Genomic DNA, 54,962 nt, shown 5'->3' with positions numbered 1-54,962 from the left:
ATTGGCGGCCGTGCTGCTCGGGGCCGCCCTGCTGCTGCTCGTCGCCTCGAACTGGGAGTATATCCCGCGTCTCGTCCGCGTCGGCCTGATGCTGGCGCTCATCTGGGCCGTTCACATCGGCGCTGCACTTCTTCTTATGCGCGGCGCGCTCGCCACCGCCGGCGGTCTGCTCATCATTGGTACTCTGAGCTTCGGCGGCGCCATCTCGCTCATTGGCCAGATGTATCACCTCTCGGGCGATGAGCAGATGGTCATGTATCTCTGGTTCGCCGTGGCGACCGTTTCAGCGGTCCTTTTCCGCTCGGCTGCAGTGACCGTTGTCGCAGGCTTCCTCTCCTGGGCTTCGTTTGCAGTCTACCTTGAGAATTTCGATACGCGCTGGGTCGGATCTGGCCCCTATGCGCCGCTTGTCATGGCGGCTGTCGTCATCGGGCTCGTGCGATTTACCGGCGCCGACCGGGCGCGCCATCTCGCCTATCTGCTGGTCGTCGGCTGGCTCGCTTGGCTCTATGCGCTGACGGAAGAGATCTCCGTGGCGATCACTTTCGCCGTCCTCGGCATGGTGGCTTTCTTGTTGACCGCCTTGCCTGTCCGGCCGATTTCCACGCTCGTCAGGACCGCGGGTGCCGCCCCGGCATTCTATAGTTTCCTCGTCGCCGTCATGGGATTGTTCCTGCTTCACATCGAAATGGACGAAGGCGGGCGTATGGTCGTCATTGGCCTGCTGACTCTTGCTGCCGCCGTCGTGGCGATCGTGCTGCATGGCCGGGACAATGGCGCGGTACGCTATCTGGCCTATGGCGCCTTCGCCGCCGAGATGCTCTATCTGGCCTCGGTGACGGTCGGCACGATCTTGGGCACGTCGAGCCTCTTCCTGTTCTCGGGCCTGGTGGTCGCAGCCGTCGCCTGGGTTGTCATCCGCCTCGAAAGACGTTTCGCGGCCGGACCGGGATCAGTCGAGGCAGGGGAGGAACGCGCATGAGCTTTGCCTTTGCAAAACCGCCGGCCGGCCGCTTCTATATTGTTGCCGCGATCCTGGTCGCCGGCTTGCAGACGCTGATCCTCGGTTACATCATCCAGAGCCGTGCTTCCATCTTGGCAAGCGGCACCGAAGTGTTGCTGAAGACGGCCCCGGTTGATCCGCGCGATTTCCTGCGTGGCGACTACGTGGTGCTGAACTACGATATATCGTCGGTCCCGGTCTCGACAGTCACCGGTGGCATTCCGGCAGAAGCCGGCGAGCAGACACTGTGGGTACGCCTCAAGCGCCAACAGGATGGTTTCTGGGGCATTGTCGAATCGTCATTCAAGGAATTGCCGGCAACATCAGATACGGTCGTACTGCGCAGCATGCCTTTCTATAGCTATGGTCCTAATAATGGCGAAACCATCCGGGTCGAATACGGGATAGAGCGCTATTATGTACCGGAAGGCGAGGGCAAGCCGCTGGAGGAGGCTCGTAACGAGGGCGTCGTTTCGATTGCTGCCAGCGTTTCCTCCTCCGGTGCCGCGCAGATCCGCAGCCTCGTTGTGGACGGCAAGCCGGCCTATGAGGAGCCTCTCTATTGAGAACTGAGGCGGCTGACGGGAACGGTGCGCTTTTGCCCGCAAATCCCTGTCATTTGCCGTTCATTTTTCCTTTGCCTGTTCTAAATCGGGTGATATAGAGACGCCGCGCTCCGGAAGGCCTCATGTGCAGGCATATGCATGCGGTTTTGCGAACGCGGGTATGGTGAAATTGGTAGACACGCCAGATTTAGGTTCTGGTGCCGTAAGGCGTGGGAGTTCAAGTCTCTCTACCCGCACCAAGCTGCCTTGCAGGGCGGGAGGACTGGAACTTAGTTGTCCCGGATACCCGGAAAGCGAGTGCTGTTCCGCTTCGGACGGAACGAACAGGAATTGAGAAAAAGCCACGCGCGGCAGTTGGCCGGCGTCGTGCTCACCGAAACGAACGGCGTCTGGGCACGGCCGCCACTGAAATGAAGGTAGGAAGACATGCAGGTTATCGAAACGCTCGCTGAAGGGCTGAAGCGCGAAATCAAGGTCGTTATCCCGGCCAAGGACATGGAAAACAAGCTGAACGAACGTCTTGCCGACGTAAAGGACAAGGTTCGCATCAACGGTTTCCGTCCTGGCAAGGTTCCGACCGCCCACGTCAAGAAGCTTTACGGCAAGTCCATCATGGCCGATCTCGTCAACGAGATCGTTCGCGACCAGCCGACCCAGATCCTGTCCAGCCGTGGCGAGAAGTCGGCTACCCAGCCGGAAATCAACATGACGGAAGACAAGGACGAGGCAGACAAGATCCTTGCCGCCGAGCAGGATTTCGAATTCACCCTGTCTTATGAAGTTCTCCCGCCGATCGAGCTGAAGTCCAACGCGGGCATCAAGGTCACGCGCGAAGTCGTTGACATCTCCGACGACGAAGTCAATGAGCAGGTTCTCAAGGTCGCTGAAAGCGCCCGCGACTACGCCGAAAAGAAGGGCAAGGCAGCCAACGGCGACCGCGTCAAGATGGACTATCTCGGCAAGGTCGATGGCGTTGCCTTCGACGGCGGCACCGATCAGGACGCTGAACTGGTTCTCGGCTCCGGCCGTTTCATCCCCGGCTTCGAAGAGCAGCTCGTCGGCCTCAAGGCTGGCGATGAGAAGACCATCACCGTGACCTTCCCGGCCGACTATCCGGCAAAGAACCTTGCTGGTGCGGAAGCCACCTTCGACGTCACCGTCAAGGAAGTTGCTGCTCCGGCTGATGTCGAGATCAACGACGAACTCGCCAAGAAGCTCGGCCTCGAATCCGCCGATCGCCTCAAGGAAATCGTCCGCGGCCAGATCGAATCCCAGTACGGCTCGCTGACGCGCCAGAAGCTGAAGCGCCAGATCCTCGACCAGCTCGACGAACTGTACAAGTTCGAAACCCCGTCCAAACTCGTCGAAGCCGAATATAACGGCATCTGGAACCAGGTCAGCAATGACCTCGCCCAGTCCGGCAAGACCTTCGAGGATGAGGACACCACCGAAGAACAGGCGCGCGAAGAATACCAGAAGCTCGCCGAGCGCCGCGTCCGCCTCGGCCTCGTTCTCTCCGAAATCGGCGAAAAGGCCGGCGTCGAAGTCAGCGAAGACGAAATGCAGCGCGCGATCTACGAACAGCTGCGCCAGTATCCGGGCCAGGAAAAGCAGATCCTCGAGTTCTTCCGCAGCCAGCCGGGTGCCGCCGCTTCGATCCGCGCTCCGATCTTCGAAGAAAAGGTCATCGATCACCTGCTGACCGAAATCGCCGTCACCGACAAGAAGGTAACGAAGGAAGAGCTGCTCGCCGACGAAGAAGGCGAAAGCTCTGAAAAGGCCGACACCAAGAAGGCTGCTCCGAAGAAGAAGGCTGCAGCCAAGGCTGAGGCTTCTGCAGACGCTGCTGAAGGCGAAGAAGCTGCGCCGAAGAAGAAGGCCGCCCCGAAGAAGAAGGCTTCCGAAGACAGCGCCGAGTAATCGGTTCTTCCAGGCTGAAATTCAAAAGCCCTGCCGCTTGCGGCAGGGCTTTTTCATTGAAGCATTGAAATCAGACTGAACTATGCACCGGTCGACGTGCCTCCCATGGCAGAGACCGAAGTCACGCCTGCGGATGCCCGCCCGATCAAGCGTACACGCTCCGGAGCAGTTCATGCTGCTCGCCGGAGCGACGAGAGAAGGGGACGATGGATCGCCCTGCTTTGCTTTACCGATTGGATGATATAGAGGCTGAGGCAGGACGCGACCGCCATTAACTTAAGAATGGGGTCGGGCGGCAGATTGACGTCACGTCGCTGCCACGAGATCACGTGGCCGTTCTCTCTCAATTGCTCAATCGTGGCGCTTGCAGCATCGGCCCGAAAATCGGAATTGATTTTCGGAAAGCTGGATAGGATGATTCAAAGAGTTAAAGCGCCGCTAGTGCGTCCAGATGGACGCGCTACGCTCTAAACGGCCTTTCGAGTGTGGGTCAGTTCGGCAACCTTCTTGATGTGGCTGACGGCGGCCGTGCCGCCGGCGGTCTTTGTGAAAAGGTCGAGAACGTCCTCATCATCGTCAGCAACCGGCGTCAGGGCCTTGTCCATGTAGGTTTTGGCATCGGCCTTGCGGGCAATCAGGAACGCCGAGACGCTGAGTTTGATGATCGTGCCGGCGAGCGAAAGATGCTTGCGGATCGTGTCGAAGGTAAAACGTGGCCAGAACAGCAGCGGATGCTCGCGCTTCAGGCCGGGGCGCCGCTCTGAAGGATGCTTCAGGCGCAGAAGGCCGCTCTGCAGCGGATGGACGTTCTCCAGCGGCACGGTGGTCGCAAACGAGACCAGGACCTTGACGAGACTGCTGAGCTTGATGCCGGTTGCCGCGCCGCGGCGTAGCAGGGTCTTCATGTGGTCAGGCGAGTAATAGAGCGACCAGGCCTCCTGGTAGATGCTCTCCCACTCCTGCTTGCTCATCTTGGGATGCGCCGTGCAGACATGCTCGACGTCGTAGATATTGAGATCGGCATCCATCTCGACGCCTTTCTTCCAGAGAACCTGATGGTCCTCGGAACCGGGCAGTGGTGTCAGAACGAAGAATTCGATGACGTCGAGCGGCAGCTCTTCCTGAATGATCTTGATATCGCGCCGGATCGATTCCGGCGTGTCTGCCGGGAAACCCAGAATGTAGCCGGCAAGCGTCATGATGCCCTGTGCCTTCCAGGCAAGCAGCATCTTGCGGTATTCGGTGATTTTGTTCTGGTTCTTCTTGGCTGCTGTCAGATTGTCCGGATTGACGTTTTCGAGGCCGATAAAGACACGCGTGACGCCGGCGCGCTTCGATTTTTCGATGAAGTTCGGGATCTTGTGGCAGAGCGTGTCCACCTGGATCATCAGGCCGAGCGGAATGCCGTCCTTTTCCCTGAGCTCGATCAGCCGGTCGAAGATCGCTTCCCAGTCCTTGTTGCGGGCGAAATTGTCGTCGGTGATAAAGAATTTATGGATGCCCTGCGCCCAGTTCATGCGCACCAGCTTCTCGACATCGTCGGCCGAGCGGAAACGGGATTTACGGCCCTGCACGTTAATGATCGTGCAGAAGGAGCATTGGTAGGGGCAGCCGCGGCCCGCATCGAAACTGGTGCTGAGGCCAAGCGTGCGCTGGATATTATTCTTCGGCAGGAAAGGGACCGGCGTGCCGCCGATGCCGGGAAGGTCGTTCATGAAATTGTAGAGTGGCTTCAGCTCACCGGCTGCTGCATCTCGCAGTACCATCTCAAGCCGTCCTTCGGCTTCGCCGGCAAACATGGAAACACCCATCTTGCGGCATTCGTCGAGCCCGATCGCGTCGCCGTCAAGCATCGACAGGCATCCCGAGATATGGAAGCCACCCATCGAAACCGGCAGTCCCGCATCGCGGAAGGGACGGGCAATATCGAGCGCACGCGGATACTGGTTGGACTGGACGCCGATAAGCGCGATCATCCCGAAATTGTCATTGCGTTTGAACTGGGAGAGCAGCGCTGCAAAATCGATGCGCGTATTCGTCTCATCGATGACGGTGATGTCGATGGCTGTGTCGGTCCCAAGCACTTGCCGCTCCGCACACTCGGCGGCAATCCCATAGATCGCCGCCAGCGAGTTGGAGGGGATCATTGCCCGCCACCATCGGATCACGTAGCCGTCATCGTCGTAGTGCGACGGCTTTATCAGGACCAGCTGAAACCGTCTGCGAGCAGCCTCTGAAATATCGGGCAAAATATCTATCTTTCGTTGTAGTCTGCATTGCTGGACTTACTGGTACCGCAGGCCGATCTAAGACATGGATTTCAGGCTGTTGAAAGGCGCACCCCATACTTGGGGAGACAGTAAGCAAAACGCAACAGAACGATGCAAAGCGCGAACATGCTGACCTTACCAATATCTTTTGACATAGGATATAGGTAGTTGGCGCAGGGCACAGGCAATCGCCAGTAGCGTGCAACGAGACACCCTGCTGAAAAATAAAACTTAAGTATCAGCGATTTACATTCTGTTGCCTGGAAAGGCGAGGGCGTTCCCCTCGCTTCCTTAAAGTTCGGACTTTATATCGCCCATGCGGTTCCACGCATCGAGGCCGGCGATTTTATAGGCTTCGGCAAGCGTCGGGTAGTTGAAGGTATTTTCGACGAAATATTCGACAGTGCCCTTCAGGTTGAGCACTGCCTGGCCGATATGCACGAGCTCGGTAGCACCTTCGCCGACGATGTGTACGCCGAGCAGGCGGCGCGTCTTTAACGAGAAGATGAGCTTCAGAAGACCCGTATCGAGACCCATGATGTGGCCGCGCGATGTCTCCCGGAAACGGGCAATACCGCACTCATAGGGAATGCCACGCTCCTTCATTTCCTCTTCGGTCAGGCCGCAGGTGGAAATTTCAGGCACGGCATAGATGCCGTAGGGGAAATATTTCTGCGGCTCCTTGGCAACGGCGCCGATTGCGACGCGCGCAGCAATGCGGCCCTGTTCCATCGAGGTTGAGGCAAGGCTCGGAAAGCCGACAACGTCGCCGGCGGCATAGATATTAGGCACGGACGTCTGGAACGTCTCGGGATTGACCTTCAGGCGCCCGCGGCTGTCCGCCTCGAGACCGATGGCCTCCAGGTTGAGTGTGTCGGTGGCGCCCATGCGCCCGGCGGCGAAAAGCACCATGTCGGTCACGAGATGCCGGCCGCTGTCGAGTGTCAGCTGCACTTTGCCTGTCTCAAGCCGCTCGACCTTCTCGGCCTTTGTGCCGAGCAGCAGCTTCATATTGCGGTCGCGCAGCTGATAGGTGAAATCCTCGATGATTTCCTTGTCAATAAAGTCGAGCATGGTCGACTTTGGATCAATGACGGTCACGGCCGTATCCAGTGCCGAAAAGATCGTGGCATATTCAATACCGATGACGCCGGCGCCGATGACGACCATGCTGCGCGGCAATTCCTCGATATCGAGCAGTTCGTCGCTGTCGAGCACGGTCTTGCTGTCGAAGGGCATGTAATCGGGCCGAAACGGTTTGGTACCGACGGCGAGCAGGATGCTGGCGCCGGTCACCGTCATCGTGTCGCCGTCGTCCTTGATGATCTGCAGGGTATTGGTATCGACGAAGCTTGCCTTGCCGCGGATGTGCTGGACGCGGTTGCGGGCGAACTGATGTTCGAGCACTTCCACTTCATGATCCAGCGTGATCAGCAGGCGACGGCGCAGGTCTTCAGCACTGATCTCCTGCTTGACGCGGTAGCTGCGGCCGTAAAAGCCGCGCTCACGCCAGCCGGAAAGATTGAGTGCGGTTTCGCGCAGCGTCTTGGAAGGGATCGTGCCTGTATGGACGGACACGCCGCCGACACGTTTTCCCTGCTCGATGACCAGCACTTTCTTGCCGAGTTTTGCAGCCTGGATTGCGCCGCGGCGCCCTGCCGGACCGCTGCCGACTACCACGAGATCGTACTGGAACATCTTTAGCCCCGAACTGGAATTGGAATCATATTGCGACGCGAAATGTCGCGCGTTCATCGGTAGCCGGTCAATGTTACAGTTTGTATCCCGGTGCAGTTTAGGAGTTCAAAAAGCCGAACATTGGCTCAAGCCGCTCGAATGTGCGGTCCATCGCATAGGCGCCGATGAAGAAAAGCGACAGATGGCCGTATGTCAGCGAGATCTGCGACTCCGCAGCCATCTCTCCTTCCTTGGCAACACCGGCGACATAGATGGCCGAAGCCAGCCCTGTACGGTCGGCGCCGGCCTTGCAGTGGATGAGCATCGGCTTAGGCGCGGCGGCCATGATCGCCATCAGCTGGCGCCCTTCCTCGACGGAGAGTTCCTTCGTCGCCGACATATGGAAATCGATATGCTGGACATTAAGTCCCTTTGCTGCGGCGATCTCGTTGTCGTACCAGGCTTCGCCGCTGCTGTCGCCGCGCAGGTTCAGTACGGACTTGATGCCGTATTCCTTGACCAGTTCGCCAAGCTTTGCGGGGGAGGGCTGAGCGGAGCGATACACCTGGCCATCGACGACCGCATGTACATTGGTCGAAAGCTGCAGGTAGCCGAGATAGAGACCGGTTACCACAAGCAGCAGAAGTGTCAGTCGTATCAGCGATCGAAGGCTTGGCGGCGCGTACAGGCGACCAGGAGAAATGCCCATAATTCCCATCCTGTTGTCAGTCATTCAGCTTGGAGAACGCCAAGATGGCTTTTTCATGCCTTAGCCGGGGTCTTATATCAAGCGCAGGCCTTTGAGGCTCGCCTGTCCGTCTTTGCCAATGATGATGTGATCGTGGATGGCAATACCAAGCGGCTTCGCAGCATCGATGATCATCTTCGTCATCTCGATATCGGCGCGCGATGGCGTCGGGTCGCCCGAGGGATGATTGTGGACGAGAATAAGCGCCGTTGCCGAAAGCTCGAGCGCCCGCCTTACCACCTCACGCGGATAGACGGGTGTGTGGTCCACCGTTCCGCGCCCCTGCACCTCGTCGGCGATCAGCGCATTGCGCTTGTCGAGGAAGAGAATACGGAACTGCTCGCGCGTCTCATGCGCCATCGCCGCATGACAATATTGGATGACCGACGACCAGGAGGAAAGCACTTGCTTGCCCTTGAGCTCGCTCTTCAGCGCGCGATGGCTAATGGACGATATCAGCTTCAGATCCAGCGCCACCGCCTCTCCGACGCCTTTGACCTCCTGCAGCAGTGCTGCCGGTGCGCCGAAGACGGCGGCAAGCGAACCGAAGCGGTCGATCAATGCCTTGGCGATCGGTTTCGTGTCGCGGCGTGGGATCAGCCGGAAAAGCAGGAGTTCGAGGATTTCATAGTCGGCGAGCGCTGTATCGCCATTCTCACGGAAGCGGTTGCGCAGCCTTTCGCGATGGCCGTGATAATGCTCTTCCCTGGCGGGCAAGGCGGATTTTTTTGCAGGAATCGCGGCCTTTGCCGGCTGTCCGAAAAACGCCCGTTCGTCCACGGCGATATCCTCGTCCATGTCGAAAGGCAATTCGTCATCGCTAGCCTGCGGAACGGGGCCTTTCGCCATGGATGATATCACCCGTTCAGCGGTGGCAGGCCCGGCCGATCGAGGCCGGCGGGCGAAAGCGTGAAGATCTCGCAGCCATTGGCGGTTACGCCGACCGTATGTTCGTACTGCGCTGACAGCGAGCGATCGCGCGTCACGGCAGTCCAGCCGTCCGCCAGCACTTTCACATGCGGGCGTCCGAGATTGATCATCGGCTCGATGGTGAAGATCATGCCCTCGCGCAGTTCCGGCCCTTCATTGGCGCGGCCGTAATGCAGGATGTTTGGCGAATCGTGGAAGAGACGGCCGACACCATGGCCGCAGAAATCGCGCACGACGGAGCAGCGCTCGGCTTCTGCATAGGTCTGGATCGCTTCGCCGATCGCGCCGGTGCGTGCGCCGGGATGAACGGCGGCGATACCGCGCATCAGCGACTCATAGGTCACTTCCAGCAGGCGTTCAGCAGCGCGCTTGACCTGGCCGACCGGATACATGCGGCTCGAATCGCCATGCCAGCCATCGACGACGAAGGTCACGTCTATATTGACGATATCACCCTCGCGCAGCGGCTTGTCATCAGGAATGCCGTGGCAGACCACATGATTGATCGAAGTACAGGTGGACTTCGTATAGCCGCGATAGTTCAGCGTCGCCGGATAGGCGCCGTTATCCATGCCGAATTCGAAAACGAAACGGTCGATTTCATTGGTTGCGAGGCCCGGCTTGACGATATCGGCAAGCGCATCGAGGCAGCGCGCGGTCAGCTGGCACGCGTTGCGCATTCCCTCAAATGCTTCAGGGCCATAAAGCCTGATGGCGCCGGTATTCTTCGGCGGCGCGGTTGCGGCTTCGATATAATTCACCATTGCAAGGCCTTAGCAGAAATTGTCGTCTCTTTTCATAATGCAGCTATGCCGGGTTCGTCCATCGCGATCAACCGCAAGGGCAAGATTTCTCGGGCGCGCTATGTGGGATGAAAAATGCCGCCGGGCCGCCCACCAGCGTCAGCAGAGCCGCGGACAATCAATATCCACAGTCTTCTCAATTAGATAGGATTGTAGATGGAAAATTCCACTGTTACTCACCGATTGGTGACAGACCGGGGTTGACCGAATGCTGAATGAAAGTGCCGTGGCCGTGCTCGAACAGACGGGTGCTGCTGAACCTGAAAGGCGCATCCGCGACAGAAGCGCGACTGAGCGCGCCATCCTGAAAGCCGCCAAGAACCTGCTGGCGGAAGAAGGCTTCCAGAATTTCGGCATCAATGCCGTCGCCCGCCGCGCCGGCTGCGACAAGCAACTCATCTACCGCTATTATGGCGGCCTCGATGGCCTTGTCGAGGCGATCGGCGCCGATCTCGGCAATTGGGTCAAGGATCGCATCCCCGAAGATACCGGCGGCATGTTCCTCCTGACCTATGGCGACCTGATGGAGCGGCTGTCGCTGCTTTTCCTGGAAGCGCTGCGCGACGATCCCTTGATGCGCCGCATCGTCGCCTGGGAGATATCGGAAAATACCGAGCAGGTGAGGCGCCTTTCCGAAGCGCGCTCGAAAGCGCTGGGGCTCTGGCTCGACCGCATGCGCGGATCGCTGACGCCGCCTAAGGGCGTCGATACCGCGGCCGTCAATGCTCTGATCTTTGCTTCCATCCAGCATCTCGTGCTTTCGGCGGCTGCCGGCGGCCAGTGCGCGGGGCTGGTGTTGAAGAACGGCAAGGACTGGGAGAAGGCAGCCGGTGCGTTGAAGCGGCTGGTGCGCGGCGTCTACGGCTGAACAATCCACAGCCTCCGCCCGACCGTTAACCTTAACAATTGGTTTACGTTGCGTGGTGCTGGTTAACCCGCCAGTGTGGTCCACATTAGAAATGTAACGAATGTGGACCCGAGTTCAGTCATGGGAACCAGAGCAGCCAGAACCGCGTTGCTTGTCGCGGCGATGATGTTTTTCGCCGTGCTGGCGCTGGATATTGCCGTGCCCACGCTCGTACTCTGCATTATGGCATCGTCGGTCTGGCTCGTTTCCCTTGATATGCCGGTCCTGCGCAAGCACGAAGGAGAGGCCGCATGAAGTGGTTTCTGATCTTCTGGGCCGGTCCGATCGTCTTCCTGGCGGGATGGTACTGGCTTTCTTACTACGATCTGAACTTCGGCATCTTCATGCTGACGCGGCAGGTCCATGACCTGACCTTCCAGATTTACGGCAAGGCGCTCGGCCTGCCGCCGCAGGAAATCCCTCCGCTCGTCGCCCGAGCGATCGCCGTCGACAGCCTCGTCGTCTTTGCCATCATGGGCTTCCGCAAGCGCCGCCAGATCGCCGGCTGGTGGAAGGCGCGTCACGCCTCCGTGTCGTCTGCCGATCTCCCCAGCAAGGAAAGCCTGTCGAGCGCTCCCTGAAGGATGAAGCTCGCTGCGGCCGAATCGATGCGTTCGGCGCGTTTTGCCCGCGAAACATCCATTTCCAGCAGGGCCCGTTCGGCCGCCACCGTCGATAGCCGCTCATCCCAATAGATGAAGGGAAGGGCGGTCTTCTGCTCCATATTGCGCACGAAAGCCCGCGTCGCCTGCACGCGCGGTCCTGTCGACCCGTCCATATTCATCGGCAGGCCGATAACGAACGCCGCAACTTTCTCCTTCGCGGCAAAACTCAGCAGCGTCTCAGCATCGATGCTGAATTTCTCACGCTTGAGGACCGGGCGCGGCGTCGCAAAGCGGCGTCCGAGATCGGACATGGCAAGGCCGATCGTCTTGGTGCCGAGATCGAGGCCTGCGATCGCCTGTCCAGGGTCGAGTATTCCGGCCAGTTCCTCGATCGTAAGCACCGTCATTGCTATGTTATCCTGTCAAAAGAAATTGAAGTTCCCGCCGCTTTTCTTTGCGGCCATATCGGCTATGTCCTTAGTGCAATTCCAGGAAAAGTGCGAAACGGTTTTCCGGCCAGAATTGTCCCAAGCCTTTCTGGCCTCCGAAATCGCCTTTTGCATCACGTAATAAAGGAGACTTTTCATGAAGATCACCTGGCTCGGCCATTCTGCTTTCCGTATCGAGACGAAAGCGGCCAAAATCCTGATCGACCCTTTCCTGACCTATAACTCGTCCTTTGCCGGCCAGGACATAAAGGATGTGACCAAGGGCATCACCCATATCCTGCTGACCCACGGCCACGGTGACCATGTCGGCGATACCGTAGCCATCGCCAGGGAGACCGGTGCCGTCGTTCTCGCCAATGCCGATCTTGCCTCCTGGCTTGGTACGAAGGGTGTTGAAAAGCTGGAAATGGGTAATACCGGCGGCACGGTCTCGCTTGGTGGCTTCACCGCCACCTTCACCAATGCGCTGCATTCTTCCGCCCAGACGACGGAAGACGGTGTTTCGCATTCGCTCGGCAGCGCGAACGGCCTCATGCTGCATTTCGACGACGAGCCGAGCCTCTTCCACATGGGCGACACGGATATCTTTTCGGATATGGCGCTGATCAACGAACTGCATCAGCCCGATATCGGTATCGTGCCGATCGGCGACCGCTTCACCATGGGCGGCGCGGTGGCGGCTCTTGCCTGCCAGCGCTACTTCAACTTCAAGACGGCCATTCCCTGCCACTACGGCACCTTCCCGATCATCGACCAGACGCCGGAAAAATTCATTGCCGGCATGGAAGCGTCGAAGACGCAAGTGAAGGCGCCGAAGCCCGGCGAAAGCCTGTCGTTCTGATGCATAAGCCCTCAAATCCCGGTGAGTTTGAGGGCAGGAATTCTGCATTGCCGAAAAGGCAAACCCGTTGCACAGGACGGACATGGTCTTTATAGCGATAGGAAAATTGCTATCCGGAGAATGCCATGTCCGTCGATCTCGCCACCGTTAAGCGCGTTGCGCGCCTTGCCCGTATTGCCGTCTCGGAAGAAGAGGCAAATCGTATGGTTGGTGAATTGAACGGCATCCTCGGCTTCGTCGAGCAGCTCTCCGAAGTTGACGTCGAGGGCGTCGAAGCCATGACCTCAGTGACTCCGATGGACATGAAGAAGCGCACCGATATCGTCAATGACGGCAACAAGGCCGCCGACGTCGTTGCCAATGCGCCGATCACCGACCACAATTTCTTCCTGGTGCCGAAAGTCGTCGAATAAGGCTTTGTCCGCCTCTTTCCGACCCTGTTGCCATTTTCAGACCTGAAGCGAAAACACGATGAGCGAACTCACCAACCTGACCATTGCCGAAGCCCGCCAGAAGCTGCGCGCCAAGGAAATCACCGCGACCGAACTGACCGAGGCCTATATCTCGGCGATCGATGCGGCCAATGGCCATCTTAACGCTTATATCAAGGTCACGCCGGATCTCGCCCACCTCATGGCAAAGAACTCCGACGAACGCATTGCCGCCGGCAAGGCCGGCGATCTCGAAGGCATCCCGCTCGGCATCAAGGATCTGTTCGCCACCGTCGGCGTGCACACCCAGGCCTGCAGCCATATTCTCGACGGTTTCGAGCCGCGTTATGAATCGACCGTGACCCAGAACCTCTGGGATGACGGTGCCGTCATGCTCGGCAAGCTGAACATGGACGAGTTCGCGATGGGCTCTTCCAACGAAACCTCGCACTATGGCGCTGTCATCAACCCTTGGCGCGCCGCCGGCTCTAACCAGCAGCTCGTTCCGGGCGGCTCTTCCGGTGGTTCGGCTGCAGCCGTTGCCGCCCATCTCTGCGCAGGTGCTACTGCAACAGACACAGGCGGCTCGATCCGCCAGCCGGCTGCCTTCACCGGTACAGTCGGCATCAAGCCGACATATGGCCGCTGCTCGCGCTGGGGCACGGTTGCCTTCGCTTCCTCGCTCGATCAGGCCGGCCCGATCGCCCGCGACGTGCGCGATGCCGCAATCCTCCTGAAGTCGATGGCAAGCGTCGATGCCAAGGACACGACTTCCGTCGATCTGCCGGTTCCGGATTACGAAGCCGCCATCGGCCAGTCGCTGAAGGGCATGAAGATCGGCATTCCGAACGAATATCGCGTCGATGGCATGCCCGATGAGATCGAGGCCATCTGGCAGCAGGGCATCGCCTGGCTGAAGGATGCCGGTGCCGAGATCGTCAACATCTCGCTGCCCCACACGAAATACGCCCTTCCGGCCTACTACATCGTGGCGCCCGCCGAAGCCTCGTCGAACCTCGCCCGTTACGATGGCGTGCGCTACGGCCTGCGCGTCGACGGCAAGGATATCGTCGACATGTACGAGAAGACGCGCGCCGCCGGCTTCGGCCAGGAAGTTAAGCGCCGCATCATGATCGGCACCTATGTTCTGTCGGCCGGTTACTACGACGCCTATTACCTGCGCGCCCAGAAGGTCCGCACGCTGATCAAGCGCGACTTCGAACTCGCCTTCGATGCCGGCGTCGACGCCATCCTGACGCCGGCCACCCCTTCGTCCGCCTTTGGCGTTGCAGACGAGAACCTCGCCGCCGATCCGGTGAAGATGTACCTGAACGACATCTTCACGGTCACGGTGAACATGGCAGGCCTGCCAGGCATCGCCGTTCCCGCGGGCCTCGACCACAAGGGTCTGCCGCTCGGCCTGCAGCTCATCGGCAAGGCCTTCGACGAGGAAACCCTCTTCAAGACCGCCCATGTTATCGAACAGGCCGCCGGCAAGTTTACGCCTGCCAAGTGGTGGTAACCGCTCCAACGATACGAAAGATTGCAGACGCCGACCACAAAATGGTCGGCGTTGTTGGTTTTGCCGCATGGGCAGCAAGCAACGCCTTTGAAGACAGCTATCGAGATCCCGCTGTCATCGACCGGGTGAAGCAGGAATTCGCGATTTTTCCGGATGAGACGATGGGTGAGATCTTCGTCGCTGAACTTGACGGAGGAATCGTCGGCTGGAGCGCACGGGAGAATGTGCCAAACTATATTTCCGACCTTTGGGTGCATCCCGATCATCAGGGCAAAGGCATCGGCAAAGCGCTGCTGTTTCATCTCTGCGAGCTGATGAAAGGCGAAGGCCTGGAAACGGCGCGGCTCGACACGCATGCGAAGAACAGCGGTGCAATCCGCCTTTACGAGCGCTGCGGTTTCAAGATCATCTGGCATGGTATCGAGTTTGCGAAGAGCATGGGCGTCCCACTCGAAAAGGTGCATTTGCAGAAGCAATTAGCCGAGGACTAGCGCGGCAAGCCTGTTGCATTTGTGCAACGAACGGAGGTTCGCAACTTAGCGTTTCAATTTTCCCATTGCCATAACACCGCGAAATACCTTAAACGCAGCCTCCCGGTCGTCAGCCGGTGTGGACATCAACGGATGGAGTTCAAAACCTCCTCTCGTGCAGCCGGCTTTGCCGCCCTGTATACGGATGCCGCATCGGAGGTCGGAAGCGGATATAGCTCAGAGGAAGAGCGCCGGATTTGGCATCCGGAGGTCGTGGGTTCGAGTCCTACTATTTGCACCATTGGATGGCTCAGTGGGTAGAGCGTCAGACTTGTAATCTGAATGTCGAAGGTTCGAATCCTTCTCCAAGCGCTGGTTTGCGGTACCAGAAAAGCTGAAATTGACGGTTCGGGGACCGGAATGTCGAGGAGCGGAAAGAGGCTGAAAGGTCTCGGCCCATTCCAGAACCAGGGGCGCAAGCCAGAACGATAGTGACGATCAAGCCGCAGACCGGTCTGCCGAGGAGCACGCTCCAAGGCCCGCCTGCCTGCCGCAGCGTCCTCTCCTATTGTTCCGCAGACGCCGCCTGCCACCGGTTCCCGGATCAATGCCGGGTATGAATGCCTGAACTGAACGAGTGAAACACAAACGCAAGGAAAAATCGGTCGATGACTTAGCGAACCGAAGGAGCAACGAACATGATAGAACTTCTCTCGATGATTTTGGGACGCAGGCGCGTCCTTGTGAAGGAAAATGAACGTGTGATCGCCCTGAACAAGGGCCAGACTATAGGTGTGTACGGATCGGGCCTGCACTGGCTGCCGAACACACGCAATAGTCTTGAGATCGCCCGCCACGACCTGAACAACCCGGTATTCGTTTCGGCTTACGAGAAGGCTCTGTTCGACAAGTTCCCTGATGTCGCCGAGCAGAGCCTGGCCGTTTTCCGCACCGCTGCCGCGGAGGTGGCGGTGATCGAGCGGGATGGCGCAATCTTTGCAGTAATGCTGCCGAACCAGAAGCTGATCGTCTGGAAGGACGCTGGACCCTGGGCGGAAAAGCGGATCGACGTTTCGGAGAAGCTGACCGTCGACCCGGCGCTGATGCGCCGCATCGTGCAGGCCCGAAAGGCCGAGGCGGTGAGCGTGCATCTGGTCAATGAGGGACAGGTCGGCCTGCTTTTCATTGACGGCGTGCAGTCCGGAATGCTGTCCGCAGGCATCCACTCTTTCTGGAATGTCGGCAAGGCTTTCCAGGTGAAGGTGATCGACCTGAAGTGGCAGACGCTCGATGTTGCTGGCCAGGAACTCCTGACCCGTGACCGCGTGACGATCCGTATCAACATCTCTGCCGAATACCGTGTCGTAGACCCGGTCAAGGCGGTGACTGTGGTGAAGGACTTCTCGGATGGGCTCTACCGCGCGCTTCAGTTTGTCTTCCGCCGCACGCTTGGCAGCCTGACCCTCGACCAGATTCTCGAGCGTAAGGTGACGATCAATGCCGAAGCCGCCGAAAAGGTCCGTGAGGACATGGCGGCTGTTGGCATCGAGGTTTCCGGTATCGAACTCAAGGACGTGATCCTGCCGGGTGAGATGCGTGAGATCCTCAACCAGGTCGTTGCTGCTGAGAAGCAGGCCGAAGCGAATGTCATTCGTCGCCGTGAGGAAACGAACGCCACGCGTTCGCTCCTCAACACGGCGAAGGTCATGGCCGAAAACCCGGTCATGCTGCGTCTGAAGGAGCTTGAGGCCCTTGAAACCATTGCTGGCAAGGTTGGTCACCTGACCATCCACAACGGCACCGGCGGATTGATGAATGACATCATCAATCTCCGCGATTGAAGAAAGGCAGGCGCCGTCTCGGATTTCGAGGCGGCGCCTGTTATAGAAGGAGGTCTTTGCGAGGAGGGCCTCATGCCGAAACAAGATCTTGCGCGGTTGATCGGGGCCTTTGATCGCCTCGCTGCCAACGGCTTTAAATTAGGCGCAGAGTGGGAGGCGGTTCACGAAATCTGCCAGAACCACGAGGGTGAACAGGTTTTCGACTGGGGCCATGCCCTTTGCCATCGCGTTGAAGGCGACGACTGGAACGCCGGCTACTGGTATCGCCGCGCCGGCAAGACGATCGGAGCAGGCACGATTGCCGAGGAGTGGACGGCGATGCGCACAGAGCTTTCTGAAAAGCTCTGAAACGTTCCTGGCCGCACGACGACGTCGCCGCACGGCCAGGCGCTTGTCAGACCTATCTATTATCGAGCTGCGACCTGACGAGCTGCAGTCCTCTTTCGGTGATCCGATAGGGCTGACCGGCGGAAGATTTGATTGCCTTCAGCCGTTTCAGCTTGCGGAAAAGCTCCATGCCGAAGCCGGGATAGACCCAGCCGTCGCGGGTGAAACAACTCACCGTTTCGATCTTTTTATTGTCATCGCGGGTAATTTCGATACGGCCGCCCTGGGCCATAAGGTGCAGGATGCGCTGTTCTGCGCGCGAGATGTCCATTGCTGTTGATCCGGAAACGCGCCTTCATGAAGGCGCACGAAAACGATTTGGCGATCGGGCTTAGCCGATACGCCGCGGCTTCGTTTTTCGGGCCCATGCGCGCGAAGCTGTGCTTGCGGGCAGGGCCTTTACCGGGTCTCAGGCAGGTTAGACATAAAACACCTCTGACGGGCTTTTTATCAGCAACCACAATCCGGTCAAGCAGGCGCAGCGGAACAAAAAAGCCGCCCATAATATTGCTTTCGCTTCTTCATCTCATTGCAGGGGCTGGAAAACTCCCCGACTCAATGGTCTACTCTCTGTAGTAACGCGGAGGTGCCATTGATCCACATTCGCAATGCCCGCGAAGGCGACACGCAACTCTTGAGCGAAATCGGCTTGCGAGCCTGGCAAAGAGCGATGGCATTGATCGGCGAATCGGACGCCATGACGGATGGAGCCCGTACTGCCTTCCGAACGTTCGTGGACAGCAACTGGCTCACCATCACTGTCGTTGAACAGAACGGGCAGGTCGCCGGCTGGGCCGCGCGCGAAGGGCTGGACGAGACCATTTCCGACTTCTGGATCGATCCGAGTTTCAACCGTCAGGGGCTTGGTACTGCACTGCTGGAGCGTATCGAGGCCGATATCTTTGAGCAGGGTTTTGAGCAGGCTGCGATGCAGACCCATTCTGGAAATACAGAGGCGATCTCCTTTTTCCAGAAGCACGGCTACGCGATCCACTGGCTTTCGGTCGCCTATAATCCGAAGCTAGACCGCGACGTGCCATCAGTCGGTCTCAGCAAGCATCTTGGCCCGCAAGAGCCGGAAGGCTACGGCCCGGGTTTCTAGGCTGCCGAAAGCCTTGCACCGGCAGGCCATTTCCTTTACCTCACCTGTTGAAAAGAACAGCCTTCGAAGAGCATCTCATGACCATTGTCGACGTTCGCACGCCTGATCCGAAACGTTATATCCCCGGCGCCACCGGCGATTGGGAAGTCATCATCGGCTTGGAAGTCCATGCCCAGGTGCTTTCCAATTCCAAGCTTTTCTCCGGCGCCTCGACGGAATTCGGCAAGCCGCAGAATTCGAACGTCTCGCTCGTCGATGCGGCCATGCCCGGCATGCTGCCCGTCATCAACGAGGAATGTGTCAAGCAGGCGGTGCGCACCGGCCTCGGCCTGAAGGCCGCGATCAACAAGCGTTCGGTCTTCGACCGCAAGAACTATTTCTATCCGGACCTGCCGCAGGGCTATCAGATCTCGCAGTACAAGGACCCGATCGTCGGCGAGGGCAAGATTGTCATCTCCCTCGGCCCGGACCGCCAGGGCCAGTTCGAGGATATCGAGATCGGCATCGAGCGCCTGCACCTGGAACAGGACGCCGGTAAGTCGATGCACGACCAGCATCCGACTATGTCCTATGTGGACCTCAACCGTTCCGGCGTTGCGTTGATGGAAATCGTCTCCAAGCCGGATATGCGCACGTCGGATGAGGCCAAGGCCTACATGACGAAGCTGCGCTCGATCGTGCGCTACCTTGGCACCTGCGACGGCAACATGGATGAAGGCTCCATGCGCGCCGACGTCAACGTCTCCGTGCGCCGCCCGGGCGAGCCCTTCGGCACGCGCTGCGAAATCAAGAATGTCAACTCCATCCGCTTCATCGGCCAAGCCATCGAATACGAAGCCCGCCGCCAGATCGGCATTCTGGAGGACGGCGGTTCGATCGATCAGGAAACCCGTCTGTTCGATCCGAACAAGGGCGAGACGCGGTCCATGCGCACCAAGGAAGATGCGCATGACTATCGCTATTTCCCCGATCCGGACCTACTGCCGCTCGAATTCGACGATGCTTTTGTCCGTGATCTGGCTCAGCATCTGCCGGAGCTGCCCGACGACAAAAAAGAGCGTTTCGTTCGTGAGCTCGGTCTCTCGATCTACGACGCTTCGGTGCTCGTCTCGGAAAAGGCGATCGCCGACTACTTCGAAGCCGTTGCCGAAGGCCGTGACGGCAAGGCTGCCGCCAACTGGGTCATCAACGACCTGCTCGGTGCGCTGAACCGCACCGGCAAGGATATCGAGGAAACGCCTGTTTCTCCGGCTCAGCTCGGCGCCATCATCGACCTCATCAAGGCGGAGACCATCTCCGGCAAGATCGCCAAGGATGTTTTTGAAATCATCCTCAACGAAGGCGGCGACCCCGCCGAGATCGTCGAAAGCCGCGGCCTGAAGCAGGTGACGGATACCGGCGCGATCGAGAAGGCCGTCGATGAGATCATCGCCGCCAACCCCGATCAGGTCGCCAAGGTCAAGGCGAAGCCGACGCTTGCCGGCTGGTTCGTCGGCCAGGTCATGAAGGCGACCGGCGGCAAGGCCAATCCGCAGGCCGTTCAGGCTCTTGTCAAGGCCAAGCTCGGCATCGAGGAAGAATAAGCCAACGGCTTTGGCCGAACGGTCAGAAGCGGTTTTCGGAAGGCCGATGCCGCAAGGAGAAGGTCTTGGTTTATTTCGTTCGTACGGCCAGTGAGCGCGACCTGAAGAAGGTCCGCGCCCTATTGGTCGAGAGCTTTCATACCGCCTATGACGCTAGCCACGGCGTGGCAAAGGTCGATGAGCTGATCGCCAATCTCTTTTCGCCGGCTGCGCTGAAGGCGCGGCTGACAAAGAAGAATGCCGAATTCCTCGTTGCCGATGACGGCCGAGACATCGGCGGCATGGGTTATGCGGCCATGTCATCGGAGATGACGAAAACCGTCATGCTGCACCTTCTTTACGTGAAGCCTGATCTGCAGCGCCAGGGCATCGGTCGCGATATCTTCGCCGAACTCGAAACTTGCTTTCCGGATGCCGAGATCATGCGGCTGGAGGTCGAGGTTCAGAACCACGAAGCTGCCCACTTCTACTCAAGGCTCGGTTTCGTCGAGGCCAGCCGCAACGAAAACAGCGGTTCCGGCCAGTCTGGCATTCCGACGCTGATCTTCGAAAAGGCCCTTGAGGCGCATTGAAATGGCCGCAGCCGACATCATCATCCGCAAGGCGCGCGAGGCTGATCTGCCGGCTTTGATCGCCATGTTTGCCGCCGATCCGCTTGGCGGCCATGGTGACACGAGCGATCCCGAGGCCTATGCAGACTATGCCCTTGCCTTTGCGACGATAGAGGCGTCTTCCAACCAGACGCTTTTTGTGGCCGAGCGGGAAGGTGATGTCGTCGGCACCTTTCAGACGATGATTACCACCTCGCTCAATGCACGCGGCTCATCCGCCATGATCATCGAGGCGGTGCAGACGCGCGCCGATCTGCGTGGGCAGGGGATTGGTGCGCGGATGATCGAATTTGCCATTGCCGAGGCGAAAGGTCGCGGCGTACGGCTCGTCCAACTGACATCGAATGCAATACGCACGGATGCCCATCGTTTCTACGAAAGACTGGGTTTCAAGCCGTCGCATCTCGGTTTCAAGATGGCTCTCAAATGACCGCAGTTTCGGCGGGAATCACTGGACAATTCGGCTTGGCGGCGGCATAAGCGAAAAAGCCTATCTGCTTTCGTCCGCGTCCTGCGGCCACGAGGAAAAGACATGATCAAGTTCCTGCTGCACACCTTCACCTGGTGGAACAATTACACTTTCGGCACGCTGTTCGCCCTTCGCGGCTTCAAGCGTGTTGGTGAAGACGAGTTGGGCAATGTCTATTACGAAGGCGGTCTTTCCTCTTACGGCCTGCCGAAGCGTTGGGTGATCTACAAAGGTTACGCCGAAGCTTCCGCCATTCCTCCGGGCTGGCACGGCTGGATGCATCACCGCACTGACGTTCCTCCGTCCAAGGAAACCTACGTTGCCAAGGAATGGCAGAAGCCGCATCGCCCCAATCCCACAGGTTCGCCGCAGGCCTATCGTCCGCCAGGCTCGCTGTCCGTTGCGGGCGAACGTCCGCGCGTGACGGGTGACTACGACGCCTGGACGCCCGGTAACTGAGATCAAGGCATCCGATGGCGGGTCCTGCCCCGCGCTTTGGCCACAATTGACCTTTACCCGCAGGTTGGCCGCAATCGCTGCGGCCATGAACCTGATATGTGCTGGAGACGGGTAGATATGAAGCTTTCCCTGCGAAACACGGTCCTGCCGGCTGCGGGAGCTGTATCGCTGTTGGCGCTGTCCGCCGGGCTTCTTTCCAATCAGGCACAGGCTGCCCGCATCGACAATCCGGTCGCCGTCTTCTCCGGCCTCGACAAAATCACCGGTCGCATCACGACGTTTGACGTCTATGTCAACGAGACCGTACAGTTCGGCGCCTTGCAGGTGACGCCGAAGGCCTGTTATTCGCGCGACCAGTCGGAAGCCCAGAAGATCGATGGTTTTGTTGAAGTCGATGAGATCACGCTGGACCGCAAGATCCGCCGCATCTTCACCGGCTGGATGTTTGCCGACAGCCCCGGCCTCAATGCCGTCGAGCATCCGATCTATGACGTCTGGCTGAAGGACTGCAAGCAGAACTCCGACGTCCCGCCGCCGGACAGCGCCGGCGCCAAGTAAGGACGCGCGCCTGATCGACCGGGCTTTTAGCTGCAAATAACTATCTACAGCAAGATGATAGTGGCGCCGGGTGCGTCGCATAAGATCGTTCGATGCGACAGGCCTGCTGATGCTGGCCGCTATGCGTTGGGCGTCTTGTTGCCGGTAAAGAGCTTCCTCACAAAGCTGACTGCCCCGCCAAATACCACAAAGACAAGGATCCAGGCCTTCTTCAGGAAGGCAGCGGCGATGGCCAGCAGCCCGATCTTCGCGGCAACCTTAGCGCCAGCGCCTGCAGCGATCATGCCCGCCATCCCGTAGGCAGCGATCTTGTCGCCATCCACGTGATCGCTGTAGGCCATTCCCTTGTCGAATTGTACGAGCTTGGTCACGGTCGGGACGGCAGTCTCGATTTCCTTCAGCTGTTCGAGACCGGCAACGAAGTCGAATTGAAAGACGCCCTCACGGCCCAGCGTGCGCACGGAATAGTTCAGTGTATGCTGCGTATTTCCATTCTCGTTGAACAGCAGATCGCGCGCCCAGTGCAGGGCGTGTGCGGATTGGTCGTAATGCGGGGCAGAGGCCCAGCCGACGAGTGTCACCGTGGGAAAGCCCTGCTTCTGTCGCTCGGTATTGCTCTCCGAAATGGAGTCCTTGATGTTCTGCAGCAGTTCATCGTAGTCGATCGTCGCTGCGTCGGCATCCGATACATAGCCATCCGCGCTGAATTCGATGACCGAACCCCATGACCCGACATCAGTCGGGGAATATTGTGCAGGAAATAACATGCCCAACGCATCAGCCGCCGCGCCCGGAGGGTTGCCCCAGATATCGACGAGCACGGTCTTCGTATCTTCAGGGCTGAGATAATAGAACCCATCCGGTACGTTCAGCGTCGCCTTCGCAGCCGGCAGCCTGATCGCCCCCTGTTGGAAGTCGAGCTTCTGCAAAACCGGCTTCTCTTCATCGGAGAAATCCGTTCTTTTCGGAAACATTTCCTGATAGGGGCGGGCATCGGCTGTCCCGGCAGCCATGGCGAGCAGGATCGCTGCCGCAAAATATTGCTTCAAGATTTCACCCTCCGTTGCGTTCCAACCTTAATCGGAGCAGCCGGAAAATCAACGCTAGGATGAAAAATTCAACCTTAAAACTTTAGGTGCGGCGATTCCATCGCCGCGGCGAGCATCAGCGCGTAGTCCGTTTTCGGCACGTCGAGTGCCCCGAATGTTTTCAGATGCTCTGTCGTGAATTGCGTGTCGAGCAGGGTGAAGTGCTGCCGCTTCAGATGCTCGACGAGATGGACGAGACAGGCTTTCGAAGCGTCGGTGCGCCGCGAGAACATGCTTTCCCCAAAGAAGGCGGAGCCGAGAGAAACACCATAGAGGCCGCCGACGAGTTCATCGCCATCCCAGGCCTCGACAGAATGGGCATGGCCCATACGGTGCAGGGCGGAGTAGAGCGTTCGGATCGTCTCGTTGATCCAGGTACTCGGACGATCGGCCGTCTCTTGTGCGCAAGCGGTCATGACGGCATCGAAGGCGCTGTTGAAGCGGATATCGAAGGGCTTTTGCCGGATCGTCTTTCGAAGACTTTTGGAAACGTGGAAACGATCGTCCAGCGGCAGGACGCCGCGGACATCAGGTTCGACCCAGAAGATTTCCGGATCGTCGGCAGATTCGGCCATGGGGAAGAGGCCGATCGAATAGGCGCGCAGGAGGATCTCCGGGGTAATACCTGGCGATTTCCTGCGCGCTCCTGCCATTCTGTCCTATGCTGCCGGCTTGCTGTTGGCGAGATACTTTTCCAGCCAATGAATATCATAGTCGCCGTTGGCGATATCCTGGTTGGAAACGAGATCCTGGAACAGTGGCAGTGTTGTCTTGATGCCGTCAACGACAAATTCATCGAGCGCACGGCGCAGGCGCATCATGCATTCGACGCGTGTACGGCCATGGACAATCAGCTTGCCGATGAGGCTGTCGTAATAAGGCGGGATCTTGTAACCCTGATAGGCGCCGGAATCGATGCGTACGCCAAGACCGCCCGGTGCATGGAAATGCGTGATCGTGCCAGGCGAGGGCACGAAGGTGCGCGCGTCCTCAGCATTGATGCGGCATTCGATGGCGTGGCCCTGGAAGTGCACCTCGTCCTGCGTGACCGACAGACCGCCACCGGAGGCGACGCGGATCTGCTCATGCACGAGGTCGATGCCGGTGATGGCTTCCGTGACCGGATGCTCCACCTGCAGGCGGGTGTTCATTTCGATGAAATAGAACTCGCCATTTTCGTAGAGGAACTCGATCGTGCCGGCACCGCGATATTTCAGCTTCTTCATGGCATCGGCGCAGATCTGGCCGATCTTCATGCGCTGTTCGACGTTGAGCGCCGGAGAATTGGCTTCTTCCCAGACCTTCTGGTGGCGACGCTGCAGCGAGCAGTCGCGTTCGCCGAGATGGACCGCATTGCCCTCGCCATCGCCAAATACCTGGATTTCGATGTGGCGTGGCTTGCCGAGGTATTTTTCCATGTAGACGGCGTCGTTGCCGAAGGCGGCGGCCGCTTCAGTGCGAGCCGTCGACCAGGCTTCGATCAGATCGGCTTCGGTCTTGGCGACCTTCATGCCGCGTCCGCCGCCGCCGGCCGTTGCCTTGATTAGCACCGGATAGCCGATATAGGCAGCCGTCTTCAGCGCATCCTCTTCGGTCTTCACTTCGCCGTCAGAGCCGGGAACGACGGGAATACCCAGTTCCTGCGCAGTCGTCTTGGCGGTGATCTTGTCGCCCATGATGCGGATATGCTCGGCCGTCGGGCCGATGAAGGTGATGCCGTGCGCTTCGAGGATGTCGGCGAATTTGGCGTTTTCCGACAGGAAGCCATAGCCCGGATGCACGGCGTCAGCGCCGGTGATCTCGCAGGCCGCGACGATCTGGTGGATGTTCAGATAGCTCTCGCGCGATGGCGGCGGGCCGATGCACACACTTTCGTCGGCAAGACGCACATGCATGGCGTCGGCATCAGCCGTCGAATGTACGGCCACACTTGCGATGCCGAGCTCCTTGCAGGCGCGCAGCACACGAAGGGCGATCTCGCCGCGATTGGCTATGAGGATCTTCGAAATCATTGGCAAAGCCTTATTCGATGACGACGAGCGGCTGGCCGTATTCGACGGGCGAGCCGTCTTCGACGAGGATTTCAGTGACCTTGCCGGACTTCGGCGAAGGAATCTGGTTCATCGTCTTCATCGCTTCGATGATGAGGAGCGTCTGGCCTTCTTTGACCGTCGCGCCGAGCTCGATGAAGGCGCGCGCGCCCGGAGCCGGAGCCATGTAGACCGTACCGACCATCGGTGCGCTGACGGTGTTGGCCGGGTTGCGGGTTGCCGCGGCCGGTGCGGCAGCGACTGCCACCGGGGCTGCTGCAACCGGTGCCGCCGCCGCATAGGCGGGGGCCGCGATCGGCGCCTGGATGTACTGGGGCGTGCCTGCGCGCGAAACGCGGATACGCAGATCCTCCTGCTCGACTTCGATCTCGGTCAGATCGGTATCCTTGAGGATGTTGGCGAGATCGCGGATCAGCGCCTGATCGATACCGGATTTCTTTTCAGCCATGAGTGTAGCCCTGTCTTCTTCTTATGCCGTGATGTTCTTCAGCGCATGGAGCGCCAGGATGTAGCTGTGAGGCCCGAAGCCGCAGATCACGCCTTTGCATGCCGGCGCGATCATCGACTTGTGGCGGAATTCTTCCCGTGCATGCACGTTGGATATGTGGAGTTCGATGACGGGAATGGAAATGGCACGGATCGCATCATGCAGCGCGACCGACGTATGCGTATAGGCGCCCGCATTGATGGCAACGCCGACGGCCTTTTCATCCGCCTCGTGGAACCAGTCCACCAGCGTGCCTTCGTGATTGCTTTGACGGAAGTCGATGTCGAACCCAAGTTCGCGGCCCGCAGCCTTGCAGTCCGCCTCGATGTCCTTGAGCGTCTTGCCGCCATAGATGCCAGGTTCTCGCTTGCCCAGCATATTCAGGTTGGGCCCGTTCAGGACAAAAATCGTTTTCGTCATCGAATGTTCCGTTTGGCGCACCGGCTGTGGACCTCTGTGGATCAAGCAACCGTTACGCGGTTCAATGTATTCATCGCGTCCGATGCCAGCCCCTCGGCGACAAAGGCACGGGAATGCGCGAGCGCCACCTATAGACTCCACGCGGACTTATTGAAAGCCCTTACAGAATCGGCAGGGGACGCCGCGCCATGTTTGTCCACATGGCTGAAGCGCTTCGATTTAGGCGATTTGATGAGTGTCGGGTTCAGCAGCTCGTCTTGCCGCAGGCCCGCATGTTCTTCACCTTGGCCTCAAGATCGTCGATGCCGACGGCGCCGGGCACCATTTCATTGCCGATCACGTAGGACGGCGTGCCGCTGATCCCGAGATTGGCGGCGAGCTGATAGGTCGCCTGCACGATGTCATCGTTCGGGCTCTTTTTCATCTCCGCGCGGATTTTGTCTTCGCTGACGCCAAGGGAAGAGGCGACCTGGATTGCAGTGTCCTCGGAGGCGCGGCCGTCGCTGCTAAGCAGCGCGACATGGAAATCGCTGTACTTTTCCGGCGCAAGCCGGCGGAAGGCATCCGCCACGCGGTGTGCGGCAACCGAATCCGGGCCGAGGATCGGGAATTCCTTCAGCACGAAGCGGACATTCTTGTCCTTCTTCAGGAGCGCTTGCATATCGGGCAGGGCGTGACGGCAATAGGTGCAGTTATAGTCGAAGAATTCGACGACGGTCACATCGCCTTTGGGATTGCCGAGCGTCACGTCATTTTTTGAATCGAAGATCCTGTCCGTATTGTTCTCAATAGCCATGGTGGCCTTCACCTGCTGGGCCATCTGCTGCTTTTTCTGCAGCGCTTCCTGCACGTCGAGCATGATCTCCGGATTTTCGATCAGATACTGCTTGATGAATTCACCCAGTTCCTTCTTCTGCTGGTCATCGAATGCAAATGCCTGAGCCGGAAGGGCGATAGAGGCTGCAAGCGCCAGCGTAGTAAGCGTTTTGGAGAAGAAGGCCATGGTATCCTCGTCGTCGGCTGATGGATTTTCGAAGCGAAAAATATCATCGCCGGGTTAATGGGCTTGGATGCGTCCGCATCAAATTACGGCGCGTCGGGCCGCCATCAAACAGGAATTTTCCTCCGATCCAAGCCCTCGCGGGATTGTGATGAGCCGATTATTGCGGCAATTGTCTGGCCTTTATCGGAAGCCAGGCAGGAAGTGATCGTGTTTTCCATATCGAAACGCAGCGAAGTCGAACCATTCCACGCCATGGATGTTCTGGCCGAAGCGACGAAGAGACGTGCAGGCGGTCACCCCGTTATTTCCATGGCTGTTGGCCAGCCCTCGCATCCCGCACCCCATGCAGCCCTTGAAGCCGCCCGCACAGCGCTTGCCGAAGGGCGCATTGGCTATACGGATGCGCTCGGCACGGCGCGGCTGAAACATGCGCTCGCCTGGCACTATCGCGATCGCCACGGCCTTGAGATCGATCCCGTCCGCATCGCCATCACAACCGGCTCGTCGGCGGCCTTCAATCTCGCCTTCCTGTCGCTTTTTGATGCCGGCGATGCGGTTGCCATCGCCCGGCCGGGCTATCCTGCCTATCGCAACATCCTCGGTGCCCTCGGCCTCGATGTGGTCGAAGTGCCTGTCACATCAGAAACGCATTTCACGTTGACGCCCGAAAGCCTGGAAGCGATCCAGAAGGAAAAGGGTGTGAAGCTGAAGGGTGTGCTGCTTGCAAGCCCTGCAAATCCAACCGGCACAGTGACCGGCCGCGAAGGCCTGAAGGCGCTCGCCGCCTATTGCGATGCCAATGACATCGCCTTCATCTCCGACGAGATCTATCACGGCCTGACTTTTGCAGGCGAAGAGACGAGCGCGCTGGAACTGACGGACGAGGCAATCGTCATCAACTCCTTCTCCAAATATTATTGCATGACCGGCTGGCGCATCGGCTGGATGGTGCTGCCTGAGCGGCTGGTGCGCCCGATCGAGCGCGTCGCCCAGAGCCTCTATATTTCGCCGCCGGAGCTTTCGCAGATCGCCGCCACCGCAGCGCTCGGCGCCAGCGAAGAGCTGGATCGCGTCAAGGCAAGCTATGCCACCAATCGTGACCTGCTGCTCGACCGGCTGCCGAAGATCGGTCTTGCGCCGGCGTCACCGATGGATGGCGCCTTCTACGCCTATGTCGATGTTTCGCGCTTCACCAATGACAGCATGGATTTCGCGCGGCGCATGCTGGCGGAAATCAATGTCGCTGCTACGCCTGGCCTTGATTTCGACCCCGTGGAAGGGCCGCGCACGCTGCGTATGTCCTATGCTGGTTCGCGGGCCGAAATCGCCGAAGCTGTGGAGCGCATCGGCGACTGGCTGAAATAGGCGAACTTAGTTCCGATATTCCAGCGCCTGCCGGTCGAGAACGCGCCTGACGCTCTCGAGATGCAGCCGCGCGCTTTCCGGATCACCTTCGCGCATCTGCCTTGCCGCCTGTTCAGCGATATCTGAGGGAACCGGGATCAGCGAACGCCCGGTGCTCATCGCCTTGAGCTGAACCTCTGCCGCACGTTCCAGATAGTAGAGATCGTCCCAGGCTTCGGCGATGTTTGGCGCACAGACCATGACTCCATGGTTCCTCATGAAGAGGATGTCCTTGTCGCCGAGCACGGCGGCGATCCTGTCGCCCTCACGTTCATCGAGCGCCAGTCCGTTATAGCTCTCGTCGACGGCGACGCGGCCGTAGAATTTCAGCGACGTTTGCCCGGCCCAGATGAAGGGATCGCCCTCGATCATGCTGAGAGCCGTAGCATTCGGCATATGCGTATGGAAAGCCGCACCGACGCGGGGCGACATCTTGTGCAGGCGGGCATGGATGAAGAAGGCGGTTGCCTCAGGCACGCCATCACCGGCAATGACGTTGCCTTCAAAATCGCAGATCAGCAGCGATGAAGCAGTCGCCTCCTGAAAGGCCCAGCCGAGCCTGTTGACAAGAAAGAGATCGGGATGGCCGGGCACGACTGCCGAGAAATGGTTGCAGATGCCTTCCTCAAGTCCGAGCCGTGCCGCCATTCGAAGGCATGCAGCGAGATCGACGCGCGCCTGCCAGATCTCGTCGGTATCGAGTGGCAGATTACGCAATATCGCCGGATGCCCCTTCGCCAAGTTTAGTTCATGAGCCATGTCTTGCCTCCAATCGCGTCAATTACATCCAGCCGTTTGCGACAAAAAGACCGGCTACCTTGTCGAGCGTCGGCACGGCCTCGTTGGGGCGATAGTCGCTGAGTGGTTTCCGTCCCGTGTCACGATCAACCCAGATCGCACGAAAACCGAGTTCGCGCGCGGCGGTAAGATCAAGATGCGGGCTGGCGCAGATATGCACGAGATCATTCATGCCGATGCCGAGCGTTTTCCAGGCATGCCGGAAGATTTGCGGCGAGGGCTTATAGGCTTCCGCCTGCTCCGCCGTGATCACGCGATCGACGAAGCCGCCGAGCTGCGCGACATTGCCGGCAATGATCGCGTCGTCCGTATTGGAAATAATGGCGAGCCGGAATCCAGCTGCTTTCAGCCTGCCGAGCGTTTCGACGACTTCGGGGAAGGGTGGCATCCGGCCGATCGAGGATGTCAGCAGACCGGCATCTGCAGTGTGGAATGGCAGGCCGAATTCCTTCATGGCCAACTCCAGTGCGAGAGCCGTAATTCGGCTGAAGGATCGATGCGGCTTTTGTTGTTCAAGTTCGTGCTCGTAGCGGTCATAGACAGCAATGAAGGCGGCTTGGTCGATATCGCTGCCTTTGGCTGACAATATCGCCTCCATGGCGGCAAGCAGGCCTTCGTCCCATTGGATCAGCGTGCCGTAGCAATCGAAGGTCAGCCAGGTTGGTCGGTTTCCGGGAAGTGGCATCTCTCATCTCCATGATTTGGCTCATATTGACAAAGAACAGCATCATTGAGAAATTAAATGAAGTAATTAGTGATAGTGGAAAATCGAATGAGCTTCGCCTTCGACCTCGATCTTCTCCGAACCTTCACGGCGGTCGTCGATGCCGACGGCTTCACGCGGGCGGCTGAGCGTGTTCACCTTACCCAGTCCACCGTCAGCCAGCAGATCAAGAAGCTCGAGGCCAATATCGGCCACACCCTGCTTCTGCGCGACAAGTCGACGGGTGGCGTCCAGACGACGGAGGAGGGTGAGATTCTCTTGAGTTATGCCCGACGCTTGCTGGCGACGGCAGAAGAGGCAATGGACGTCATGCGCAAGCCCGCTGCGCCCAGGACCGTCAGGCTCGGCGTCCCAGAGGACTTTGCCGGCCGCAAGCTCATCGATCTTCTCTCCGGTTTTTCCGCCGCCTCTCCGCATATAAGGCTCGATACGGTGAGCGGCTGGAGCGTCGAGCTTCGCCGTCTTCTGGAAGCAGGTGAAATCGATCTTGCGCTCATCAAGCGTGAACCGGGCGATGGTGCCGCTCTGGCCAGCTGGGCGGAGGAATTGGTTTGGGTTGAAAGCATGCATCGGCCGGTGCGGGACGAGACAGTGCCGCTTGCTGTCTTTCCTGTCGGCTGCATCTACCGTGAACGGGCGATCCGCTTCATGGAGCGCAGCGGACGGCGCTGGCGTATCGCCTACACGAGCCAGGGGTTGATGGGTGTGCAGGCTGCGGTGGCTTCCGGCCTCGGCATTAGCCTGCTGCCTTCGGATGCGGTCCTGCCGGAGCATCGTCAGCTTGGAGCCGCGGATGGTTTCGATCCGCAGCCGGCGTCCGAACTCGCACTGGTCAAAGGACGGCTCCGCTTGTCGATGGAGAGCCGTTCCTTGGCCGATTTCCTCGCTGCTGAGCTTTAGGTCCGGGAGGAGAAGAGCGAAGCGAGCGTCGAAGCTGGCTTATTGTTCATCCGTGGCACGACGACGAGCTGCCTGATGTCACCGCGCCTGTAGGCGGCCAGGAAACGCTTGTAGTCCTTGAAGGAAACGCAGCCGTTGGAATCGCCGTTTCTGCCGAGCATATAGGTGTGCGCCAGCAGACCGACACGGTTGAAGATCGCGTCCGATCCCTGCACCGGCGTCAGGCGAATGGCCGCCACGCCATGGAACAGGGCTTCGCGCATCGTCAGGTTATAGGTGTGCGGCGGCGTCGGTCCGCGCATCTTCTGATCAATGTAGCGCGGGTTGTCGCGCATCTTTCCGAGACCGGAATGGGCCTCCAGCCGCTCGCCGTTCGGCAGGTAGACTGTCGCGTTTTCGATGTCGTATATCGCGACACCGGCCCGCAGACGCGGCGTAAAGACCGGCTTGTCGTAGCGCGGAACCGCATCGTCTTCGTCATCCTCGATCGGCGAGTTCGGCTTGGCGTAAGCAAGCACAGGCTCGGCAGTCCGCTGCGACCCCTTGGAGGCAGGCACCGGTTTGCCGACGAGGCCATCGGGCCGCGCCATCGGCAGCGGTACGGAATTCTCATCGGGCGCGAGAACTAGGTCGAAGGGCTGCTGGCCACTGTCCGCCTCGGCAACCTCCACCTCTGCTGGTTTGTCGACAGCACTATTGACTCGCGTAGGCTCGACGGGAGCAGGCACGACGCGAGGCCCCGCTTCCGCAAGGGCGAGCATGGCCGGCATTTCGGCGGCCGCGACAGCTTCCTTCGACGGAATGATGATCCGGTCGGCGTCATCGTCGCCAGACGCGGCAGCAGCGGTTTCGACGACGGTTGCCGGCGCCTCGAGCGCATCTTCCTTGTTGAAGCGCGGATTGTCGGAGACGGCAACGGGCTGAAGTTGCGCGACGGCGACGGGAAGGCGGTTGGTCTTCTTTGCGAGCGCCAGGGCTGCATTCGAGGCAGCTGATGTCTTCTCGGCATGCGATTGGATCAATTGTGCCGTCAAAGGCACGACCGGCTTGGCATCGAATGCCGCAAGGCGTGAAGCCTTGTTCACGTGAATGAGGCGCTCATGCGCAACGGCAGCAGGTGTTGCCCTCGGCGCTGCCGAGACTCGAGCAATCTCCTTTTGTGGGGAGAACGGCATCGACACGGATTGCATTGTTGCAACAGTGCCGATAAGCCACGTGGAGGTCAAAAGTCCGGCGATTGCGATGCCGGTAAGTAAACCACGGGATCTGCCTGAACGAACAGCGGATCCGCCAAAAGGGGCGACGTTATTGAACGTCCCTACCGCAAACGCCATACTCTACTCGTCTTCCAAAACGCGCTACGCAGGCCGGCAGCACTGACTTACTGATCTTTGCCGGAGCCGCTAACTGCCCAAAAAGGCCGAATTTTGGCCTGTTCGCGACATGCGACCGTTCCTTAAGGATGACGAACTATGGTTTCCAATTGGTTTACAGGTGAAGCGCTCTGCTTCGATTGTCGCGAAAAGAGACGCAATATTTTAGAAAAAGCTATTTTTCAAAGGCTTGCCGCGACCGGGCATGTCACTGCCCAGTGAAGGGTAGCCCGGCGTAAATTTTTCCGCTTTCAGCTGCGCGCCATCACATAGCTGCCGGGGGCTTCCTCGATCGCATTAAGCGCCGCTCCGCCCACCTTGCGGGCGGCCACCCGCCCGCTGGTTTGCGACTCGATCCACGCATGCCAGTGCGGCCACCAGGAACCCCTCGTCTCCTTTGCCTTGGCAAGCCATGCCTCATAGTCGCCCTTGGCCGGACCGCCGGTCCAGAACTGATACTTGTGCTTGTCCGGCGGATTGACGACGCCGGCAATATGGCCGGAACCAGCGACGACGAACTGCACCTTGCCGCCGAAGAACTGGCTGCCGAGGAAGACGGAATTTGCCGGCGCGATGTGATCCTCGCGGGTCGCGAGATTATAGATCGGGATCTTGATGTCCTTCAGCGACAAGGTCTTGCCGTCGAGGATCATCTCATCCTTGGTCAGCGCATTCCTGAGATAGCAGTTGCGCAGGTAGAAGGCATGGTTGGCTGCAGCCATACGGGTCGAATCGGCATTCCAAAACAACAGGTCGAAGGGCAGGGGCTCCTGGCCTTTCAGGTAGTTGTTGACGAAATAGGGCCAGATGAGTTCGCTCGCCCTGAGCATGTTGAACGCCGTCGACATGCGCGAGCCGTCGAGATAGCCGAGTTCCTGCATATGCGTTTCCAGCGCCTGAAGCTGCTCCTCGTCGACAAAGACCTTCAGGTCGCCCGCATGGGTGAAATCGACCTGGGTGGTGAAGAGCGTCGCACTCTTGATGCGCTTGTTCTTCTCCTTGGCGTGCAGGGCAAGGGTTGCAGCAAGCAGCGTGCCGCCGACGCAATAGCCGACGGCGTTGACTTCCTTCTCGCCGGTCGCCTTCTCGACCGTTTCCAGCGCGAAATCGACGCCTTCCCTCGCGTAAGCCGTCCAGTCTTTCAGCGCATGGCGGCTATCCGGATTGACCCAGGAGATGACGAAGACGGTATGCCCCTGGTCCACGCACCATTTGATGAAGGATTTCTGCGGGTTGAGATCCAGAATGTAGAATTTGTTGATCCACGGCGGGCAAATCAGTAGCGGCCGCTTGAGCACGGTTTCCGTCGATGGCTCGTATTGGATGATCTGGCAGATCTCGTTCTGGGCGATCACCTTGCCCGGCGTCAGCGCCATGTCGCGGCCGACGGCGAATTTGGTCATGTCGGTCTGGCGCAGGCGCAGTTCGCCGCGACCGGCAATGATATCCTCGGTCAGCATCTTCATGCCGCGCACGAGGTTTTCGCCGCTCGTTGCGATCGTCTCCCGGTAGACTTGCGGATTAGTGACCACGAAATTGGTGGGCGAAAGCGCTGCTGTGATCTGCTTCACATAGAAGCCGGCCTTGTGCTTGGTGTGTTCGTCGAGCCCTTCGGTTTCAGTAACCAGCTTTTCGGCCCAGTCGGCGGTCACGAAATAGACCTGCTTTAAAAATTCGAAGAAGGGATTCTTCTGCCAGTCTTCGTCGGCGAAGCGCTTATCCGCGCGGTCTATCGGTTCCGCTGCTAGCGGGCTGCCCTGCATCTTCTGCATGGAGTTCATCCATATGCCGAAGAACGAGCTCATCAGCTGCGTCTGCGCCTCGAAGGTTCGTCGCGGATCGGAAATCCAGTATTCCGTCACCTTGGAAAGCGTCTTCACCATGTCGGTGACGGGTTCGACGACCGTGTCCGAGATTTCGCCGCGCTCCCGCGGGCCGAGCCATGCCGAAGCTGCCTTGCCGAGGTTTTCGAGCGCACGGGCGAAGTTCATCGCCATGGCCTCGGGATCCTTCAGGAGATAGGGATCGAGATCCTTGGCGTCGAAATCCACCCTGGCACCATTCTCCCGCTTGCTGTCGGTCACGCACTTCCTCCGGCGGCAGCATCCATATTTGTTCGTTGTACATCTGCTGTGTTGAAGAAAACAAGTTCCGCTCGTCCGCTCTCATGCTATTGCTTTGTCGCTGCGACGAATTTAACAGTCGAAGCAGGCAGGATTGGATCATCAGGCATGACGACGACAGGCATTGGGCATATCGCGACCTTCACCCGCACCGCAGCAATCTGCGCGGCGGCCGCGGCCATGGCCTTTGCGCTTGCCGGATGCAACAAGACCGCCGAGGAGAAGAAGGCTTTTGCCCAACGCATGGCAGCGCCGACGGCAGTCGTGATGCCGGCCTCCAAGGGCGAACCCGTTGAAGGGGGCCTTACCAAAAGCCCGGACGGCTACCCGTCGTTCGGTGCGCCGCTGACGGCCGCCAACGTTCAGATGAACGACGAACAGGCGGCCGAGCTGCAGCATCAGCTGACCGCCCTTGGCGTCAAGCGCCAGGCGGGCACCATCTCGGAGGCGGAGTATCAGCGCCGCGTAGCTGAAATGCGGGAACTAGCGGCCCAACACGGGGCCGAAACGCTCTCCGAAATCACCAAATAAGCCTTGCCTTTAGGGCGATTTGGACGCAAAGCCTTCCGGATGGATCGGAAGGTGCAATTTTCCCGATAATGTGCCTCGTGCGCGGCTTCTCCGTCAAAGATTTGCCGCGCAGTTAAGTTGAAGAGGAATACGGCGCTGCGAGTCTGAAGCTCGTATCGCAGATGCCGGGAGACGGAACGAGCTTCGACAGCGGTCAGGTTGGCCGCATTTCCATGGGGAAAGAGATGGAAGAGTTTCACAAAGTCCGGCGTTTGCCGCCTTACGTTTTCGAACAGGTCAACCGTTTGAAAGCGAGCGCGCGAGCGGGCGGGGCCGATATCATCGATCTCGGCATGGGAAACCCTGACCTTCCTACCCCTCAGGCGATCGTCGACAAGCTGTGCGAAGTCGTCCAGGACCCACGCACGCACCGCTATTCGTCCTCCAAGGGTATTCCCGGTCTGCGCCGTGCGCAGGCTGCCTATTACGCCCGCCGATTCGGCGTGAAACTGAATCCCGATACGCAGGTCGTCGCCACTCTTGGCTCCAAGGAAGGCTTCGCCAACATGGCGCAGGCGATCACCGCACCGGGGGACGTCATCCTCTGCCCGAACCCGACCTACCCGATCCATGCCTTCGGCTTCCTGATGGCCGGCGGTGTGATCCGTTCCATGTCGGTCGAGCCGGATGAAAGCTTCTTTCCGCCGCTCGAGCGTGCCGTTCGCCATTCGATCCCGAAGCCGCTGGCACTGATCCTGAACTATCCGTCGAACCCGACGGCTTTCGTGGCGACGCTCGACTTCTACAAGGACGTCGTTGCTTTCGCCAAGAAGCACGACATCATCGTCCTTTCGGACCTTGCCTATTCGGAAATCTACTTCGATGGTGAGCCGCCACCGTCGGTTCTGCAGGTCCCGGGCGCGATGGATGTGACTGTCGAATTCACTTCGATGTCCAAAACCTTCTCCATGCCCGGCTGGCGCATGGGCTTTGCGGTCGGCAACGAGCGGCTGATCGCGGCGCTGACGCGTGTGAAGTCCTACCTCGATTACGGCGCCTTCACGCCGATCCAGGTTGCCGCAACCCATGCCCTGAATGGTGACGGTTCCGACATTGCGGAAGTCCGCAACGTCTACAAGCGCCGCCGCGACGTCATGGTCGAAAGCTTCGGCAAAGCCGGCTTCGAAGTGCCGCCGCCGGCCGCTACCATGTTCGCCTGGGCGAAGATCCCGGAAAAGTTCCGTCATCTCGGCTCGCTGGAGTTTTCCAAGCTGCTGGTCGAGAAGGCCGACGTTGCCGTTGCCCCGGGCATCGGCTTCGGCGAACAGGGTGACGACTATGTGCGTCTGGCGCTTGTCGAGAACGAACACCGCATCCGCCAGGCTGCGCGCAACATCAAGAAGTTCATGTCGACGGCAGACGAGACGATGCACAACGTCATCTCGCTCAACGCCCACCGTTAATTCCAACTTTGAAGACAGCCGCTCATCTGCGGCTGTCTCTCACCAGAGACATTTCAGGATCGATCCATGGCAGATGCCCTCAAAATCGGCATTGCGGGCTTGGGCACCGTTGGTGCCTCGCTTGTTCGCATCATCAAGCAGAAGAGCAACGAACTTGCAGTCACCTGCGGCCGCCCGATTACGATTACGGCAGTTTCGGCCCGTGACCGCTCGAAGGACCGCGGCATCGACCTGACCGGCATCACCTGGTACGAGCGCCCGGAAGAACTGGCTGAAAAGGCCGATATCGACGTGTTCGTCGAGCTGATCGGCGGTGCCGAAGGGGCTGCAAACGTGGCCGTTCGCACCGCTCTTTCCCGTGGTCTTCATGTGGTGACTGCCAACAAGGCGCTGCTTGCCTATCACGGCGTCGAGCTTGCGACGATTGCGGAGGAGAAGGGCTCGCTCCTGAACTTCGAAGCGGCCGTTGCCGGGGGCATCCCCGTCATCAAGGCGCTGCGTGAATCGCTGACGGGCAACACGATCTCGCGCGTCTACGGCATCATGAACGGCACCTGCAACTACATCCTCACCAAGATGGAGAAGGAAGGCCTGTCCTTTGCCGATTGCCTGAAGGAAGCCCAGCGTCTCGGTTATGCCGAAGCCGATCCGGCCTTCGACATCGAAGGCAATGACACCGCCCACAAGCTATCGATCCTGACGACGCTTGCTTTCGGCAACAAGATCGCTGCCGACGATATCTATCTCGAAGGCATCACGAATATTTCGATCGAGGATATCAGGGCTGCTGCCGAGCTCGGCTACCGTATCAAGCTGCTCGGCGTCGCCCAGCGCACGGATACCGGCATTGAACAGCGCGTGCATCCAACCATGGTGCCGGTCGATTCCGTCATTGCCCAGGTCGACGGCGTCACCAATGCGGTCGCAATCGAATCCGATATCCTCGGAGAACTCTTGATGGTCGGCCCCGGTGCCGGCGGCAATGCTACAGCCTCTTCGGTGCTCGGCGATATTGCCGACATCGCCAAAAGCCAGCCGGGCGCCCAGCGCGTTCCCGTTCTCGGCCATCCCGCCAAGTCGCTCGAGACCTATCGTAAGGCGCAGATCCAGAGCCATGAGGGCGGCTATTTCATCCGCCTGACTGTTCTCGACCGCACCGGTGTTTTTGCGAGCGTCGCGACCCGCATGGCGGAAAACCAGATTTCCCTGGAATCGATCGTCCAGCGTTCCAAGCAGCATCTGGCGCCCTCACACCACCAAACGATCATCCTCGTCACCCACGCGACGATGGAAGACTCAGTGCGCAAGGCAGTTGCCGCGATCAAGGAAGAGGGCTACCTCGTCGGGGAGCCGCAGGTGATCCGCATCGAGCGTCCCAAGGAAGAATCCTGACATTTATTCCAGATTGGAACAGATCAGTCCGTCCGGGATCACTCGGACGGGTTTTCTGTTATTAATCAAAGCATTTCGCCGAATTTATATTAACAGATATGTAGATATAGATATAATGAACCTGGGAGCCGTTGGAGTCGCGGGTTGAGGAATATCGAGCATACGCATGATCATGTTCGGACGGAGATCGAAAACCCTCAGGCGGGCTTGCTGAAATCTGCCCCGACGGCGCTTGGAGCAGCCTTCGAGCGCGAAGTGCCGAGAGGACGAAATTGGGCCACGCTCCTGATCCTGCTTTCGGTTCTCTTCGTCCAGCTGCTTGTTATCGGCTTGGTTATCTGGGCAATTTTCTGGTAATCCACAGGGCCTGAAATCAACCGCTTTGCTATCCGTTCTGCATCTGTAAAAAGGGCAGATGATGAAAGCGGAGTTTGGCATGGCAGATCAGGTCGATCCGGTACCACGCGCCTTCCTGGGCGTCGAAAAATCGGTTCTCGACAATCGCTGGGTTTCACGCCTCGATCAGGCGGGGCAGAATCGCGCGCTCGCCATGTCGCAGATGCATGGCCTGCCGGATCTGATCGCACGTGTGCTAGCCGGGCGCGGCGTGACGGTGGACGAGGCCGTCGAATTCCTGGATCCCACCATCCGCAGCCTCATGCCCGACCCCTACAAGCTGACGGATTGCGAGAAGGCCGCTAGGCGTCTTGCCGCTGCGATCCGTGATGGCGAGCCCGTCGCGATCTTCGGCGACTACGATGTCGATGGCGCAGCATCCTCCGCGCTCATGTATCGCTTCCTGACCCATTTCGGCGTCAAGGCGCATATCTATATTCCCGATCGCATCTTCGAAGGCTACGGCCCCAACCCGACCGCCATCAATCAGTTGATCGACAATGGTGCGAGCCTGATCGTCACGGTCGATTGCGGCTCCACCAGTCACGAGGCGCTGGCGGCTGCCGCGAACCGTAACATCGATGTCGTCGTTATCGATCACCACCAGGTGACACACGAGTTGCCGCCCTGCCATTCCCTCGTCAATCCAAACCGCGAAGACGATCTTTCCGGGCTTGGGCATCTTTGTGCGGCGGGCGTCGTTTTCATGGTGCTTGTGGCAACGCTGCGCCTGCTGCGCGAGGCCGGAGACAAGCGCATTCTCGCGATCGATCTCCTGCAGTGGCTGGATATCGTGGCACTCGCGACCGTCTGCGATGTCGTGCCCCTCAAGGGCCTCAACCGCGCCTACGTGGTCAAGGGATTGGTCGCCGCGCGCCACCAGAGCAATGCCGGCCTTGCCGCGCTATTCCGCAAAGCGGGCCTGGCAGGGCCGGTGACACCCTATCATTTCGGCTTCCTGATCGGCCCGCGCATCAATGCCGGCGGGCGAATCGGTGATGCAGCCCTTGGAAGCCGCCTGCTGACGCTGGATGATGCCGTTGAGGCGGAAGCTATCGCTCAGCGGCTGGACGAGCTCAACCGCGAACGGCAAGCCATGGAAGCGGTCATGCTGCAGGAGGCCGAGGCCGAAGCGCTGGCCGAGTATGGAGACGGCGAGGGGGCCTCCGTCATCGTCACCGCGCATGAGAAATGGCACCCCGGCATTGTTGGCCTCATTGCCGCGCGCCTCAAGGAGAGGTTCAAGCGACCTGCCTTCGCCATCGCCTTCGACCCATCAGGCAGGGGCACTGGCTCGGGGCGATCGATCAATGGCTTCGACATGGGCAGGATGGTGCGTGGGGCGGTCGATGAAGGACTGCTTGTGAAAGGCGGTGGTCATGCCATGGCGGCCGGTCTGACCGTCGAGCGCGGCAAGCTTGGCCTGCTGCGAGCCTTCTTCACCGAGAAGGCACAGAAGACGGTGTCGGCCCTTGTCGCCAATGAAACGCTGAAGATCGATGGCGCCATCGCTGCAAGCGGGGCAACGATCGAGCTTATCGACCGTCTGGAAACGGCTGGACCCTATGGCTCGGGGCATTCGCAGCCGGTCTTTGCCGTACCGGCGCATCGTGTGCGTGATTCCCGTCTGGTCGGCGAGCGGCATGTGAAAGTGACGCTGGAAGCCATGGATGGCGCGCGCCTCGACGGCATCGCCTTCAGGGCTGCGGAAACGCCGCTCGGCAACCTGCTTCTCAACTCCCGCGGCGCCAACCTGCATGTCGCAGGCTCTCTCGGTGCCGAACATTATCAGGGCTCGCGCAGAATCCAGCTGCGCATCAGCGACGGCGCGCCGGCCAAGTAACCGGCTGAAGGGCTATCGTTTCGGAAAAGGATCAGCGGCACGAGCCGAGATTCGCGCTGCCGCCGGTAGCGTATGATGCGTGATGTCACTGCGTCTGCCCTATCAATTCGCAAGCAGGCACAGCGGGATCCGCGAACGGAACTCTATGAAAAGACAGGGGGATGTTGAAGGAGAGTGGCACGCCCTAGGGGAGTCGAACCCCTCTTTACAGAATGAAAATCTGTCGTCCTAACCGATAGACGAAGGGCGCGTGCTCTGTGGTGGCGCCCTTATAGTCAGCACCTTTCTGCACCGCAAGCGGCAAAACGAGAATTTTTCGCCGGATTATGCAGATTTTTGTTGGGCTTGTGGAAAAGCCAGAGTCTTCAGGCGCAAGTGCTATCTCTAAGCCCGATTGCGGGCAGCATGCTTGGCTCATTGTAGCTCTATCCCCCCGGTAATCAATGGGGATGGGCATCCGAGATTTCGCGCTTAAGTTGATCTTTTGTTAAGTGGTAAAAACCAGCATTGCATTCACAGTGCTGAAGGCGTCTGCAGGCCTGACAAATAACGGTTTGGGCAACGCCATCGATGAGGTGGCCCAATGGATGACCCACTGGAAAGATACATTCGGTTTCTAGGGGCTGAGCAATCGCAGCTGGCTCCAAGCGTGTCGAACAAGCTCCGGATTGATCTTCCGGTTCGGATCTTGCCGAAATGGTTGATCGCTCGTGGTACGCCCTAGGGGAGTCGAACCCCTCTTTACAGAATGAGAATCTGTCGTCCTAACCGATAGACGAAGGGCGCAGGCTTTCAGCACAAATAGGAAAGCGCAACGCGTTCCGCAAGCGGTAAGTATAATGTCGAATCGGAAGAAGAAAGTGGCACGCCCTAGGGGAGTCGAACCCCTCTTTACAGAATGAAAATCTGTCGTCCTAACCGATAGACGAAGGGCGCGTGCTGTGGTGGCGCCCTTATAGTCAGGCACTTCCGATCCCGCAAGCGGCAAATTCGAAATTTTTCAAAAAAATGACAGGCCGTTTCCGCTTGTGGAAAACGAAGATTATTGCAGCCGAATCAAAGAGCTGCAGCGGCCGCCGGAAATCCGGTGGCGGCCGCTTCCCCTACGTGACGCTTTCAAAAGTTGAAAGGTCAGATCGCCCTTGCTGTAGCGATTGGCGCGCTCTTGCGGCCGCAGCCCCAGTTCCAGTCGCGGGCATTACCCGTGTCCAGATGGACCGAATCCGTGTGGCAATAGGTACCGACGCCGCCGCGGTTCGGGAGCGACCGGATATATTCGGCGATATCCCATTTGCTGACGCCGTTGATCTGGATATCGGCGGCTTCGCAGCTCTTGTGCATCGATTCCTCGGCGCCGCCGACTTCACGGTTATGCTGCGGATCGCGGTAACCTGACGTGACGACAACTGGCTTGCCGAAATGAGTCTCGACCGTCTCGATGACCCGCATGAGATCGGGCTTGAAGCAGCCGACCTGGACGCTGTCGTTCTGCACATGCAGGCCGTTTGGTGCGACACGCGTCATGCCGGGCAGCGATGCCTTCTGCAGCAGCCCGGAAAGGCTGCTGAGCAGGTTCTGCTTCGGCGCGCTGTAGAGCGCGTTCATTGTCGATCCAGGAATGCTTCCGCCGGCAAGCGAGGCTGTCTGAGGCGCAAGCTTCGTGCTGGTATTCTGTGATGATTGCTGCGGCAGAATCTCGCCTTGTTGTGGCTCGGGCGGCGCGCTGAATACGCTCGATCTTGGGCCGGCGTTCTCAGGTGCGTAGGCCTTTACGCCCTGCGGCTGGATGACCGTCGAGGTCGAATTGTTCTGCGGCAGCGGCTGATGATCGGAAAAGATGCTCATCGCCTGCGCATTGATTCGCGTCGACTGCATGACGAGACCGCCGATATTGGCTGGCTGCTGCGGTTGCATGGCCGGATCGACGGGCGGAGCGGCCATTGCCGCATTCGGATCTTGCACTGCTGCCTGCGCATCGACACCGGAGACGTTGGTCAGCATCGGATCGCGATAGGGCTGTTTCGATGTGGCCGACGATGCAGGCATTGCGGCTGCAAGCCGCGGCGCGGGCTGCCCCTCCACGGCCGGTGTGGCAAGGGCGGCCGAATCAAGCGCCTTCTTGTTGGAGACGCAGCCGGAAAGCGCCAGGATAGAGCTGGCGATCAGCAAAGCCCCGACAGCCTGCCGGCTCGAAGGGGCAATCCGCTTGTTGTTTCTGGTCAACCGAGAAATCTCCGGTGAAAGCGGAAGGCGCCCGAAAGCGCACTTCCGTTACGATAGAACCGGAGAATGCCTCGTGAAGCTTGCCTGCAGCTTGGCTTACCAGGCGCCGGTATTGCCCATGGACAGCCAGGGTTCGGCCGGAGCCAGTTTTTCGCCCTTCTGCAGGATCTCTATCGAGATGCCGTCAGGCGAGCGTACGAAGGCCATGTTACCGTCACGCGGGGGGCGGTTAATCGTAATACCATTGTCCATCAACTTCTGGCAGATCGCGTAGATGTCATCCACCTCATAGGCGAGGTGACCGAAATTGCGTCCTCCGGTATAATCTTCAGTGTCCCAGTTATAAGTGAGCTCCAGGCACGGAGCTTTTTCGCTGCGGGCGCGGTCGAGATCATCGCGAGCGGCCAGGAAAACGAGCGTGAAGCGGCCCTTCTCGTTCTCATGGCGTCGGATTTCCTCGAGTCCGAAGAGTGTGGTGTAAAAATGGAGGGAAGCGTCGAGGTCTTTGACGCGAACCATGGTGTGGAGATAACGCATTGTGTTTCCTCTCTCTATTTAGGCTAGCCCATCTGGAGTAACAGACGCCAGTTTCGGGCAAGTCATCTCGATAAAATGTACAGTTGGGAATAACCGAAAACTAGGACTTGCGCTTATCCGTTACCAAGATGTTAATCTTGATTTCAAGAATCAGTTAACCGTAACAGTGTGACGCGTATTGAGGGGCTGGCGACATGGCTGACAGGATTTCACCGAATGGCTTTACCGACCTCGAAGAGATGTCGGCGGAACCGGTTGACCTCGTTGAAATCACCGGCGTGGTGAAATGGTTCGACGTGGCCAAGGGTTTTGGCTTCATCGTTCCCGACAATGGCATGCAGGATGTGCTGCTGCACGTCACCTGCCTCCGCCGCGACGGCTACCAAACCATCCTCGAGGGCACCCGCATCGTCGCTCTCATCCAGCGCCGCGAGCGTGGTTTCCAGGCCTTCAAGATCCTCTCCATGGATCAGTCGACTGCGATCCATCCCTCGCAGATGCCACCGGTTCGCACCCATGTGCAGGTCACCGCAACCAGCGGCCTCGAGCGTGCCCTGGTGAAGTGGTTCAACCGCACCAAGGGCTTCGGCTTCCTGACACGCGGTGAGGGCACGGAAGATATCTTCGTGCATATGGAAACGCTCCGCCGCTTCGGCCTCACGGAACTGCGCCCCGGGCAGGTGGTGCTGGTGCGCTTCGGCGACGGCGAGAAGGGCCTGATGGCTGCCGAGATCCATCCTGACGTTCCGAGCCCGGTTGGCCGGTCTCATTGATGCGCAGCCTGTTTTCTATTGAGATGTTGAGAAGCGCCTTCATGGCGCTTTTTTTCATGGCCGCCCTGCCGGCATTCGCGCAGCAGGAAATGCACTTCGATAGAGAGCCGCTGATCATCCAGACAGCTGCCGGCAAAATGCTGCACTTCACCGTAGAGATCGCTGCGACCGGCGACCAGCGCGCCTACGGTCTGATGTTCCGCAAGGCAATGGCTGAAGACGCCGGCATGATCTTTGATTTCGGCGTATCGCGGCGTGTCACCATGTGGATGGAAAATACCGTCCTGCCTCTCGATATGCTCTTTGCGGACAACAGGGGCGTGATCACCCATATCAAGGAAGACGCGACACCCTATTCCCGCGACATCATCGATTCGATGGGCGAAGTGCGCTATGTAGTCGAGGTGAATGCCGGTGTCGCCCGTAAGCTCAATATCCGCCCCGGTGATCGCCTGGTCAGCGCCACGATAACGAAAAAGGCGAAGTAAGCCTGTGAAATCTGCCGGCCTAGGTGGATTTATGGGGTTGCTAGGGCGGGGGGAAGCGTGTATTCCCGCTGCCAACAACGGCTCGGAGTGTAGCGCAGTCTGGTAGCGCATCTGGTTTGGGACCAGAGGGTCGGGAGTTCGAATCTCTCCACTCCGACCATGTTTTTCCCTATGTCCCCCAGTGATTTGAGATCGGCACCACAGGTTGTGCCCTTGCCGTCTCAAGCAGGCCTTTGGTATCGGGGACACACGACAATATCATTCACATCGCAAAGCACGCCTGCCTAAGCGTGCCGTGATTCAGCCTTGAGCAAGCAGGCCGACATATTGGGCATAGCTGATCGCCGCGTAAAAAAACGCAGTGATACTGGCTCCAATCATGATGGCATGGAATTCTGCAGAGGTTCTCATAGCTCTCACCCGTGTCACAACGGTTGGTAGGCACCCTAGTCGCCTATGCCGGCTCTAACAATTAGAAAGCGATCAAAACATGCAACAATCCGAAACATTTCGGATTATGTGGCAGGATTGCCCGCTTATCCACGCCCGGCTGCGAGGGTTACGCCTGGTGCTCCTTATAAGAAACGCACGATCCGGCAATCGGTTTCGCTCACCTGTCCATGCTGTGATAACGGCGCTTTTCCCTTGAAAAAACGAGGATTCGCGGATAATCAAAATTCACTTCTTGCTGCGATATTGGGATACGCCAGCGAGCCTGATCAGGGTTGATTTATGAAAGGCGGGCGCCGCCCGCATATCGGAGGCACTGCAGCATGTCTGCTAAGATCTATCGTCCGGCCAAGACCGCAATGCAGTCCGGCAAGGCTAAGACCCATCTCTGGGTGCTGGAATTCGATCAGGAGCAGCCGCGCAAGATCGATCCGATCATGGGCTACACCTCGTCAGGCGACATGCGCCAGCAGGTCAAGCTGACCTTCGAAACGCAGGAACTTGCAGAAGCCTATGCCAAGCGCAGCGGCATCGAATACCGCGTGATCGCTCCGAAGGATCCCGTCCGTCAGGTCGTCGCTTACCCGGATAATTTCCGCTATACCCGTAACCAGCCCTGGACGCATTGATCCGTTCGCGGTTCAAGACAGATATGCCGCATGTCGTGAGACCGGGACATGCGAGACGGCCCCTTAGCTCAACTGGATAGAGCAGCTGCCTTCTAAGCAGCAGGTCGCAGGTTCGAGTCCTGCAGGGGTCGCCACTTTTTCAGAATTTTCTAGATATCGCGACATGACTGTGAACTCTGTTCGTGGCCAAGGGCGGCATTAAACTCGGTAACAACAAATAAGCCGGCGGCGCATCGTTATATCCGATGCGCCGCCGGCCTTTGTTTTCCTGGCTCTTGGGGTCTTAGCCCTCGGGCGACAGCGTCATCGACGTGCCTGTCGCGGCAACATTGAGGCCGAGCTGGCCCGTGACGCTGATTGTCTGCAGGTGGATCGAGCCGGAAGTACCGCCAAAGAGCACGTTGGTGCCGACGCCGCCGACAAGCGTGGCTTCAGCGGTCGCGCCCTGGTAGAGGCCGGCCAAGGAGCCGCGGTGATAGCCGGCTGTCGGCGCGAAGACGGCCCAAAGCAGGCGACCACGCGTGGTGAAACCGAGATCCACGCCGAACTTGCGCAAAGCACCGCTGTAATGTTCAGGCGATTCGCCACTGCTCGTGGGCTGGAAGACGCAATCGATCTGCTTGGAAGAGCCGAGCACATAGCCGACGCCGCCGCCGATCTCGCAATCGAGGTAGCCGATCTTCACGCCCCCGCTTACATCGGGAGCGGCCGGCGGCTCCGTCCGTACCAGGTCCGCCGCGCTGGCGCTCATGGCAAAGGCCTGGAGCAACGAGGCTGCGGCGATTGTGGTCGCGAGTATCTTTTTCATTTTCGTCTCCTGTGAATATCGCTGGAAGGATATAACGTCGGCTTTGTCATAACCAAGGCAGGAAAGTCTTCGCCGTCATTTTGGTTCCGACAGTCGCCTGCGCCAAGCTGCCGCGCCCATCTTTTATGGAACCCTATCGGCCTGCATCGGTTGTCCAGATGTCCATTTTCAAACAATGGAGATCAGAATGAGCAAGACCAATGCAGACGACATCCGCAAGAAAACAGAGCGGCAGGTCGAGAACACCAGTGCCGGGGGACATCTCGGCGGAACCTATTTCGGCCAGCAGCCCGATGGTAAGACGGCATCTTCCAGCAGTTCCGAGGCACGAAAGTCTCGGCCGAACGACGGCAGCAACTAACCTCAGGACGATTGTAACGGGCATTCGCGACTGGTCCGAGAGGCCAGTCGTATCATCCAAAGGTGCTATTTGTGCCAGGTTGAAACGCTCGAATCCGGTAAATTTTAGGGTATTTTAACCATGATTTTCGCTCGGCAGCTTCCCTGAAACATTCGCAGCCTGCGGCGTTTAATTCGCACGGGCTAATCCAATGGAGGGTCGCCGGCTCGATCGAAGATACGCCTGTTCCTCGGTTTCTTGCCGGAAGGTTTCGGCTTCGGGAAAACGGAGGAAGTCATGAAGGACATGTTTCACGGGCGCTCGCTTGCGCTTTTCGAGCGGTCTGGACGCCGGAGCAATGCCTCAGTGGGCGGAGCCAACGGTACCAATGCCAATGTTATGCATCCGCAAGTGGCGGACGCTGTATCAACGGTGACGTGGGTGCGCGCATCGGTGGCGGCAACGGCGTGACAGCCAGAGCAAACGCTGATGTCGATGGCAGAGATGGTGTCAATGCCAACGTCGATCTTGGTGTTGGTGGGTAGCGGCGGTGTCAGTGTCAACATACGCACGCTCGGCATTTCGGGCAGCGCCGCAAACGTCTGTGCCAGCGTCGGGGGTGACGGAACGGCTCCTACGCCTTTCTGGTCGAATGGCTCGAATCTCGACCTTAGTCTCGGAGCCGCCAGCACAAGTGGAAGGCGCGAGTTCCGGCGACGGTGGCGGTACCGGCAGTCAAGCAGCCCTACGCCGACAGTGGTGGTCCCACGCTTCCGGGAAAATGTCCGTCAACGACCAGAAGAAGATGCTTGTTCGCTGCCGGGATATATCCGTTTCCAGTGGGGTTATGATTCTGGTCTCGCAGAGCCGTGCGGTCTGCTGCGCTCTGCGGCGCCCCGCCAGAACGCATGAAAAACCCGCCGGTAATCAGTCGGCGGGTTTTGAATGTTGTATCTGCCTGATCAGTGCAGGATCTGGCTGAGGAACAGCTTGGTGCGCTCGTGCTGCGGATTGTCGAAGAATTCGGCAGGCGAATTCTGTTCGACGATCTGGCCCTGGTCCATGAAGATCACGCGGTTCGCAACCTGGCGCGCAAAGCCCATTTCGTGGGTGACGCAGAGCATGGTCATGCCTTCCTCCGCAAGACCCACCATCGTATCAAGCACTTCCTTGATCATTTCCGGGTCGAGCGCTGAGGTCGGCTCGTCGAACAGCATGATCTTCGGGTTCATGCAGAGCGAGCGGGCGATCGCCACGCGCTGCTGCTGGCCGCCCGACAGCTGGCCCGGATATTTGTTGGCCTGTTCGGGGATCTTGACTCGCTTCAGGAAGTGCATGGCCACATCTTCCGCCTGCTTCTTCGGCATCTTGCGCACCCAGATCGGCGCCAGCGTGCAGTTTTCCAGGATCGTCAGATGCGGGAAGAGGTTGAAGTGCTGGAACACCATGCCGACTTCGCGGCGCACTTCATCGATCTTCTTCAGGTCGTTGGTCAGCTCCGTGCCGTCGACGATGATCTTGCCCTTCTGGTGTTCTTCCAGACGGTTGATGCAGCGGATCATCGTTGATTTGCCGGAACCGGAAGGGCCGGCGATGACGATGCGCTCGCCGCGCATGACCTTGAGGTTGATATCGCGAAGAACGTGGAAGTCACCGTACCACTTGTTCATGTTGATGATCTCGACGGCAACGTCGGTCGCCGACACGGTCATCTTTTTTGTTTGGGCTTCTGCCATTGCTTGTTCCTCTTTTTATCGTTTGTGGCCGGTGTCGAGATGACGTTCCATGAATGCTGAATAGCGTGACATGCCGAAGCAGAAAAGCCAGAAGACAAAGCCGGCGAAAATCAGCCCCGTCAACGGCGTCACCGCTGTTGCCCAGTTGGGATCGATGAAGAGGAAACGAACGATGCCGAGCAGGTCGTACATGCTGATGATCGACACCAGTGACGTATCCTTGAACATGCCGATGAAGGTATTGACGATACCGGGGATCACCAGCTTGATCGCCTGCGGCAAGATGATCAGCCGCATCTTCTGCCAGTAGCCGAGGCCAAGCGAATCGGCGCCTTCGAATTGCCCTTTCGGGATTGCCTGCAGGCCGCCGCGAATGACCTCGGCCATGTAGGCGGAGGCAAAGATCGATACACCCACGATCGCGCGCAGCAGTTTGTCCACGGTCCAGCCTGCCGGCAGGAAGAGTGGCAGCACGACGCTCGCCATGAACAGCACCGTGATCAGTGGCACTCCACGCACGACCTCGATGAAAATGACGCTCACCATGCGAATAACGGGCATGTGCGAGCGCCTGCCGAGCGCCAGGAGAATGCCGAGCGGGAAGGAAGCAGCGATGCCGACAAAGGATAGCACCAGCGTCACCATCAGCCCTCCCCAACGCGGAGTCTCGACGATTTCGAGGCCAAATCCGCCGTAAAGCAGAATGAAGGAAACGACCGGCAGCACGATGAAGAGCAGGAGGGCATTGAGGCCCTTGCGCGGCACCGACGGGATGAGCATCGGTACCAGCAGGAGTACGAAGAGAATGCCGACCAGCGTCGGCCGCCAGCGCTCGTCGAGCGGATAGCCCCCGTAGATGATCTGGTCGAACTTGGCATTGACGAATGCCCAGCAGGCACCGCTCCAGCCGTCCGGCTGGATGCCGCCCTGAACCGTTGTGGCGCAGAAGGTACGGTCTGGACCCGTCCAGACCGCCTGCACGAACAGCCAGTTGATGGCATGCGGCAGAGCCCAGGCGAGGAAGGTCACGGCCAGAAGGGTGAGGACAATATCCTTGGGCGTGGCCAGCAGGTTGCGGCGTATCCAGGGCCCCACACCCTTTTCTCCCGACGGTGGCGGTTCCTGCGCCAGCATGGTGGTTCTGACGAAACTATTGCTCATCTTATCTCTCCACCAATGCCATCTTGGCGTTGAACCAGTTCATCAGCAGCGATGTCACGATGCTGATGGCGAGATAGATGACCATCCAGATCAGGATCACCTCGACGGACTGACCGGTCTGGTTGAGTGTCGTGCTGCCGACGGCGACGAGATCGGCAAAACCGATGGCAATAGCCAGTGACGAGTTCTTGGTGAGGTTCAGATACTGGCTGCTAAGCGGCGGAATGATGATGCGGAAAGCCTGCGGAATGACCACCAGTCGGGTGATTGCCGAAGGATGCAGGCCGAGTGCCGCTGCCGCCTCCGTCTGCCCCTTCGGCACGCCGCGAATGCCCGAGCGCACGATTTCGGCGATGAAGGCAGCCGTATAGAAGGAAAGCGCCAGGAAAAGCGACATGAATTCCGGGCCGATCACGGAACCGCCGGTCAAATTGAACTTGCCGGCGACCGGGAAATCGAAGGAAAGCGGTGCTCCTGCGATAAGGAAGGCAAGGAGCGGTAGGCCAACGATGAGGCCGATCGAAACCCAGATCGTGTGGAATGGTTGGCCTGTCGCCGCCTGCCGGCGATGCGCCCAGCGGGCGGTGATAACAGTGGCGATGATCGCGACCACGAAGGTAACGCCGACCAGCCAGAAACCGTCGCCGAAGATCGGCTTGGGGAAGGCGAGACCGCGATTGTTCAGATATGAACCGAGCGGTAGATGCAGCGAGTCACGGGCATTGGGCAGAATCGCCAGAACGCCCGAATACCAGAAGAAGATCACCAGCAACGGCGGAATGTTGCGGAAGACTTCCACATAGACCGTGCAGAGCTTTGCAATCAGCCAGTTCCGCGACAGGCGACCGATACCGATGATGAAACCGATGATCGTCGCGGTGATGATGCCGGTAACGGCGATCAGAAGCGTATTCAGAAAGCCGACGAGCAGTGCACGGCCATAGGTCGAATCACTGGAATACTGGATCAGTGACTGGCCGATTTCGAAGCCGGCGCGGCCGTTCAGAAAGCCGAAACCCGATGCGATGTTGGCGCGCGCCAGATTGACTGCCGTATTGTGAGCAATCGACCAGATCAGTGCGACCAGCAAGACAATGGTAAGAGCTTGGAAGAAGATGCCCCGAATTGTCGGGTCATAGAGGGCAGACTGGAAGCTCCAGCCGCTCCTAGTCAAAGAGGATGAATCCGCAACTTGATGCGTCATGCCTGGCCAATTCCCCACGTTATGCGCCCCTTTTCGGAGCTTTTTTATAGGAGGATGAGGAAAGGCGGTTTCCCGCCTTTCCGGCTTTTCATGCCCGATGCCGATTAGCGAACCGGCGGAGCGTACTGAATGCCGCCCTTGTTCCAGAGAGCGTTGAGGCCGCGTGCGATCTTCAGCGGGCTACCCTGGCCGATGTTTTTTTCGAAAACTTCGCCATAGTTGCCGACATTCTTGACGATGTTGTAGGCCCAGTCATTGGTCAGGCCGAGATCGGTACCGATCTTCGTATCGGCTTCAACGCCGAGGAAGCGTTTGATATCCGGGTTCGGCGAGTTCTTCATCTCGTCGACATTGGCCTGCGTGATGCCGAATTCTTCGGCATTGACCATCGCGTAGCCGACCCAGCTGACGATATCGAACCACTGGTCGTCACCCTGGCGAACGGCCGGGGCGAGCGGCTCCTTGGAGATGATCTCCGGCAGGATCATGTGCTCGTCGGGGTTCTTCAGCGTCAGACGCAGCGAGTAGAGACCCGACTGGTCAGTCGTGTAGACGTCGCAACGGCCGGAGTCATAGGCCGCGTTGACTTCGTCAAGCTTCTCGAAGACCACCGGATTGTACTGCAGATTATTGGCCTTGAAATAGTCGGCGAGGTTGAGTTCGGTCGTGGTGCCCGACTGAACGCAGACCGATGCGCCGGAAAGTTCGAGCGCCGACTTCACGTTCAGGCTCTTGCGAACCATGAAGCCCTGGCCGTCATAATAGTTGACGAAGCGGAAGTTCAGGCCGAGAGCGGTGTCGCGGTTGATCGTCCAGGTCGTATTGCGGGCGAGCACGTCGACTTCGCCGGACTGCAGGGCAGGGAAGCGGTTGGCGGCGCTGAGGGGGGTGAACTTTACCTTGTTGGGATCGCCGAAGACCGCAGCGGAAACCGCGTGGCAGAAGTCGACGTCGAAGCCCGACCAGTTGCCGGACGCGTCAGGGGCAGCAAAGCCGGCAAGACCGGTGTTGACGCCGCACTGGATAAAACCTTTTGCCTTTACGTCTCCGAGAGTTGTGGCCGAAGCGGCCGAAGCGCCAAGAGCGAAAACTGCTGCGCCGACAGCTGCGGACAGGAGCTTGTACTTCATTTTTCCCAACCTTTTTCCGTTGTCTTATCTTTATCTTTTTGAGGAGTGGCCGGATCGAAATTGCCCGTGTACCTCCCCGTTTCCCGCAACCCTCCCGGCGCGAGTGAGTCTATCACAGTCGCAAATGTCACTATGGTCAAGTGTCGCGGTCAATAATTGCGGCAAAATTCAGCATTTTGGTAGATTGCGCTGCGTCTCTAGGCACTTGGCTAGAAATTGGGCTCCAACTTGAGGAAAAATAGCGCTGAAATCGCGAAGTAAAGGTCGGCGGCTTCGCGGGGCGAGGCCGTCATGTCGAGTTGTAGGGGTTGACCCTGATGGCGACGGGGTTCAAGAGTTCGGCCTTTGCATACCTCGCCAGAAGGCCATTTTCCACATGAAAGATCTAGACAGTCTCCTGCCGGGCGCCGGCATCAATACCCGTCTTTCCCATATCGGCTATGATCCCAGCGACTATCACGGCTTCGTCAACCCGCCAGTGGTGCGTGCGTCCACGGTACTCTTTCCCGATGCCAAGTCCATGGAGACGCGCAACAAGAAATACACCTATGGCACGCGCGGGACGCCGACGACCGACGCCCTTGCCGAAGCGATCAATGCGCTAGAAGGTTCGGCCGGTACGGTGCTGGTACCCTCGGGCCTCGCTGCCGTCACGGTCGCCTTCCTGGCCTATGTCGCGGCGGGCGATCACGTCCTGGTCGTCGATTCCGTCTACGGTCCGACGCGCCATTTCTGTGACACGATCCTGAAGCGCATGGGGGTCGAGGTCGACTATTTCGATCCGGCGATCAACGCGGCCATCGAGACGCTCTTCAAGCCGAACACCACGGTCGTGCTGACCGAGGCCCCTGGCTCCAATACTTTCGAGATGCAGGATATCCCGGCCATCGCGGCTGTGGCACACAAACACGGCGCCGTCGTGCTAATGGACAACACCTGGGCCACACCTCTGTATTTCCGGCCGCTGGACTTCGGCGTCGACGTGTCCATTCATGCCTCGACCAAATATCCGTCGGGGCACTCCGATATCCTGATGGGAACCATTTCAGCCAATGCCGAGCACTGGCCGCGGCTGATAGAGACGCATGGAACGCTCGGCCTTTGCGGCGCGCCCGACGATTCCTATCAGATCCTGCGTGGCCTGCGCACGATGGGCATCCGGCTGGAGCGCCACTACGAAAGCGCGCTGGCGATCGCCACGTGGCTCGAAAACCGCGAAGAGGTTGCCCGCGTCCTGCATCCGGCCTTGCCGAGCTTCCCGTCGCACCATATCTGGAAGCGCGATTTCAAGGGCGCCAGCGGCATCTTTTCCTTCGTGCTCGATGTCGATGATCCGCAGAAGGTCAAGCCGAAGGCGCATGCCTTCCTTGATGCACTCTCCTATTTCGGCCTGGGCTATTCCTGGGGCGGTTATGAAAGCCTCGCCGTGCTGGTCAATCTGTCTGACCGGAAGATTGCCAAGGCGCCGGCCGAAGGCCCGGTCATTCGCCTGCAGATCGGCCTCGAAGATATCGTTGATCTCAAGGCCGATATCGAGCGCGGCTTTGCTGCGGCAAACGCCGTCTGATCAGCCGCCGTCTGGTCAGCCGCCATCTGGTCAGCCGATTGAGCGGTAGCCGTAAATCCAGTCGAGATCCGCCGCGAGGCTTTGCGGCGGTTTCAGCAACAGAACGATATCCCGGCCGATGCGGATCGGTCCGCTTGCATGATAGGCAAAACGGTTGAAGGCGCCACGCTGGCGGAGCTTGGCGATGCGCGGCATGCGATGCCGTTCAAAGAGCGAGATGGCTTCGGAAACCGGGCGGGTGGCGAGGAAGGCTGCAAGCTCGAATGCATCCTCGATCGCCATCGCAGCCCCCTGTGCCGCAAAGGGCATCATGGCATGTGCTGCATCGCCTATCAGCACGGTCTTGTCACCGTCCTGCCATTTGCCCGGCGTTGTCTCGAAAAGCGGCCAGAAAGTGATGTCGCTGTGCCGCCCGAGCAAGCCGGTAACAGCCGGATGCCAGCGGCGGAAGCGTGACCGCAGAAGCTCCTGCTGAGCCCGTGTCGGTTCGCCTTGCCAGTCCTGCGGCACCGTGTTGCCAGCGGTGATCGCCACCATGTTGAAGCCGTCGGTTTCCTTCAGCGGATAGCAGACCATATGCGCGGACGAACCGAGCAGGGCCGAGACACTGGCGCGATCGAGAAAGCCTGGCGCCTCTGCCTCTGCGATAGTGAAACGGAAGGCGACATTTCCCGAAAATTGCGGGGCAGGGGCACCCGGTATTGTCTGCCGTAATCTGGACCAGACACCATCGGCGCCGATGATCACGTCGCTCGAACGCCGGCCCTGTGGTAAATCCGATTCGAAACGTGTTCCGAGATGGAGTTGGCAGAGCGGATTGGCGTTGACCGCATCCAGCAGGGCCTTCTGAAGCGTCTTGCGATGCAGGACGCCGTAGGGCGCTCCCCAGCGGCTCCTGGCAAAACTCCCGGCCGGGACTGCTGCAAGTTCGCGCAGCGAACTGCCTGAGATCAGCCGGATGGATTGCGGCTCGAGCCAGAGGCTGATCAGCCCGTCAAGCAAGCCGAGTTCGGCAAGCACGCGCGATGCATTGGGAGAGATCTGCAGGCCGGCCCCCACCTCTGCAAGCTCGGGCGCCTGTTCGAAAATATCGGAACTGATACCACGTCTTGCGAGTGCCAGAGCAGCCGTCAGGCCGGCAATTCCGGCGCCGATAATGGCGGCATGTTCGACCGGCATGGGATATCCGATCTAAAGAGGAGGGAAATTACGCCGCCTTGACGTGGAAGACGCAGCCGGGCGGGTTGGTCTGGTTGGACTTCAGCGAAGCATTGTAGCGATAAAGCGTCGAGCAGTAGGAGCAGACCTTCTCATTGTCGTCGCCCATATCGATGAAGATATGCGGATGGTCGAAGGGAGCGGATGCGCCGGTGCACATGAATTCCTTGACGCCGACTTCAATAACGCGGTGACCGCCGTCGTTCTGGAAGTGGGGAATGCTGTGGCCGGCCATGTCTGTCTCCGAATGCTTTGAATTCTTCGCGGACCTTATAGGCCTTCGAAAGAAAAGTGTAGTGCCAAAGCATGGCTCCAATGCGAGTTTTTGGCTTCACGCTTAAAGGCCGCTCGACTATGGTCGCGCCAAATAAGGACGGCCCGATGAACCTGAATACACCTGCATTTTCAAGCCTTACCCATGATGGACTGAAACTCGCTTTCTTCGATGAGGGCGATCCCTCCGGCCCCCCGGTGCTGCTGATCCACGGCTTTGCCTCATCAGCCAACGTCAACTGGGTTCATCCGGGCTGGCTGAAGACTTTGGGTGACGCCGGCTACCGTGTCATTGCCA

The 54,962-nt window shown here is 59.0% G+C and carries 57 protein-coding genes, 7 tRNA genes and 1 pseudogene (2 of these 65 running past the window's edge); 36 read left to right on the top strand and 29 right to left on the bottom strand.

Annotation, left to right across the window (positions count from 1 at the left end):
* The 4 genes from H4W29_RS00860 to tig all read left to right on the top strand — a co-directional run.
* On the top strand, positions 1–982 hold the 3' portion of the coding sequence (locus H4W29_RS00860; RefSeq protein ID WP_192727272.1) for a DUF2157 domain-containing protein. The gene continues 137 nt to the left of window position 1, outside the view; 982 of the gene's 1,119 nt are visible here — the last part of the coding sequence; its start codon lies off the left edge, out of view; its stop codon occupies positions 980–982.
* The gene (locus H4W29_RS00855; protein WP_192727271.1) at positions 979–1,569 is read left to right on the top strand and encodes a GDYXXLXY domain-containing protein; all 591 of its coding nucleotides are present in this window, start codon (positions 979–981) and stop codon (positions 1,567–1,569) included. Before H4W29_RS00860 ends, H4W29_RS00855 begins: the two co-directional genes overlap by 4 nt.
* A gap of 154 nt (positions 1,570–1,723) precedes the next feature.
* Positions 1,724–1,808 (top strand) — tRNA-Leu (locus tag H4W29_RS00850).
* Between the two features lie 187 nt (positions 1,809–1,995).
* Positions 1,996–3,489, top strand: a complete 1,494-nt coding sequence (gene tig / locus H4W29_RS00845) for a trigger factor (protein ID WP_192727270.1) — start codon at positions 1,996–1,998, stop codon at positions 3,487–3,489.
* A 467-nt stretch (positions 3,490–3,956) separates the two neighbouring features.
* Here tig and H4W29_RS00840 read toward each other — a convergent pair whose 3' ends face one another.
* The 5 genes from H4W29_RS00840 to map all read right to left on the bottom strand — a co-directional run bounded on the left by H4W29_RS00840 (position 3,957) and on the right by map (position 9,878).
* Complete coding sequence (locus tag H4W29_RS00840; protein WP_192727269.1) at positions 3,957–5,738, bottom strand: B12-binding domain-containing radical SAM protein; 1,782 nt, start codon at positions 5,736–5,738, stop codon at positions 3,957–3,959.
* A gap of 312 nt (positions 5,739–6,050) precedes the next feature.
* Positions 6,051–7,457: a Si-specific NAD(P)(+) transhydrogenase gene (gene sthA, locus H4W29_RS00835; protein WP_192727268.1), complete on the bottom strand. Its 1,407-nt coding sequence runs from the start codon at positions 7,455–7,457 to the stop codon at positions 6,051–6,053.
* Positions 7,458–7,554: 97 nt separating this feature from the next.
* Positions 7,555–8,145 (bottom strand): dual specificity protein phosphatase family protein, encoded by a 591-nt coding sequence (locus H4W29_RS00830; RefSeq protein ID WP_192727267.1) that lies wholly within the window; start codon positions 8,143–8,145, stop codon positions 7,555–7,557.
* A gap of 72 nt (positions 8,146–8,217) precedes the next feature.
* Positions 8,218–9,033, bottom strand: a complete 816-nt coding sequence (gene radC / locus H4W29_RS00825; RefSeq protein WP_192727266.1) for a RadC family protein — start codon at positions 9,031–9,033, stop codon at positions 8,218–8,220.
* A gap of 8 nt (positions 9,034–9,041) precedes the next feature.
* Complete coding sequence (map, locus tag H4W29_RS00820) at positions 9,042–9,878, bottom strand: type I methionyl aminopeptidase (protein ID WP_037106360.1); 837 nt, start codon at positions 9,876–9,878, stop codon at positions 9,042–9,044.
* 247 nt (positions 9,879–10,125) lie between these two features.
* Between map and H4W29_RS00815 the strand changes: the two genes are divergently transcribed.
* The 3 genes from H4W29_RS00815 to H4W29_RS00805 all read left to right on the top strand — a co-directional run bounded on the left by H4W29_RS00815 (position 10,126) and on the right by H4W29_RS00805 (position 11,405).
* Positions 10,126–10,785: a TetR/AcrR family transcriptional regulator gene (locus H4W29_RS00815; protein ID WP_192727265.1), complete on the top strand. Its 660-nt coding sequence runs from the start codon at positions 10,126–10,128 to the stop codon at positions 10,783–10,785.
* 120 nt (positions 10,786–10,905) lie between these two features.
* Positions 10,906–11,079: a hypothetical protein gene (locus H4W29_RS00810; RefSeq protein WP_007813540.1), complete on the top strand. Its 174-nt coding sequence runs from the start codon at positions 10,906–10,908 to the stop codon at positions 11,077–11,079.
* A complete protein-coding gene (locus H4W29_RS00805; RefSeq protein ID WP_192727264.1) occupies positions 11,076–11,405 on the top strand; it encodes a DUF6105 family protein in 330 nt (109 codons plus the stop codon). Before H4W29_RS00810 ends, H4W29_RS00805 begins: the two co-directional genes overlap by 4 nt.
* Here H4W29_RS00805 and ruvX read toward each other — a convergent pair.
* Positions 11,345–11,836, bottom strand: coding sequence for a Holliday junction resolvase RuvX (gene ruvX, locus H4W29_RS00800; protein WP_192727263.1), 492 nt, complete (start codon positions 11,834–11,836; stop codon positions 11,345–11,347). The genes H4W29_RS00805 and ruvX overlap by 61 nt on opposite strands.
* A 178-nt stretch (positions 11,837–12,014) precedes the next feature.
* Here ruvX and H4W29_RS00795 point away from each other — a divergent pair, with 178 nt between their 5' ends.
* The 7 genes from H4W29_RS00795 (at position 12,015) to H4W29_RS00765 (ending at position 17,331) form a co-directional block, all read left to right on the top strand.
* Positions 12,015–12,719: a metal-dependent hydrolase gene (locus tag H4W29_RS00795; RefSeq protein WP_192727262.1), complete on the top strand. Its 705-nt coding sequence runs from the start codon at positions 12,015–12,017 to the stop codon at positions 12,717–12,719.
* Between the two features lie 125 nt (positions 12,720–12,844).
* Positions 12,845–13,132, top strand: a complete 288-nt coding sequence (gene gatC, locus H4W29_RS00790; protein WP_192727261.1) for an Asp-tRNA(Asn)/Glu-tRNA(Gln) amidotransferase subunit GatC — start codon at positions 12,845–12,847, stop codon at positions 13,130–13,132.
* A gap of 58 nt (positions 13,133–13,190) precedes the next feature.
* On the top strand, positions 13,191–14,672 hold the full coding sequence (gene gatA, locus H4W29_RS00785; protein WP_192727260.1) for an Asp-tRNA(Asn)/Glu-tRNA(Gln) amidotransferase subunit GatA: 1,482 nt from the start codon (positions 13,191–13,193) through the stop codon (positions 14,670–14,672).
* Between the two features lie 41 nt (positions 14,673–14,713).
* A complete protein-coding gene (locus H4W29_RS00780; RefSeq protein ID WP_210332126.1) occupies positions 14,714–15,163 on the top strand; it encodes a GNAT family N-acetyltransferase in 450 nt (149 codons plus the stop codon).
* A 205-nt stretch (positions 15,164–15,368) separates the two neighbouring features.
* Positions 15,369–15,443, top strand: a tRNA-Pro gene (locus H4W29_RS00775).
* Positions 15,444–15,843: 400 nt separating this feature from the next.
* Positions 15,844–16,983, top strand: coding sequence for a slipin family protein (locus H4W29_RS00770; RefSeq protein ID WP_192730644.1), 1,140 nt, complete (start codon positions 15,844–15,846; stop codon positions 16,981–16,983).
* Positions 16,984–17,055: 72 nt separating this feature from the next.
* Entirely contained in the window at positions 17,056–17,331 is a 276-nt protein-coding gene (locus H4W29_RS00765; protein ID WP_192727258.1) for a hypothetical protein, read from the top strand.
* A 52-nt stretch (positions 17,332–17,383) separates the two neighbouring features.
* Here the strand turns inward: H4W29_RS00765 and H4W29_RS00760 are convergent, their stop codons facing one another.
* Positions 17,384–17,641: a YjhX family toxin gene (locus H4W29_RS00760; RefSeq protein ID WP_183821957.1), complete on the bottom strand. Its 258-nt coding sequence runs from the start codon at positions 17,639–17,641 to the stop codon at positions 17,384–17,386.
* A 321-nt stretch (positions 17,642–17,962) separates the two neighbouring features.
* Here H4W29_RS00760 and H4W29_RS00755 point away from each other — a divergent pair, with 321 nt between their 5' ends.
* The 6 genes from H4W29_RS00755 (at position 17,963) to H4W29_RS00730 (ending at position 22,152) form a co-directional block, all read left to right on the top strand.
* Positions 17,963–18,472: a GNAT family N-acetyltransferase gene (locus tag H4W29_RS00755; protein WP_192727257.1), complete on the top strand. Its 510-nt coding sequence runs from the start codon at positions 17,963–17,965 to the stop codon at positions 18,470–18,472.
* A 77-nt stretch (positions 18,473–18,549) separates the two neighbouring features.
* Entirely contained in the window at positions 18,550–20,055 is a 1,506-nt protein-coding gene (gene gatB, locus H4W29_RS00750; protein ID WP_192727256.1) for an Asp-tRNA(Asn)/Glu-tRNA(Gln) amidotransferase subunit GatB, read from the top strand.
* 65 nt (positions 20,056–20,120) lie between these two features.
* Positions 20,121–20,627 carry a GNAT family N-acetyltransferase gene (locus H4W29_RS00745; RefSeq protein ID WP_192727255.1) on the top strand — a complete coding sequence of 169 codons (507 nt, stop codon included), beginning with the start codon at positions 20,121–20,123 and terminating at the stop codon, positions 20,625–20,627.
* A gap of 1 nt (position 20,628) precedes the next feature.
* Entirely contained in the window at positions 20,629–21,096 is a 468-nt protein-coding gene (locus H4W29_RS00740) for a GNAT family N-acetyltransferase (protein ID WP_192727254.1), read from the top strand.
* A 102-nt stretch (positions 21,097–21,198) separates the two neighbouring features.
* Entirely contained in the window at positions 21,199–21,594 is a 396-nt protein-coding gene (locus tag H4W29_RS00735; RefSeq protein WP_192727253.1) for an NADH:ubiquinone oxidoreductase subunit NDUFA12, read from the top strand.
* A 117-nt stretch (positions 21,595–21,711) separates the two neighbouring features.
* Entirely contained in the window at positions 21,712–22,152 is a 441-nt protein-coding gene (locus tag H4W29_RS00730) for a DUF2155 domain-containing protein (RefSeq protein ID WP_037106339.1), read from the top strand.
* 119 nt (positions 22,153–22,271) lie between these two features.
* Here the strand turns inward: H4W29_RS00730 and H4W29_RS00725 are convergent, their stop codons facing one another.
* From H4W29_RS00725 to H4W29_RS00700, 6 genes are all read right to left on the bottom strand, one after another.
* The gene (locus H4W29_RS00725; protein ID WP_192727252.1) at positions 22,272–23,201 is read right to left on the bottom strand and encodes a DUF2167 domain-containing protein; all 930 of its coding nucleotides are present in this window, start codon (positions 23,199–23,201) and stop codon (positions 22,272–22,274) included.
* Between the two features lie 74 nt (positions 23,202–23,275).
* Positions 23,276–23,893, bottom strand: a complete 618-nt coding sequence (gene aat, locus H4W29_RS00720) for a leucyl/phenylalanyl-tRNA--protein transferase (protein ID WP_192727251.1) — start codon at positions 23,891–23,893, stop codon at positions 23,276–23,278.
* Between the two features lie 6 nt (positions 23,894–23,899).
* Positions 23,900–25,252, bottom strand: coding sequence for an acetyl-CoA carboxylase biotin carboxylase subunit (gene accC / locus H4W29_RS00715; RefSeq protein WP_192727250.1), 1,353 nt, complete (start codon positions 25,250–25,252; stop codon positions 23,900–23,902).
* Between the two features lie 10 nt (positions 25,253–25,262).
* The gene (gene accB, locus H4W29_RS00710) at positions 25,263–25,739 is read right to left on the bottom strand and encodes an acetyl-CoA carboxylase biotin carboxyl carrier protein (RefSeq protein WP_192727249.1); all 477 of its coding nucleotides are present in this window, start codon (positions 25,737–25,739) and stop codon (positions 25,263–25,265) included.
* A gap of 21 nt (positions 25,740–25,760) precedes the next feature.
* Positions 25,761–26,198, bottom strand: coding sequence for a type II 3-dehydroquinate dehydratase (gene aroQ / locus H4W29_RS00705; protein ID WP_192727248.1), 438 nt, complete (start codon positions 26,196–26,198; stop codon positions 25,761–25,763).
* 244 nt (positions 26,199–26,442) lie between these two features.
* The gene (locus tag H4W29_RS00700) at positions 26,443–27,201 is read right to left on the bottom strand and encodes a DsbA family protein (RefSeq protein WP_192727247.1); all 759 of its coding nucleotides are present in this window, start codon (positions 27,199–27,201) and stop codon (positions 26,443–26,445) included.
* Positions 27,202–27,408: 207 nt separating this feature from the next.
* On the opposite strand from H4W29_RS00700, the gene H4W29_RS00695 reads away from it, so the two are divergent.
* Positions 27,409–28,566, top strand: coding sequence for a pyridoxal phosphate-dependent aminotransferase (locus tag H4W29_RS00695; protein ID WP_192727246.1), 1,158 nt, complete (start codon positions 27,409–27,411; stop codon positions 28,564–28,566).
* Between the two features lie 6 nt (positions 28,567–28,572).
* On the opposite strand, the gene H4W29_RS00690 is transcribed toward H4W29_RS00695, so the two are convergent.
* Entirely contained in the window at positions 28,573–29,364 is a 792-nt protein-coding gene (locus H4W29_RS00690) for an aldolase (protein WP_192727245.1), read from the bottom strand.
* A 22-nt stretch (positions 29,365–29,386) separates the two neighbouring features.
* Positions 29,387–30,088: a haloacid dehalogenase type II gene (locus tag H4W29_RS00685; protein WP_192727244.1), complete on the bottom strand. Its 702-nt coding sequence runs from the start codon at positions 30,086–30,088 to the stop codon at positions 29,387–29,389.
* Positions 30,089–30,175: 87 nt separating this feature from the next.
* Between H4W29_RS00685 and H4W29_RS00680 the strand changes: the two genes are divergently transcribed.
* Entirely contained in the window at positions 30,176–31,027 is an 852-nt protein-coding gene (locus H4W29_RS00680; RefSeq protein WP_192727243.1) for a LysR substrate-binding domain-containing protein, read from the top strand.
* On the opposite strand, the gene H4W29_RS00675 is transcribed toward H4W29_RS00680, so the two are convergent.
* Together H4W29_RS00675 and H4W29_RS00670 are read right to left on the bottom strand one after the other, a co-directional pair.
* The gene (locus H4W29_RS00675; RefSeq protein WP_192727242.1) at positions 31,024–32,361 is read right to left on the bottom strand and encodes a DUF2778 domain-containing protein; all 1,338 of its coding nucleotides are present in this window, start codon (positions 32,359–32,361) and stop codon (positions 31,024–31,026) included. The two genes, H4W29_RS00680 and H4W29_RS00675, sit on opposite strands and share 4 nt — an antisense overlap.
* A gap of 290 nt (positions 32,362–32,651) precedes the next feature.
* Positions 32,652–34,527 (bottom strand): annotated as a pseudogene (locus H4W29_RS00670) (PHA/PHB synthase family protein).
* A 104-nt stretch (positions 34,528–34,631) separates the two neighbouring features.
* Between H4W29_RS00670 and H4W29_RS00665 the strand changes: the two are divergent.
* The 5 genes from H4W29_RS00665 (at position 34,632) to recJ (ending at position 40,127) form a co-directional block, all read left to right on the top strand.
* On the top strand, positions 34,632–35,054 hold the full coding sequence (locus H4W29_RS00665) for a hypothetical protein (protein WP_192727240.1): 423 nt from the start codon (positions 34,632–34,634) through the stop codon (positions 35,052–35,054).
* A 224-nt stretch (positions 35,055–35,278) separates the two neighbouring features.
* Complete coding sequence (locus H4W29_RS00660) at positions 35,279–36,496, top strand: LL-diaminopimelate aminotransferase (protein WP_192727239.1); 1,218 nt, start codon at positions 35,279–35,281, stop codon at positions 36,494–36,496.
* 66 nt (positions 36,497–36,562) lie between these two features.
* Entirely contained in the window at positions 36,563–37,888 is a 1,326-nt protein-coding gene (locus H4W29_RS00655; RefSeq protein WP_192727238.1) for a homoserine dehydrogenase, read from the top strand.
* A gap of 144 nt (positions 37,889–38,032) precedes the next feature.
* Complete coding sequence (locus H4W29_RS00650) at positions 38,033–38,245, top strand: hypothetical protein (RefSeq protein ID WP_192727237.1); 213 nt, start codon at positions 38,033–38,035, stop codon at positions 38,243–38,245.
* A 79-nt stretch (positions 38,246–38,324) separates the two neighbouring features.
* A complete protein-coding gene (gene recJ / locus H4W29_RS00645) occupies positions 38,325–40,127 on the top strand; it encodes a single-stranded-DNA-specific exonuclease RecJ (RefSeq protein WP_192727236.1) in 1,803 nt (600 codons plus the stop codon).
* Between the two features lie 175 nt (positions 40,128–40,302).
* Here recJ and H4W29_RS00640 read toward each other — a convergent pair.
* The 5 genes from H4W29_RS00640 to gloA form a co-directional block, all read right to left on the bottom strand.
* A tRNA-Glu gene (locus H4W29_RS00640) sits at positions 40,303–40,377 on the bottom strand.
* 461 nt (positions 40,378–40,838) lie between these two features.
* Positions 40,839–40,913 (bottom strand) — tRNA-Glu (locus H4W29_RS00635).
* 75 nt (positions 40,914–40,988) lie between these two features.
* Positions 40,989–41,063: transfer RNA gene (locus tag H4W29_RS00630), tRNA-Glu, on the bottom strand.
* A 195-nt stretch (positions 41,064–41,258) separates the two neighbouring features.
* Positions 41,259–42,350 (bottom strand): YcbK family protein, encoded by a 1,092-nt coding sequence (locus H4W29_RS00625; RefSeq protein WP_192727235.1) that lies wholly within the window; start codon positions 42,348–42,350, stop codon positions 41,259–41,261.
* Between the two features lie 96 nt (positions 42,351–42,446).
* Positions 42,447–42,887 (bottom strand): lactoylglutathione lyase, encoded by a 441-nt coding sequence (gloA, locus tag H4W29_RS00620; RefSeq protein ID WP_112545722.1) that lies wholly within the window; start codon positions 42,885–42,887, stop codon positions 42,447–42,449.
* A 194-nt stretch (positions 42,888–43,081) separates the two neighbouring features.
* Here gloA and H4W29_RS00615 point away from each other — a divergent pair, with 194 nt between their 5' ends.
* From H4W29_RS00615 to H4W29_RS00595, 5 genes are all read left to right on the top strand, one after another.
* On the top strand, positions 43,082–43,660 hold the full coding sequence (locus H4W29_RS00615) for a cold-shock protein (protein WP_192727234.1): 579 nt from the start codon (positions 43,082–43,084) through the stop codon (positions 43,658–43,660).
* A complete protein-coding gene (locus tag H4W29_RS00610) occupies positions 43,660–44,148 on the top strand; it encodes a DUF192 domain-containing protein (RefSeq protein ID WP_192727233.1) in 489 nt (162 codons plus the stop codon). Before H4W29_RS00615 ends, H4W29_RS00610 begins: the two co-directional genes overlap by 1 nt.
* An 83-nt stretch (positions 44,149–44,231) precedes the next feature.
* Positions 44,232–44,308: transfer RNA gene (locus H4W29_RS00605), tRNA-Pro, on the top strand.
* Positions 44,309–44,921: 613 nt separating this feature from the next.
* Positions 44,922–45,227: an ETC complex I subunit gene (locus H4W29_RS00600; RefSeq protein ID WP_192727232.1), complete on the top strand. Its 306-nt coding sequence runs from the start codon at positions 44,922–44,924 to the stop codon at positions 45,225–45,227.
* Positions 45,228–45,284: 57 nt separating this feature from the next.
* Positions 45,285–45,361: transfer RNA gene (locus tag H4W29_RS00595), tRNA-Arg, on the top strand.
* A 149-nt stretch (positions 45,362–45,510) separates the two neighbouring features.
* Here the strand turns inward: H4W29_RS00595 and H4W29_RS00590 are convergent.
* A complete protein-coding gene (locus H4W29_RS00590) occupies positions 45,511–46,035 on the bottom strand; it encodes a DUF992 domain-containing protein (protein WP_192727231.1) in 525 nt (174 codons plus the stop codon).
* A 187-nt stretch (positions 46,036–46,222) separates the two neighbouring features.
* Here H4W29_RS00590 and H4W29_RS00585 point away from each other — a divergent pair, with 187 nt between their 5' ends.
* Together H4W29_RS00585 and H4W29_RS00580 are read left to right on the top strand one after the other, a co-directional pair.
* The gene (locus tag H4W29_RS00585; protein WP_192727230.1) at positions 46,223–46,396 is read left to right on the top strand and encodes a hypothetical protein; all 174 of its coding nucleotides are present in this window, start codon (positions 46,223–46,225) and stop codon (positions 46,394–46,396) included.
* Positions 46,397–46,672: 276 nt separating this feature from the next.
* The gene (locus H4W29_RS00580) at positions 46,673–46,846 is read left to right on the top strand and encodes a hypothetical protein (protein ID WP_192727229.1); all 174 of its coding nucleotides are present in this window, start codon (positions 46,673–46,675) and stop codon (positions 46,844–46,846) included.
* Between the two features lie 491 nt (positions 46,847–47,337).
* On the opposite strand, the gene H4W29_RS00575 is transcribed toward H4W29_RS00580, so the two are convergent.
* The 4 genes from H4W29_RS00575 to H4W29_RS00560 form a co-directional block, all read right to left on the bottom strand.
* The gene (locus H4W29_RS00575) at positions 47,338–48,111 is read right to left on the bottom strand and encodes an amino acid ABC transporter ATP-binding protein (RefSeq protein WP_192727228.1); all 774 of its coding nucleotides are present in this window, start codon (positions 48,109–48,111) and stop codon (positions 47,338–47,340) included.
* 15 nt (positions 48,112–48,126) lie between these two features.
* Complete coding sequence (locus H4W29_RS00570; RefSeq protein ID WP_192727227.1) at positions 48,127–49,272, bottom strand: amino acid ABC transporter permease; 1,146 nt, start codon at positions 49,270–49,272, stop codon at positions 48,127–48,129.
* A gap of 1 nt (position 49,273) precedes the next feature.
* A complete protein-coding gene (locus H4W29_RS00565) occupies positions 49,274–50,476 on the bottom strand; it encodes an amino acid ABC transporter permease (protein ID WP_192727226.1) in 1,203 nt (400 codons plus the stop codon).
* A gap of 104 nt (positions 50,477–50,580) precedes the next feature.
* Positions 50,581–51,606: an amino acid ABC transporter substrate-binding protein gene (locus tag H4W29_RS00560; RefSeq protein WP_192727225.1), complete on the bottom strand. Its 1,026-nt coding sequence runs from the start codon at positions 51,604–51,606 to the stop codon at positions 50,581–50,583.
* Between the two features lie 376 nt (positions 51,607–51,982).
* Here H4W29_RS00560 and H4W29_RS00555 point away from each other — a divergent pair, with 376 nt between their 5' ends.
* The gene (locus tag H4W29_RS00555; RefSeq protein ID WP_192727224.1) at positions 51,983–53,173 is read left to right on the top strand and encodes a cystathionine beta-lyase; all 1,191 of its coding nucleotides are present in this window, start codon (positions 51,983–51,985) and stop codon (positions 53,171–53,173) included.
* A gap of 30 nt (positions 53,174–53,203) precedes the next feature.
* Here the strand turns inward: H4W29_RS00555 and H4W29_RS00550 are convergent, their stop codons facing one another.
* Both H4W29_RS00550 and H4W29_RS00545 read right to left on the bottom strand, forming a co-directional pair.
* Complete coding sequence (locus H4W29_RS00550; RefSeq protein WP_192727223.1) at positions 53,204–54,352, bottom strand: FAD-dependent monooxygenase; 1,149 nt, start codon at positions 54,350–54,352, stop codon at positions 53,204–53,206.
* Positions 54,353–54,380: 28 nt separating this feature from the next.
* Positions 54,381–54,626, bottom strand: a complete 246-nt coding sequence (locus tag H4W29_RS00545) for a zinc-finger domain-containing protein (RefSeq protein WP_007827409.1) — start codon at positions 54,624–54,626, stop codon at positions 54,381–54,383.
* 146 nt (positions 54,627–54,772) lie between these two features.
* Here H4W29_RS00545 and H4W29_RS00540 point away from each other — a divergent pair, with 146 nt between their 5' ends.
* Positions 54,773–54,962, top strand: the beginning of a protein-coding gene (locus H4W29_RS00540; protein ID WP_192727222.1) for an alpha/beta fold hydrolase. The gene runs 596 nt beyond the window's last position; the window shows 190 of its 786 coding nt (coding positions 1–190); its start codon is at positions 54,773–54,775; the stop codon falls past the right edge of the window.

This window comes from Rhizobium viscosum, from assembly GCF_014873945.1.
Classification (GTDB): domain Bacteria; phylum Pseudomonadota; class Alphaproteobacteria; order Rhizobiales; family Rhizobiaceae; genus Rhizobium; species Rhizobium viscosum.
Note: the sequence above shows the minus strand (reverse complement) of the source record. Positions and strands in the feature narration are given on the sequence as shown.

Bases quoted from the DNA above. Each gene is read 5' to 3' on its own strand.
- gatB (WP_192727256.1), top strand. From the start codon at position 18,550: ATGACCATTGTCGACGTTCGCACGCCTGATCCGAAACGTTATATCCCC.
- H4W29_RS00665 (WP_192727240.1), top strand. From the start codon at position 34,632: ATGACGACGACAGGCATTGGGCATATCGCGACCTTCACCCGCACCGCA.
- H4W29_RS00735 (WP_192727253.1), top strand. From the start codon at position 21,199: ATGATCAAGTTCCTGCTGCACACCTTCACCTGGTGGAACAATTACACT.
- tig (WP_192727270.1), top strand. From the start codon at position 1,996: ATGCAGGTTATCGAAACGCTCGCTGAAGGGCTGAAGCGCGAAATCAAG.
- H4W29_RS00685 (WP_192727244.1), bottom strand. From the start codon at position 30,088: ATGCCACTTCCCGGAAACCGACCAACCTGGCTGACCTTCGATTGCTAC.
- H4W29_RS00780 (WP_210332126.1), top strand. From the start codon at position 14,714: ATGGTCGGCGTTGTTGGTTTTGCCGCATGGGCAGCAAGCAACGCCTTT.
- H4W29_RS00815 (WP_192727265.1), top strand. From the start codon at position 10,126: ATGCTGAATGAAAGTGCCGTGGCCGTGCTCGAACAGACGGGTGCTGCT.
- H4W29_RS00660 (WP_192727239.1), top strand. From the start codon at position 35,279: ATGGAAGAGTTTCACAAAGTCCGGCGTTTGCCGCCTTACGTTTTCGAA.
- H4W29_RS00615 (WP_192727234.1), top strand. From the start codon at position 43,082: ATGGCTGACAGGATTTCACCGAATGGCTTTACCGACCTCGAAGAGATG.
- H4W29_RS00690 (WP_192727245.1), bottom strand. From the start codon at position 29,364: ATGGCTCATGAACTAAACTTGGCGAAGGGGCATCCGGCGATATTGCGT.
- H4W29_RS00580 (WP_192727229.1), top strand. From the start codon at position 46,673: ATGAAGGACATGTTTCACGGGCGCTCGCTTGCGCTTTTCGAGCGGTCT.
- aat (WP_192727251.1), bottom strand. From the start codon at position 23,893: ATGGCAGGAGCGCGCAGGAAATCGCCAGGTATTACCCCGGAGATCCTC.
- H4W29_RS00700 (WP_192727247.1), bottom strand. From the start codon at position 27,201: ATGGCCTTCTTCTCCAAAACGCTTACTACGCTGGCGCTTGCAGCCTCT.
- H4W29_RS00680 (WP_192727243.1), top strand. From the start codon at position 30,176: ATGAGCTTCGCCTTCGACCTCGATCTTCTCCGAACCTTCACGGCGGTC.
- H4W29_RS00805 (WP_192727264.1), top strand. From the start codon at position 11,076: ATGAAGTGGTTTCTGATCTTCTGGGCCGGTCCGATCGTCTTCCTGGCG.
- H4W29_RS00655 (WP_192727238.1), top strand. From the start codon at position 36,563: ATGGCAGATGCCCTCAAAATCGGCATTGCGGGCTTGGGCACCGTTGGT.
- H4W29_RS00585 (WP_192727230.1), top strand. From the start codon at position 46,223: ATGAGCAAGACCAATGCAGACGACATCCGCAAGAAAACAGAGCGGCAG.
- map (WP_037106360.1), bottom strand. From the start codon at position 9,878: ATGGTGAATTATATCGAAGCCGCAACCGCGCCGCCGAAGAATACCGGC.
- H4W29_RS00550 (WP_192727223.1), bottom strand. From the start codon at position 54,352: ATGCCGGTCGAACATGCCGCCATTATCGGCGCCGGAATTGCCGGCCTG.
- H4W29_RS00590 (WP_192727231.1), bottom strand. From the start codon at position 46,035: ATGAAAAAGATACTCGCGACCACAATCGCCGCAGCCTCGTTGCTCCAG.
- H4W29_RS00575 (WP_192727228.1), bottom strand. From the start codon at position 48,111: ATGGCAGAAGCCCAAACAAAAAAGATGACCGTGTCGGCGACCGACGTT.
- H4W29_RS00795 (WP_192727262.1), top strand. From the start codon at position 12,015: ATGAAGATCACCTGGCTCGGCCATTCTGCTTTCCGTATCGAGACGAAA.
- H4W29_RS00600 (WP_192727232.1), top strand. From the start codon at position 44,922: ATGTCTGCTAAGATCTATCGTCCGGCCAAGACCGCAATGCAGTCCGGC.
- H4W29_RS00565 (WP_192727226.1), bottom strand. From the start codon at position 50,476: ATGACGCATCAAGTTGCGGATTCATCCTCTTTGACTAGGAGCGGCTGG.
- H4W29_RS00740 (WP_192727254.1), top strand. From the start codon at position 20,629: ATGGCCGCAGCCGACATCATCATCCGCAAGGCGCGCGAGGCTGATCTG.
- H4W29_RS00560 (WP_192727225.1), bottom strand. From the start codon at position 51,606: ATGAAGTACAAGCTCCTGTCCGCAGCTGTCGGCGCAGCAGTTTTCGCT.
- H4W29_RS00810 (WP_007813540.1), top strand. From the start codon at position 10,906: ATGGGAACCAGAGCAGCCAGAACCGCGTTGCTTGTCGCGGCGATGATG.
- sthA (WP_192727268.1), bottom strand. From the start codon at position 7,457: ATGTTCCAGTACGATCTCGTGGTAGTCGGCAGCGGTCCGGCAGGGCGC.
- gloA (WP_112545722.1), bottom strand. From the start codon at position 42,887: ATGCGTTATCTCCACACCATGGTTCGCGTCAAAGACCTCGACGCTTCC.
- accB (WP_192727249.1), bottom strand. From the start codon at position 25,739: ATGGCTGAAAAGAAATCCGGTATCGATCAGGCGCTGATCCGCGATCTC.
- H4W29_RS00730 (WP_037106339.1), top strand. From the start codon at position 21,712: ATGAAGCTTTCCCTGCGAAACACGGTCCTGCCGGCTGCGGGAGCTGTA.
- radC (WP_192727266.1), bottom strand. From the start codon at position 9,033: ATGGCGAAAGGCCCCGTTCCGCAGGCTAGCGATGACGAATTGCCTTTC.
- accC (WP_192727250.1), bottom strand. From the start codon at position 25,252: ATGATTTCGAAGATCCTCATAGCCAATCGCGGCGAGATCGCCCTTCGT.
- H4W29_RS00675 (WP_192727242.1), bottom strand. From the start codon at position 32,361: ATGGCGTTTGCGGTAGGGACGTTCAATAACGTCGCCCCTTTTGGCGGA.
- gatC (WP_192727261.1), top strand. From the start codon at position 12,845: ATGTCCGTCGATCTCGCCACCGTTAAGCGCGTTGCGCGCCTTGCCCGT.
- H4W29_RS00570 (WP_192727227.1), bottom strand. From the start codon at position 49,272: ATGAGCAATAGTTTCGTCAGAACCACCATGCTGGCGCAGGAACCGCCA.
- H4W29_RS00830 (WP_192727267.1), bottom strand. From the start codon at position 8,145: ATGGGCATTTCTCCTGGTCGCCTGTACGCGCCGCCAAGCCTTCGATCG.
- H4W29_RS00855 (WP_192727271.1), top strand. From the start codon at position 979: ATGAGCTTTGCCTTTGCAAAACCGCCGGCCGGCCGCTTCTATATTGTT.
- H4W29_RS00765 (WP_192727258.1), top strand. From the start codon at position 17,056: ATGCCGAAACAAGATCTTGCGCGGTTGATCGGGGCCTTTGATCGCCTC.
- H4W29_RS00545 (WP_007827409.1), bottom strand. From the start codon at position 54,626: ATGGCCGGCCACAGCATTCCCCACTTCCAGAACGACGGCGGTCACCGC.
- gatA (WP_192727260.1), top strand. From the start codon at position 13,191: ATGAGCGAACTCACCAACCTGACCATTGCCGAAGCCCGCCAGAAGCTG.
- aroQ (WP_192727248.1), bottom strand. From the start codon at position 26,198: ATGACGAAAACGATTTTTGTCCTGAACGGGCCCAACCTGAATATGCTG.
- H4W29_RS00760 (WP_183821957.1), bottom strand. From the start codon at position 17,641: ATGGACATCTCGCGCGCAGAACAGCGCATCCTGCACCTTATGGCCCAG.
- H4W29_RS00555 (WP_192727224.1), top strand. From the start codon at position 51,983: ATGAAAGATCTAGACAGTCTCCTGCCGGGCGCCGGCATCAATACCCGT.
- H4W29_RS00610 (WP_192727233.1), top strand. From the start codon at position 43,660: ATGCGCAGCCTGTTTTCTATTGAGATGTTGAGAAGCGCCTTCATGGCG.
- ruvX (WP_192727263.1), bottom strand. From the start codon at position 11,836: ATGACGGTGCTTACGATCGAGGAACTGGCCGGAATACTCGACCCTGGA.
- recJ (WP_192727236.1), top strand. From the start codon at position 38,325: ATGGCAGATCAGGTCGATCCGGTACCACGCGCCTTCCTGGGCGTCGAA.